This is a genomic window from Spiroplasma endosymbiont of Polydrusus pterygomalis (genome assembly GCF_964030635.1).
In the GTDB taxonomy this organism is placed as follows: Bacteria; Bacillota_I; Bacilli_A; order Mycoplasmatales; family Mycoplasmataceae; genus Spiroplasma.
Genome location: NZ_OZ034909.1, coordinates 749,730 through 807,400, shown reverse-complemented (window position 1 = coordinate 807,400; position 57,671 = coordinate 749,730). Strand labels below are relative to the sequence as shown.

At 26.1% G+C, this 57,671-nt stretch carries 72 protein-coding genes, 6 pseudogenes and 1 riboswitch (1 of these 79 only partly in view); of the genes and pseudogenes, 27 read left to right on the top strand and 51 right to left on the bottom strand.

Annotation, left to right across the window (positions count from 1 at the left end):
* Positions 1 to 1,010, bottom strand: partial view of an Mbov_0401 family ICE element transposase-like protein gene (locus ACQH23_RS05190; protein ID WP_425379186.1) — the 5' portion only. Its footprint begins 445 nt before the window's first position; 1,010 of the gene's 1,455 nt are visible here — the first part of the coding sequence; it begins with the start codon at positions 1,008 to 1,010; the stop codon falls past the left edge of the window.
* Positions 1,011 to 1,169: 159 nt separating this feature from the next.
* Here ACQH23_RS05190 and prfA point away from each other — a divergent pair, with 159 nt between their 5' ends.
* The 3 genes from prfA to ACQH23_RS05175 are packed head-to-tail and all read left to right on the top strand — an operon-like array spanning position 1,170 to position 4,565.
* Positions 1,170 to 2,246 carry a peptide chain release factor 1 gene (prfA, locus tag ACQH23_RS05185; protein ID WP_425379185.1) on the top strand — a complete coding sequence of 359 codons (1,077 nt, stop codon included), beginning with the start codon at positions 1,170 to 1,172 and terminating at the stop codon, positions 2,244 to 2,246.
* Positions 2,246 to 3,106 (top strand): peptide chain release factor N(5)-glutamine methyltransferase, encoded by an 861-nt coding sequence (gene prmC / locus ACQH23_RS05180; RefSeq protein ID WP_425379184.1) that lies wholly within the window; start codon positions 2,246 to 2,248, stop codon positions 3,104 to 3,106. Before prfA ends, prmC begins: the two co-directional genes overlap by 1 nt.
* Before the next feature lie 34 nt (positions 3,107 to 3,140).
* Positions 3,141 to 4,565, top strand: coding sequence for a polypeptide chain release factor methylase (locus tag ACQH23_RS05175; RefSeq protein ID WP_425379183.1), 1,425 nt, complete (start codon positions 3,141 to 3,143; stop codon positions 4,563 to 4,565).
* A gap of 93 nt (positions 4,566 to 4,658) precedes the next feature.
* Here ACQH23_RS05175 and ACQH23_RS05170 read toward each other — a convergent pair whose 3' ends face one another.
* The 5 genes and pseudogenes from ACQH23_RS05170 to ACQH23_RS05150 form a co-directional block, all read right to left on the bottom strand.
* Positions 4,659 to 5,255: a DDE-type integrase/transposase/recombinase gene (locus ACQH23_RS05170; protein ID WP_425379182.1), complete on the bottom strand. Its 597-nt coding sequence runs from the start codon at positions 5,253 to 5,255 to the stop codon at positions 4,659 to 4,661.
* 260 nt (positions 5,256 to 5,515) lie between these two features.
* A complete protein-coding gene (locus tag ACQH23_RS05165) occupies positions 5,516 to 5,779 on the bottom strand; it encodes a hypothetical protein (protein WP_425377740.1) in 264 nt (87 codons plus the stop codon).
* A 45-nt stretch (positions 5,780 to 5,824) separates the two neighbouring features.
* On the bottom strand, positions 5,825 to 6,223 hold the full coding sequence (locus ACQH23_RS05160) for a DDE-type integrase/transposase/recombinase (protein WP_425379181.1): 399 nt from the start codon (positions 6,221 to 6,223) through the stop codon (positions 5,825 to 5,827).
* A 21-nt stretch (positions 6,224 to 6,244) separates the two neighbouring features.
* Positions 6,245 to 6,310, bottom strand: a pseudogene (locus ACQH23_RS05155) (hypothetical protein); the annotation flags it as partial.
* Between the two features lie 173 nt (positions 6,311 to 6,483).
* A complete protein-coding gene (locus tag ACQH23_RS05150; protein WP_425377767.1) occupies positions 6,484 to 6,747 on the bottom strand; it encodes a transposase family protein in 264 nt (87 codons plus the stop codon).
* A gap of 675 nt (positions 6,748 to 7,422) precedes the next feature.
* On the opposite strand from ACQH23_RS05150, the gene ACQH23_RS05145 reads away from it, so the two are divergent.
* Entirely contained in the window at positions 7,423 to 7,962 is a 540-nt protein-coding gene (locus ACQH23_RS05145) for an L-threonylcarbamoyladenylate synthase (protein WP_425379180.1), read from the top strand.
* 27 nt (positions 7,963 to 7,989) lie between these two features.
* Positions 7,990 to 8,268, top strand: coding sequence for a hypothetical protein (locus tag ACQH23_RS05140; protein WP_425379179.1), 279 nt, complete (start codon positions 7,990 to 7,992; stop codon positions 8,266 to 8,268).
* Between the two features lie 149 nt (positions 8,269 to 8,417).
* Here ACQH23_RS05140 and ACQH23_RS05135 read toward each other — a convergent pair whose 3' ends face one another.
* Both ACQH23_RS05135 and ACQH23_RS05130 read right to left on the bottom strand, forming a co-directional pair.
* Positions 8,418 to 9,347: a UPF0236 family transposase-like protein gene (locus tag ACQH23_RS05135; RefSeq protein WP_425379178.1), complete on the bottom strand. Its 930-nt coding sequence runs from the start codon at positions 9,345 to 9,347 to the stop codon at positions 8,418 to 8,420.
* Between the two features lie 5 nt (positions 9,348 to 9,352).
* Positions 9,353 to 9,871 carry a UPF0236 family transposase-like protein gene (locus ACQH23_RS05130; protein WP_425379177.1) on the bottom strand — a complete coding sequence of 173 codons (519 nt, stop codon included), beginning with the start codon at positions 9,869 to 9,871 and terminating at the stop codon, positions 9,353 to 9,355.
* Between the two features lie 187 nt (positions 9,872 to 10,058).
* Here ACQH23_RS05130 and ACQH23_RS05125 point away from each other — a divergent pair, with 187 nt between their 5' ends.
* The 3 genes from ACQH23_RS05125 to ACQH23_RS05115 are packed head-to-tail and all read left to right on the top strand — an operon-like array spanning position 10,059 to position 13,797.
* Positions 10,059 to 11,012, top strand: coding sequence for a hypothetical protein (locus ACQH23_RS05125; protein WP_425379176.1), 954 nt, complete (start codon positions 10,059 to 10,061; stop codon positions 11,010 to 11,012).
* A gap of 20 nt (positions 11,013 to 11,032) precedes the next feature.
* Entirely contained in the window at positions 11,033 to 12,301 is a 1,269-nt protein-coding gene (locus ACQH23_RS05120) for a hypothetical protein (RefSeq protein WP_425379175.1), read from the top strand.
* Entirely contained in the window at positions 12,202 to 13,797 is a 1,596-nt protein-coding gene (locus ACQH23_RS05115) for a hypothetical protein (RefSeq protein ID WP_425379174.1), read from the top strand. The genes ACQH23_RS05120 and ACQH23_RS05115 overlap by 100 nt, the downstream gene beginning before the upstream one ends.
* Before the next feature lie 104 nt (positions 13,798 to 13,901).
* On the opposite strand, the gene ACQH23_RS05110 is transcribed toward ACQH23_RS05115, so the two are convergent.
* Both ACQH23_RS05110 and ACQH23_RS05105 read right to left on the bottom strand, forming a co-directional pair.
* Positions 13,902 to 14,057: a hypothetical protein gene (locus tag ACQH23_RS05110; RefSeq protein ID WP_425379173.1), complete on the bottom strand. Its 156-nt coding sequence runs from the start codon at positions 14,055 to 14,057 to the stop codon at positions 13,902 to 13,904.
* A gap of 187 nt (positions 14,058 to 14,244) precedes the next feature.
* The gene (locus tag ACQH23_RS05105) at positions 14,245 to 14,583 is read right to left on the bottom strand and encodes a hypothetical protein (RefSeq protein ID WP_425379172.1); all 339 of its coding nucleotides are present in this window, start codon (positions 14,581 to 14,583) and stop codon (positions 14,245 to 14,247) included.
* Between the two features lie 67 nt (positions 14,584 to 14,650).
* Between ACQH23_RS05105 and ACQH23_RS05100 the strand changes: the two genes are divergently transcribed.
* Together ACQH23_RS05100 and ACQH23_RS05095 are read left to right on the top strand one after the other, a co-directional pair.
* A complete protein-coding gene (locus ACQH23_RS05100; protein ID WP_425379171.1) occupies positions 14,651 to 15,073 on the top strand; it encodes a transposase in 423 nt (140 codons plus the stop codon).
* A gap of 27 nt (positions 15,074 to 15,100) precedes the next feature.
* Entirely contained in the window at positions 15,101 to 15,601 is a 501-nt protein-coding gene (locus tag ACQH23_RS05095; protein WP_425379314.1) for an IS30 family transposase, read from the top strand.
* Here the strand turns inward: ACQH23_RS05095 and ACQH23_RS05090 are convergent.
* The 12 genes from ACQH23_RS05090 to upp all read right to left on the bottom strand — a co-directional run bounded on the left by ACQH23_RS05090 (position 15,585) and on the right by upp (position 24,280).
* Positions 15,585 to 15,707 (bottom strand): hypothetical protein, encoded by a 123-nt coding sequence (locus tag ACQH23_RS05090; protein WP_425379170.1) that lies wholly within the window; start codon positions 15,705 to 15,707, stop codon positions 15,585 to 15,587. The genes ACQH23_RS05095 and ACQH23_RS05090 overlap by 17 nt on opposite strands.
* 260 nt (positions 15,708 to 15,967) lie before the next feature.
* On the bottom strand, positions 15,968 to 16,231 hold the full coding sequence (locus ACQH23_RS05085) for a hypothetical protein (protein ID WP_425377740.1): 264 nt from the start codon (positions 16,229 to 16,231) through the stop codon (positions 15,968 to 15,970).
* 582 nt (positions 16,232 to 16,813) lie between these two features.
* Positions 16,814 to 17,077 (bottom strand): FoF1 ATP synthase subunit delta/epsilon, encoded by a 264-nt coding sequence (locus tag ACQH23_RS05080; RefSeq protein WP_425379169.1) that lies wholly within the window; start codon positions 17,075 to 17,077, stop codon positions 16,814 to 16,816.
* Position 17,078: 1 nt separating this feature from the next.
* Positions 17,079 to 18,476, bottom strand: a complete 1,398-nt coding sequence (gene atpD, locus ACQH23_RS05075) for a F0F1 ATP synthase subunit beta (protein WP_425379168.1) — start codon at positions 18,474 to 18,476, stop codon at positions 17,079 to 17,081.
* Between the two features lie 15 nt (positions 18,477 to 18,491).
* Positions 18,492 to 19,349: an ATP synthase F1 subunit gamma gene (gene atpG, locus ACQH23_RS05070; RefSeq protein WP_425379167.1), complete on the bottom strand. Its 858-nt coding sequence runs from the start codon at positions 19,347 to 19,349 to the stop codon at positions 18,492 to 18,494.
* Positions 19,350 to 19,364: 15 nt separating this feature from the next.
* On the bottom strand, positions 19,365 to 20,936 hold the full coding sequence (atpA, locus tag ACQH23_RS05065) for a F0F1 ATP synthase subunit alpha (RefSeq protein WP_425379166.1): 1,572 nt from the start codon (positions 20,934 to 20,936) through the stop codon (positions 19,365 to 19,367).
* A gap of 16 nt (positions 20,937 to 20,952) precedes the next feature.
* Complete coding sequence (locus ACQH23_RS05060) at positions 20,953 to 21,498, bottom strand: F0F1 ATP synthase subunit delta (RefSeq protein ID WP_425379165.1); 546 nt, start codon at positions 21,496 to 21,498, stop codon at positions 20,953 to 20,955.
* A gap of 9 nt (positions 21,499 to 21,507) precedes the next feature.
* Entirely contained in the window at positions 21,508 to 22,029 is a 522-nt protein-coding gene (gene atpF / locus ACQH23_RS05055; protein WP_425379164.1) for a F0F1 ATP synthase subunit B, read from the bottom strand.
* 43 nt (positions 22,030 to 22,072) lie between these two features.
* The gene (gene atpE, locus ACQH23_RS05050; RefSeq protein WP_425379163.1) at positions 22,073 to 22,321 is read right to left on the bottom strand and encodes an ATP synthase F0 subunit C; all 249 of its coding nucleotides are present in this window, start codon (positions 22,319 to 22,321) and stop codon (positions 22,073 to 22,075) included.
* A gap of 112 nt (positions 22,322 to 22,433) precedes the next feature.
* A complete protein-coding gene (locus ACQH23_RS05045) occupies positions 22,434 to 23,243 on the bottom strand; it encodes a F0F1 ATP synthase subunit A (protein ID WP_425379162.1) in 810 nt (269 codons plus the stop codon).
* A complete protein-coding gene (locus ACQH23_RS05040; RefSeq protein WP_425379313.1) occupies positions 23,233 to 23,556 on the bottom strand; it encodes an MG406 family protein in 324 nt (107 codons plus the stop codon). The genes ACQH23_RS05045 and ACQH23_RS05040 overlap by 11 nt, the downstream gene beginning before the upstream one ends.
* Positions 23,557 to 23,656: 100 nt before the next feature.
* On the bottom strand, positions 23,657 to 24,280 hold the full coding sequence (upp, locus tag ACQH23_RS05035; RefSeq protein ID WP_425379161.1) for a uracil phosphoribosyltransferase: 624 nt from the start codon (positions 24,278 to 24,280) through the stop codon (positions 23,657 to 23,659).
* Positions 24,281 to 24,620: 340 nt separating this feature from the next.
* On the opposite strand from upp, the gene ACQH23_RS05030 reads away from it, so the two are divergent.
* Positions 24,621 to 24,725, top strand: a complete 105-nt coding sequence (locus ACQH23_RS05030; protein ID WP_425379160.1) for a lipoprotein — start codon at positions 24,621 to 24,623, stop codon at positions 24,723 to 24,725.
* Positions 24,726 to 25,101: 376 nt separating this feature from the next.
* On the opposite strand, the gene ACQH23_RS05025 is transcribed toward ACQH23_RS05030, so the two are convergent.
* The 12 genes and pseudogenes from ACQH23_RS05025 to ACQH23_RS04970 form a co-directional block, all read right to left on the bottom strand.
* Entirely contained in the window at positions 25,102 to 25,785 is a 684-nt protein-coding gene (locus ACQH23_RS05025) for an IS3 family transposase (protein WP_425378128.1), read from the bottom strand.
* A 173-nt stretch (positions 25,786 to 25,958) separates the two neighbouring features.
* Positions 25,959 to 26,222, bottom strand: a complete 264-nt coding sequence (locus ACQH23_RS05020) for a hypothetical protein (protein ID WP_425379159.1) — start codon at positions 26,220 to 26,222, stop codon at positions 25,959 to 25,961.
* A 436-nt stretch (positions 26,223 to 26,658) separates the two neighbouring features.
* Positions 26,659 to 27,486: pseudogene (locus ACQH23_RS05015) on the bottom strand (ABC transporter ATP-binding protein); the annotation flags it as partial.
* Positions 27,462 to 27,599, bottom strand: a complete 138-nt coding sequence (locus ACQH23_RS05010; RefSeq protein ID WP_425379158.1) for a hypothetical protein — start codon at positions 27,597 to 27,599, stop codon at positions 27,462 to 27,464. The gene ACQH23_RS05010 and the pseudogene ACQH23_RS05015, both read right to left, overlap by 25 nt.
* 114 nt (positions 27,600 to 27,713) lie before the next feature.
* Entirely contained in the window at positions 27,714 to 28,577 is an 864-nt protein-coding gene (locus tag ACQH23_RS05005; protein WP_425379157.1) for an Hsp33 family molecular chaperone HslO, read from the bottom strand.
* A 116-nt stretch (positions 28,578 to 28,693) separates the two neighbouring features.
* Entirely contained in the window at positions 28,694 to 29,542 is an 849-nt protein-coding gene (locus ACQH23_RS05000; RefSeq protein ID WP_425379156.1) for an IS3 family transposase, read from the bottom strand.
* Positions 29,543 to 29,650: 108 nt separating this feature from the next.
* Positions 29,651 to 29,911, bottom strand: a complete 261-nt coding sequence (locus tag ACQH23_RS04995; protein WP_425379155.1) for a transposase — start codon at positions 29,909 to 29,911, stop codon at positions 29,651 to 29,653.
* Positions 29,912 to 30,010: 99 nt separating this feature from the next.
* On the bottom strand, positions 30,011 to 32,029 hold the full coding sequence (gene ftsH / locus ACQH23_RS04990) for an ATP-dependent zinc metalloprotease FtsH (protein WP_425379154.1): 2,019 nt from the start codon (positions 32,027 to 32,029) through the stop codon (positions 30,011 to 30,013).
* 72 nt (positions 32,030 to 32,101) lie between these two features.
* Positions 32,102 to 33,409 carry a tRNA lysidine(34) synthetase TilS gene (gene tilS / locus ACQH23_RS04985; RefSeq protein ID WP_425379153.1) on the bottom strand — a complete coding sequence of 436 codons (1,308 nt, stop codon included), beginning with the start codon at positions 33,407 to 33,409 and terminating at the stop codon, positions 32,102 to 32,104.
* A gap of 64 nt (positions 33,410 to 33,473) precedes the next feature.
* Positions 33,474 to 34,582 (bottom strand): IS3 family transposase gene (locus ACQH23_RS04980; protein WP_425379152.1). Its coding sequence is split into 2 segments (ribosomal slippage): positions 33,474 to 34,342 and positions 34,342 to 34,582, totalling 1,110 coding nucleotides; the frame shifts between segments, so codons are not numbered across the junction.
* A 222-nt stretch (positions 34,583 to 34,804) separates the two neighbouring features.
* Positions 34,805 to 35,026 (bottom strand): hypothetical protein, encoded by a 222-nt coding sequence (locus ACQH23_RS04975; RefSeq protein ID WP_425379151.1) that lies wholly within the window; start codon positions 35,024 to 35,026, stop codon positions 34,805 to 34,807.
* Positions 35,027 to 35,054: 28 nt separating this feature from the next.
* Entirely contained in the window at positions 35,055 to 35,402 is a 348-nt protein-coding gene (locus tag ACQH23_RS04970; RefSeq protein ID WP_425379150.1) for a hypothetical protein, read from the bottom strand.
* A 57-nt stretch (positions 35,403 to 35,459) separates the two neighbouring features.
* Between ACQH23_RS04970 and ACQH23_RS04965 the strand changes: the two genes are divergently transcribed.
* Complete coding sequence (locus ACQH23_RS04965; RefSeq protein ID WP_425377887.1) at positions 35,460 to 36,410, top strand: IS30 family transposase; 951 nt, start codon at positions 35,460 to 35,462, stop codon at positions 36,408 to 36,410.
* 12 nt (positions 36,411 to 36,422) lie between these two features.
* Here the strand turns inward: ACQH23_RS04965 and ACQH23_RS04960 are convergent, their stop codons facing one another.
* Entirely contained in the window at positions 36,423 to 36,767 is a 345-nt protein-coding gene (locus ACQH23_RS04960; protein WP_425379149.1) for a hypothetical protein, read from the bottom strand.
* 170 nt (positions 36,768 to 36,937) lie between these two features.
* Between ACQH23_RS04960 and ACQH23_RS04955 the strand changes: the two genes are divergently transcribed.
* The 4 genes from ACQH23_RS04955 to hpt all read left to right on the top strand — a co-directional run bounded on the left by ACQH23_RS04955 (position 36,938) and on the right by hpt (position 40,540).
* A complete protein-coding gene (locus ACQH23_RS04955; protein WP_425379148.1) occupies positions 36,938 to 37,600 on the top strand; it encodes a hypothetical protein in 663 nt (220 codons plus the stop codon).
* Between the two features lie 49 nt (positions 37,601 to 37,649).
* Complete coding sequence (locus tag ACQH23_RS04950; RefSeq protein ID WP_425379147.1) at positions 37,650 to 37,907, top strand: hypothetical protein; 258 nt, start codon at positions 37,650 to 37,652, stop codon at positions 37,905 to 37,907.
* Positions 37,908 to 38,355: 448 nt separating this feature from the next.
* A complete protein-coding gene (locus tag ACQH23_RS04945) occupies positions 38,356 to 39,810 on the top strand; it encodes an Mbov_0401 family ICE element transposase-like protein (RefSeq protein ID WP_425379146.1) in 1,455 nt (484 codons plus the stop codon).
* A gap of 142 nt (positions 39,811 to 39,952) precedes the next feature.
* Positions 39,953 to 40,540, top strand: a complete 588-nt coding sequence (gene hpt / locus ACQH23_RS04940) for a hypoxanthine phosphoribosyltransferase (RefSeq protein ID WP_425379145.1) — start codon at positions 39,953 to 39,955, stop codon at positions 40,538 to 40,540.
* Between the two features lie 200 nt (positions 40,541 to 40,740).
* On the opposite strand, the gene ACQH23_RS04935 is transcribed toward hpt, so the two are convergent.
* The 8 genes and pseudogenes from ACQH23_RS04935 to ACQH23_RS04900 form a co-directional block, all read right to left on the bottom strand.
* Entirely contained in the window at positions 40,741 to 41,691 is a 951-nt protein-coding gene (locus ACQH23_RS04935) for an IS30 family transposase (RefSeq protein WP_425379144.1), read from the bottom strand.
* A 79-nt stretch (positions 41,692 to 41,770) separates the two neighbouring features.
* Positions 41,771 to 42,379 carry a DDE-type integrase/transposase/recombinase gene (locus ACQH23_RS04930; RefSeq protein ID WP_425379143.1) on the bottom strand — a complete coding sequence of 203 codons (609 nt, stop codon included), beginning with the start codon at positions 42,377 to 42,379 and terminating at the stop codon, positions 41,771 to 41,773.
* A 21-nt stretch (positions 42,380 to 42,400) separates the two neighbouring features.
* Positions 42,401 to 42,466 (bottom strand): annotated as a pseudogene (locus ACQH23_RS04925) (hypothetical protein); the annotation flags it as partial.
* A 173-nt stretch (positions 42,467 to 42,639) separates the two neighbouring features.
* Complete coding sequence (locus ACQH23_RS04920; protein WP_425379142.1) at positions 42,640 to 42,903, bottom strand: transposase family protein; 264 nt, start codon at positions 42,901 to 42,903, stop codon at positions 42,640 to 42,642.
* A gap of 87 nt (positions 42,904 to 42,990) precedes the next feature.
* Positions 42,991 to 43,512: a hypothetical protein gene (locus tag ACQH23_RS04915; protein ID WP_425379141.1), complete on the bottom strand. Its 522-nt coding sequence runs from the start codon at positions 43,510 to 43,512 to the stop codon at positions 42,991 to 42,993.
* A gap of 7 nt (positions 43,513 to 43,519) precedes the next feature.
* Positions 43,520 to 44,062 carry a hypothetical protein gene (locus ACQH23_RS04910; protein ID WP_425379140.1) on the bottom strand — a complete coding sequence of 181 codons (543 nt, stop codon included), beginning with the start codon at positions 44,060 to 44,062 and terminating at the stop codon, positions 43,520 to 43,522.
* Positions 44,063 to 44,306: 244 nt separating this feature from the next.
* On the bottom strand, positions 44,307 to 44,780 hold the full coding sequence (locus tag ACQH23_RS04905) for a hypothetical protein (protein WP_425379312.1): 474 nt from the start codon (positions 44,778 to 44,780) through the stop codon (positions 44,307 to 44,309).
* Positions 44,781 to 45,065: 285 nt separating this feature from the next.
* Positions 45,066 to 45,122 (bottom strand): annotated as a pseudogene (locus tag ACQH23_RS04900) (hypothetical protein); the annotation flags it as partial.
* A 245-nt stretch (positions 45,123 to 45,367) separates the two neighbouring features.
* On the opposite strand from ACQH23_RS04900, the gene ACQH23_RS04895 reads away from it, so the two are divergent.
* A complete protein-coding gene (locus ACQH23_RS04895; RefSeq protein WP_425379139.1) occupies positions 45,368 to 45,967 on the top strand; it encodes an IS30 family transposase in 600 nt (199 codons plus the stop codon).
* Positions 45,968 to 46,443: 476 nt separating this feature from the next.
* On the opposite strand, the gene ACQH23_RS04890 is transcribed toward ACQH23_RS04895, so the two are convergent.
* From ACQH23_RS04890 to ACQH23_RS04880, 3 genes are all read right to left on the bottom strand, one after another.
* Complete coding sequence (locus tag ACQH23_RS04890) at positions 46,444 to 46,683, bottom strand: hypothetical protein (protein ID WP_425378219.1); 240 nt, start codon at positions 46,681 to 46,683, stop codon at positions 46,444 to 46,446.
* Positions 46,684 to 46,899: 216 nt separating this feature from the next.
* On the bottom strand, positions 46,900 to 47,097 hold the full coding sequence (locus tag ACQH23_RS04885; protein WP_425379138.1) for a hypothetical protein: 198 nt from the start codon (positions 47,095 to 47,097) through the stop codon (positions 46,900 to 46,902).
* Between the two features lie 261 nt (positions 47,098 to 47,358).
* The gene (locus tag ACQH23_RS04880) at positions 47,359 to 47,691 is read right to left on the bottom strand and encodes a hypothetical protein (RefSeq protein WP_425379137.1); all 333 of its coding nucleotides are present in this window, start codon (positions 47,689 to 47,691) and stop codon (positions 47,359 to 47,361) included.
* A 154-nt stretch (positions 47,692 to 47,845) separates the two neighbouring features.
* Positions 47,846 to 47,943, top strand: a riboswitch (TPP riboswitch).
* Positions 47,944 to 48,022: 79 nt separating this feature from the next.
* Here ACQH23_RS04880 and ACQH23_RS04875 point away from each other — a divergent pair.
* On the top strand, positions 48,023 to 49,048 hold the full coding sequence (locus ACQH23_RS04875; protein WP_425379136.1) for an energy-coupled thiamine transporter ThiT: 1,026 nt from the start codon (positions 48,023 to 48,025) through the stop codon (positions 49,046 to 49,048).
* 237 nt (positions 49,049 to 49,285) lie between these two features.
* Here the strand turns inward: ACQH23_RS04875 and ACQH23_RS04870 are convergent, their stop codons facing one another.
* Entirely contained in the window at positions 49,286 to 50,245 is a 960-nt protein-coding gene (locus ACQH23_RS04870) for a transposase (RefSeq protein ID WP_425379135.1), read from the bottom strand.
* A gap of 252 nt (positions 50,246 to 50,497) precedes the next feature.
* Between ACQH23_RS04870 and ACQH23_RS04865 the strand changes: the two genes are divergently transcribed.
* The 3 genes and pseudogenes from ACQH23_RS04865 to ACQH23_RS04855 all read left to right on the top strand — a co-directional run bounded on the left by ACQH23_RS04865 (position 50,498) and on the right by ACQH23_RS04855 (position 51,618).
* Positions 50,498 to 50,761 (top strand): hypothetical protein, encoded by a 264-nt coding sequence (locus ACQH23_RS04865; RefSeq protein WP_425378526.1) that lies wholly within the window; start codon positions 50,498 to 50,500, stop codon positions 50,759 to 50,761.
* A pseudogene (locus ACQH23_RS04860) lies at positions 50,728 to 51,000 on the top strand (hypothetical protein); the annotation flags it as partial. The gene ACQH23_RS04865 and the pseudogene ACQH23_RS04860, both read left to right, overlap by 34 nt.
* Before the next feature lie 21 nt (positions 51,001 to 51,021).
* Entirely contained in the window at positions 51,022 to 51,618 is a 597-nt protein-coding gene (locus tag ACQH23_RS04855; RefSeq protein WP_425378420.1) for a DDE-type integrase/transposase/recombinase, read from the top strand.
* 9 nt (positions 51,619 to 51,627) lie between these two features.
* Here the strand turns inward: ACQH23_RS04855 and ACQH23_RS04850 are convergent, their stop codons facing one another.
* Positions 51,628 to 52,062 carry a transposase family protein gene (locus tag ACQH23_RS04850; RefSeq protein WP_425379134.1) on the bottom strand — a complete coding sequence of 145 codons (435 nt, stop codon included), beginning with the start codon at positions 52,060 to 52,062 and terminating at the stop codon, positions 51,628 to 51,630.
* A 212-nt stretch (positions 52,063 to 52,274) separates the two neighbouring features.
* Entirely contained in the window at positions 52,275 to 52,646 is a 372-nt protein-coding gene (locus ACQH23_RS04845) for a hypothetical protein (protein ID WP_425379133.1), read from the bottom strand.
* A 317-nt stretch (positions 52,647 to 52,963) separates the two neighbouring features.
* Here ACQH23_RS04845 and ACQH23_RS04840 point away from each other — a divergent pair, with 317 nt between their 5' ends.
* The 6 genes and pseudogenes from ACQH23_RS04840 to ACQH23_RS04815 all read left to right on the top strand — a co-directional run bounded on the left by ACQH23_RS04840 (position 52,964) and on the right by ACQH23_RS04815 (position 55,701).
* Entirely contained in the window at positions 52,964 to 53,323 is a 360-nt protein-coding gene (locus ACQH23_RS04840) for a hypothetical protein (RefSeq protein ID WP_425379132.1), read from the top strand.
* Positions 53,324 to 53,682: 359 nt separating this feature from the next.
* Positions 53,683 to 54,168, top strand: coding sequence for a UPF0236 family transposase-like protein (locus ACQH23_RS04835; protein WP_425379131.1), 486 nt, complete (start codon positions 53,683 to 53,685; stop codon positions 54,166 to 54,168).
* Positions 54,169 to 54,208: 40 nt separating this feature from the next.
* Entirely contained in the window at positions 54,209 to 54,790 is a 582-nt protein-coding gene (locus ACQH23_RS04830; protein WP_425379130.1) for a UPF0236 family transposase-like protein, read from the top strand.
* A gap of 66 nt (positions 54,791 to 54,856) precedes the next feature.
* The gene (locus ACQH23_RS04825) at positions 54,857 to 55,120 is read left to right on the top strand and encodes a hypothetical protein (RefSeq protein WP_425377654.1); all 264 of its coding nucleotides are present in this window, start codon (positions 54,857 to 54,859) and stop codon (positions 55,118 to 55,120) included.
* Positions 55,087 to 55,359: pseudogene (locus ACQH23_RS04820) on the top strand (hypothetical protein); the annotation flags it as partial. The gene ACQH23_RS04825 and the pseudogene ACQH23_RS04820, both read left to right, overlap by 34 nt.
* Before the next feature lie 21 nt (positions 55,360 to 55,380).
* Positions 55,381 to 55,701 carry a hypothetical protein gene (locus ACQH23_RS04815; protein ID WP_425379129.1) on the top strand — a complete coding sequence of 107 codons (321 nt, stop codon included), beginning with the start codon at positions 55,381 to 55,383 and terminating at the stop codon, positions 55,699 to 55,701.
* Between the two features lie 127 nt (positions 55,702 to 55,828).
* On the opposite strand, the gene ACQH23_RS04810 is transcribed toward ACQH23_RS04815, so the two are convergent.
* Positions 55,829 to 57,235 carry a hypothetical protein gene (locus ACQH23_RS04810; protein WP_425379128.1) on the bottom strand — a complete coding sequence of 469 codons (1,407 nt, stop codon included), beginning with the start codon at positions 57,233 to 57,235 and terminating at the stop codon, positions 55,829 to 55,831.
* A gap of 17 nt (positions 57,236 to 57,252) precedes the next feature.
* The gene (locus ACQH23_RS04805; protein ID WP_425379127.1) at positions 57,253 to 57,609 is read right to left on the bottom strand and encodes a hypothetical protein; all 357 of its coding nucleotides are present in this window, start codon (positions 57,607 to 57,609) and stop codon (positions 57,253 to 57,255) included.
* Positions 57,610 to 57,671 lie beyond the last annotated feature (62 nt).

The window sequence follows — 57,671 nt, the reverse complement described above, 5'->3', positions numbered from 1 at the left end:
TTGTTTCAGTTTAATTTTAGAATTGCTTTTCTAATTTTATTAAATAAATAACGTTTATAATATCGTGGACCACGGAGACAATCTTTAATTTTTTTAATAACATGGAAACGATCAATGATAAATTCAACATTGATGTGTTTTTCAACCGTTGAAATATATTGTGCACCATCACCAAGCACAATAATTTTAGCTGTCTCGGGTGATTCATAATTTAAGTTAATAAATTCTTTAATTCCTTGTCAGTATTTTTTAGAGTTAATTTTTTTAACTTCATTAGTCATTGTTACTAGAAATTTGACGTTATGCATTGTTTTTCGTATTGTTTTAGGATCTTTATAACCAGTATGAAAGACGGTTAAACGGATTCTTTTCTTAATTTTTAATCGTTTTTTGATTTGATAACTAATGGCATTGCGATATGCTTCATCGGTTTCAATATAAATAACCCCATCATGTTTTAGTTTTGTATCTGGTTCATCTAGCATTAGTTCTAACAAATGTTTAATATCAAACCGTTTAATAAGGTTAAAAATTGTTTTTTTTGTTATGTTAGCATTCCGATACATATTACAAATATCTTGATAACTAAAATTTATGCCTAATTTGCTGATTATTTCTAACGAAAAATCATAATCAAGTCGCTGATAACTTTCAATCCCTAATTGAATATCAAGTAAAAAGACCGTTTTTGGTTTTTTTGCCACTTGAAATTCTGGTTTTAAAATATATTTTCGTCGTTTAAAAGTAACTTCACCATTACGAAAAACCAAAGTTCGTTGATAAAATCCTTTTGGAATATAACGTGCTTTGCGTCAGTCCTTATTAAAAATATAGTTATCAATATATTCAAAAATATTTTTAAATAGTATTCAAGCTTCAGAACTAATTTCATTTTTTAAATAGGATAATAGTGCTGTAATAGGGGTATTGGGGCTAATTTCATTAATTAAATCAATAAAAGAGTTATTATTTTCGTTTAAAAACTCTTGGATTCTAGTTATAATATTCATAGGATAGTTTTCTTTCTAATTTTTTTCAAACTTAATTATACTGAAAACTTTCTTTTTTATTTTCCCCAACTTTGGCAACGCAATCATTAAAGAATTAAATTAATCATTATTATTTAAAATATATTATAATTATTAGGTGTCTAAAAAGAGGTGGAGCAAATGAATCAAAAAACAATTGAACGATTAGAAATGATGTTAAAGCGGTGAAATTTAATTAACGAAGAATTAACGAAACCAGAAATAGTTAATGACGTGAAAAAAATAACTAGTTTAGCAAAAGAACAAGCACAATTAGAAGATACGGTTGCTTTATACTTAAGATATCAAAATGTTTTAAATAATATTAATGAAGCAAAATTAATTTTAAAAACCGAAAAAGATAGCGAGTTAATTGAATTAGCAAAAGACGAATTAAAATCATCAGAAATTAGAAAAGAACAAATTACAGCAGAATTAAAAGTAATGTTATTACCAAAAGATCCTAATGATGAGAAGAATGTTATTTTTGAAATTCGTGGTGCTGCTGGTGGGGATGAAGGAAATATTTTTGCTGGTGATTTATATCGAATGTATTTAAAGTATGCGGAGCAACAACGTTGAAAAGTGGAGTTAATTGAAGCGAATGAATCAGAAGCAGGGGGATTTTCAGCAATCTCATTTATGGTTAAAGGCGAAGGAGTTTATTCAAAAATGAAGTTTGAATCAGGTGCCCACCGGGTACAACGAATTCCAAAAACAGAGAGTAAAGGTCGCGTTCATACATCAACAGCAACTATTGCTATTTTACCAGAAATTGAAGAAGTTGATTTTGAAATTAAATCAGTTAATTTAAAGATTGATACTTATCGTGCTTCAGGCGCTGGGGGACAACATGTTAATACAACTGATTCAGCGGTTCGAATTACCCATTTACCAAGCGGAGTTGTTGTAACTTCACAAGATGGACGTAGTCAACATGATAATAAAGCATTAGCAATGCAACATTTACGTAGTAAGCTATACGAAGAACAACAAAGAAAAATTAATGAAGAACGGGGGACACTGCGAAAAGATGCCGTGGGAACGGGAGACCGTAGTGAAAAGATTCGAACATATAACTATCCCCAGAATAGGGTTACTGATCACCGTATTAATTTAACATTACAAAAATTAGATCAAATTATGGAAGGCAATTTAGACGAAATTGTCGTAGCACTAATTAATGAAGAACAAAGATTGAAAATGGAAGGATACTAATGACAGTTAATGAATTAATTCAAAAATTAGAGTATTATTTAAAAAACTCTAATAATGTTAATTATCTTGCCGATATTAAGATTTTAATAGCATTCTTTATGAAAACTTCATTAGCAAAATTATATGCAATTCAAAACGATAAAATTAATTTTAAGATTAATGATTATTGACAACAGCTAACAGCATATCGTAATGGCAAACCAATTCAGTATATTACTAATTACCAAAATTTTTATGGTTATGATTTTTATGTTGATTATAATGTTTTAATTCCGCGGTATGAAACAGAGGAATTAGTTGATAACATTAATATTCTAATTGATGAAATTTCGCTTAATAATGGAAATAAATCATTAACTTTAATTGATATTGGAACTGGAAGTGGAGCAATTGCCATCAGTTTAGGCTTAGAAAATCCAGATTTAACAATTTATGCTAGTGATATTTCAAGTGAAGCATTGAAGGTGGCAAAACGAAATATTAAGCAATTAAATTGTAAGAATGTTACCTTGTTGGAAGGCGATATATTAGAACCATTTATTAAAAATAATGTTAAAGCGGACATTTTGGTTTGTAATCCGCCGTATATTCCAAAGGATCAAAGTATTAGTCATCGCGTTAAGAATTATGAACCGCATGTGGCTTTATTTGGCGATGTTGATGGTTTATATTTTTATCGGGAAATTTTTCAGAATTGACAGAAAATTGTTAAAAAAGATGGTATTTTATGTTTTGAACATGGTTATGACCAAAAAAAGGCTTTAGAAAAATTAGTAAAAGAATACTTCCCCCAACAAGAATATTATTTTAAAAAAGATATAAATAAAAAATGGCGAATGTTATTTATTAATATTTTGTAGTAAAATAAAAGAAACTTAAGTGTGAGGTGTAGATATGGAAAATAAAGTTAAAAATATTAAAAAAACCTGCACTATTAGTATTGCTTTTTTAGTAGTGTTATTTATTATGGTGCCATATTTTACTTTTATTTTTGTTTCCCATAGTGATAAAACTTTAAAAGAATACCTTGTTTTTATTAAAATAACTCCAAAAGATGTTTTAGAGTTATTTACAACACCACATTTACCAAATGAATTCTTAATTTTTAGTTTGCTATATGTTGCTTTAGTAACTTTAACAGGAACCATTATTAGTAGTGTTTTTTATATTCATTATCAAAGCCGCTCAATTAATTTTAATAATAGAATGTTACTAATTGGAACCGTTGTTATTATTTCTTTTTTATTTGTTGCGTGTTTATTATTTTCCCTTGCTGAATATTATTATGATTTATTTACGGAGTGATGTCGTTCGTTACGGGGTGCTAAGACTAGACCGGATTATATTCAAAACATTGAAAATATGATTTCAAACAATGTGCCAAATCGGGCAGAAATTGTTAACACATTAATTAATTTGGCAACCGGGCCAGGAACAAAACATGAGTATCCATTAACGTGAATTGGTTTGAATGCCATTTGATGAATAACAGGTTTACAAATGGTTTTCATCATTTTTATTATGTTAAAGGTTGGATTTAAATTAGAATGATTATTAAATGATAATATTAATCAGAATAAAAAAGAGGAATTATTTGTTTTAAAAGATACCTTTAATCAAAGTCGTCTTAAAAAGTTTATTAGTTTATATTTAATTCCAAATGAATTTAATATTTCATTATGAGTTGTTTTTTTCTCAAATATGATTTTCATTCCCCAATTTGTTTATACAATTATCATTGGCAGCAGTTTTACTGCAGCGAACCGATTTTTTTTATTTTCTTATTTCTATCCCCAACTAACAATTAATGTTATTATTCCCGGGACAAGTAGTGTTTTAGAGCAGTCAAATGTTGACTATTTTAAAATGGCAATGAATATGCCAGGATCAGCAATTTTAATTAATATTGTTCCAATTATTTCATCAGCTTTAATTATTTCAATGTTATTTGCTTTTGTTTTTGTGATGTTAAAAAAACCAAATTTAACAAAAAAAAGCTTCATTAGTTTTTATGTTAGTTTTTTAATTGTAACAGGGGGTTCTTTGGTAATGTTTTTAATTTCACAATATCAGTTAACACAAGCCGTTGATTACTGAAATAGTTGAGAAAATGAAAGCGGTAATTTCAAAGAAACGGTAATAGAACCAATTTTTAAAACAAAAAAATTGAATTACTTTTGATTACAAGGAAATGAGTTATTGGCAAGTGGGATTTTATTGTCGGCCTTTATTACTGTTTTATCAGTTATTGCTATTTCACATATTTATAAAATTAAAAGCAATACTGGTAATAGTGAACAAATTAAAACAAATCTTTAATTTTGTCGAAAAATCTTGATATTTTAATAAAATCAGGAATTTTATTGGGTTTTTTTAGACTGCACCCCGTTTAGTAAGTATTAATAAAAAGGTTTACAAACTTTCATTTATTATATATTTTTCTTTTTGGTTTGAATATCATTTATTTCATTTTTTAACATCATTAATATATTCATTATGAGATTTATAATTTTTATTATGGATTGTTCCTTTTTTAAGTAATGAATGAAAACTTTCAATAATAATGTTGTCTGCACAATGATAATTTTTACCCATTGAAATTATAATTTTGTTATCTAAACATTTACTATTATAATCTTTAGATGTATATTGATATCCGTGATCTGAATGAATTATTGTTTTATTTAGATCTTTTTTTATTTTTTTAATTTTATTAATTGCAGCATTTAAATTATCAATTACAAGTTTGTTATTATTAAATTTTGATCATTTTACATCAATAATTTCTTTAGTATATCCATCAATTATTGTTGATTGATAATGTTTTTTACCATTTCAAATTAAATAAGTTAAATCAGTAAATAAAATTGAAAATCTTTCTTTAATATCATTAAAATTACGATTTACTAAATCAGGATATTTAATGATATTTTTATTTCTATTTTGTTTTATTAATATTTTTCTACGCATACGCTTTACATATTCAGCTTGAATATTATTTTCTTTCATAATTCGTAATACTTTCTTAGCATTATAAACAATGCCATAATGTTCTTTTAAATATTTGGTAATTCGACGATAACCAAATTGTTTTAAATTTTCTTCATAGACTTTTACAATATTTTTTAATGGTTCACTATCCTTACCATTACTTGAATAATTTTTATATTTATCTCAATAACTACGCTTTAAATTTGTTACATCAAGTAATAAATTTAGTGGATATTTATTAATGTTTTCTTTGATAAAAAATACAATTTTTCTTTTATTTAATTGTAAAAATCATGAAGCTTTTTTAGTAATTCATACCTAACTTTGTAATAGTTTAAATCTCTTTTTCCTCTTTTTTCTTTTGGACCTTTATTGGTGTTTAAAATTCCTTTCTTAAAATTTTCATACCATGAAGCAACAGTTTTTTTATTAATTGCATATTTTTTTGCAATAAAACTTATACTATTATTTTTAACCTCTTGTCCTATCCTTTTTCGAAAATCTGCTGTATATTTATTAAATTTTTGTCCTTTTCTTGCCATATAAAAATGCACCTCCTTTAAAAGTTTAGCAAAGACTTTTTTTCTTTACTTACTTTTTTGGGTGCAGTCTACTTTAGATGTATATTGATATCCGTGATCTGAATGAATTATTGTTTTATTTAGATCTTTTTTTATTTTTTTAATTTTATTAATTGCAGCATTTAAATTATCAATTACAAGTTTGTTATTATTAAATTTTGATCATTTTACATCAATAATTTCTTTAGTATATCCATCAATTATTGTTGATTGATAATGTTTTTTACCATTTCAAATTAAATAAGTTACATCAGTAAATAAAATTGAAAATCTTTCTTTAATATCATTAAAATTACGATTTACTAAATCAGGATATTTAATTATATTTTTATTTCTATTTTGTTTTATTAATATTTTTCTACGCATACGCTTTACATATTCAGCTTGAATATTATTTTCTTTCATAATTCGTAATACTTTCTTAGCATTATAAACAATGCCATAATCTTCTTTTAAATATTTGGTAATTCGACGATAACCAAATTGTTTTAAATTTTCTTCATAGACTTTTACAATATTTTTTAATGATTCGCTATCCTTACCATTACTTGAATAATTTTTATATTTATCTCAATAACTACGCTTTAAATCTGTTACATCAAGTAATAAATTTAGTGGATATTTATTAAGGTTTTCTTTGATAAAAAATACAATTTTTCTTTTATTTAATTGTAAAAGTCATGAAGCTTTTTTAGTAATTCATACCTAACTTTGTAATAGTTTAAATCTCTTTTTTCAAATGATTCTTTTGGACCTTTATTGGTGTTTAAAATCCCTTTCTTAAAATTTTCATACCATGAAGCAACAGTTTTTTTATTAATTGCATATTTTTTTGCAATAAAACTTATACTATTATTTTTAACCTCTTGTCCTATCATTTTTCGAAAATCTGCTGTATATTTATTAAATTTTTGTCCTTTTCTTGCCATATAAAAATGCACCTCCTTTAAAGTTTAGCAAAGACTTTTTTTCTTTACTTACTTTTTTGGGTGCAGTCTATTTTTAAAATGGACTTTTTACAAATTTCTATATTTGGCATCGTGTACGATGAACCTCCAAAAAACAACTCTTGTTAAATAAAAAGGGTTGTTTTTTTATTTGTAAACCCATAATTATTAATTAATTCAGAGAAAGGGCAGCATCTTAAATTCTTAAAATAGAAACTTTTTATCACAACTTTAAGTTAACGAAAAAAGTTGTATTACACATTTATTAAATATCTTAGAAATCTTTACAAAGTGTACCTTTTTTTCTCCAATTTTAAGGTGTTGTCCTTTCTCTGTTTTAGTTAATTAATTTGGCTAATAAATGCTGAATTATACTTGCACTTACAAGTATAATTCAGCATTTATTAAATTTAATAAATTATTTTTTAGTGTGTCAAAATATGTTCAAAATAATAACAATTTATAAATAATTTATTTTTTTAAAAAAATAGTTGCATTTATTTTAAATGATGTTATTATCAATTTAAAAAGAGATACAAATTTGGAGCTTGTATCTACACAATGCCTTTTATAAGGGTTTTTAACTTTATCAAGATTTTTCGACAAAATTAAAGAAACAAATTCAAAAATTTAAGAAGAAAGGAGTCTAGTCATATTATGAAAGTATATACTGTAAAAGATTACAAAAAGATTATGCTTGCTTATTTGGCAGAGAAAGTTATTATTGTTCCGACCGATACTATTTATGGAATGACATGCATTATTAGTTCACCTTCGGCAAAAGCAAGAATTTTTAAAGTTAAAGGACGATCAGAAAAAATTTATTTATCAGTTATTGTTAGTTCAGTTCGGATGGCAAAGAATTTCATTGATTTGCCCCGAGAAGATTTAAAACTTTTCAAAAAGAATGAGACTATTACTATAATAGGTAACATAAAGGAAGATATTAATAAGCTTTATAATATTACTGAAGATAATACAATTGGCATTAGAATTACAAAGTCCAAATGACTGAAAAAAATTATTAATAAAGTTGGTCCAATTTATGGGACAAGTGTAAATATTAGTGGACAGCATTATGCAAAAGAATTTAATGATCTTCAAAAATTTGATGTTGATATCATTGTTGACGCTGGTTATTTAGATAACCGTCCTTCAAAAATTTATAATTCTTTAACGAAAGAATTTATTAGATAGGAAAACAGAAATGGCAAAAAAATAAACATGAAGAAATGAACATGATATCGAATTGTTAATGTTGTTATTTTAATAATTTTAATTCTTTTAACAAGTATTTTTACGGTTTTATTTATTATGAACCAAGAAAAATATATGGTTGCTTTTTTAATTACAATTTTATTTTTAGGAGTTTGAGTTATTGGATATTTTATGGGCCATTTCTTTTATATGAATAAAGATAATATTCGGGTGGGGGCACGAAAACTAGTTGATGATTATCGGAAAAAAGATGATGGTGATGACCAAACCACTAACAGAAAGTAAAAAGAAACGAATTAAACGGTTAGAAGAAGAACTGGCCGATTTAAAAAAAGAAGATGAAGAGTAATTTTAAAAAAGCATTGTATTTTACCAAATTGCATTTCATAATGGTAGCGTGTAAAATGTTGGGGAAAAGTTTTCAGCATTAAGTTCTAATAATAATTATAAACTATTTTCTTTAAAAGAGTTTTAGTATTTGATAATGTAGAAGCGGTGAATATTGGTAAGTTATATTGTTTAACTTCTGGATTATTCATCTTTTTAAATATTCATCTTCAAGTAATTTGTTCATTTTTTACTTGAAGATTTTTAATTTCTGTTAGTTCTTGAAAGGGATTAATCCCATTAGCTGTCAATTGTTTTAATAACATTACTTTGTAAATCGTTTTTTCATTAAATATTTTTGGTTTTGAACGAAACATTAATTTAATAATTCGAGCAATATAACTTTCAATGCGACAACCAATATTTTCTTGATATTCTCATTTTTGAATTGCTCCATAGTATGTTCTTAAATAATTAGATATTTCTTGTAACTTTCCTTTCGCTTCTTCGGTTTTAACAAGCTGATAAGCTCATTCAAGGTATTTTGTAACCTTGTTTCAGTTTAATTTTAGAATTGCTTTTCTAATTTTATTAAATAAATAACGTTTATAATATCGTGGACCACGGAGACAATCTTTAATTTTTTTAATAACATGGAAACGATCAATGATAAATTCAACATTGATGTGTTTTTCAACCGTTGAAATATATTGTGCACCATCACCAAGCACAATAATTTTAGCTGTCTCGGGTGATTCATAATTTAAGTTAATAAATTCTTTAATTCCTTGTCAGTATTTTTTAGAGTTAATTTTTTTAACTTCATTAGTCATTGTTACTAGAAATTTGAAATTATGCATTGTTTTTCGTATTGTTTTAGGATCTTTATAACCAGTATGAAAGACGGTTAAACGGATTCTTTTCTTAATTTTTAATCGTTTTTTGATTTGATAACTAATGGCATTGCGATATGCTTCATCGGTTTCAATATAAATAACCCCATCATGTTTTAGTTTTGTATCTGGTTCATCTAGCATTAGTTCTAACAAATGTTTAATATCAAACCGTTTAATAAGGTTAAAAATTGTTTTTTTGTTATGTTAGCATTCCGATACATATTACAAATATCTTGATAACTAAAATTTATGCCTAATTTGCTGATTATTTCTAACGAAAAATCATAATCAAGTCGCTGATAACTTTCAATCCCTAATTGAATATCAAGTAAAAAGACCGTTTTTGGTTTTTTTGCCACTTGAAATTCTGGTTTTAAGATATATTTTCGTCGTTTAAAAGTAACTTCACCATTACGAAAAACCAAAGTTCGTTGATAAAATCCTTTTGGAATATAACGTGCTTTGCGTCAGTCCTTATTAAAAATATAGTTATCAATATATTCAAAAATATTTTTAAATAGTATTCAAGCTTCAGAACTAATTTCATTGTTTAAATAGGATAATAGTGCTGTAATAGTGATATTGGGGCTAATTTCATTAATTAAATCAATAAAAGAGTTATTATTTTCGTTTAAAAACTCTTGGATTCTAGTTATAATATTCATAGGATAGTTTTCTTTCTAATTTTTTTCAAACTTAATTATACTGAAAACTTTCTTTTTTATTTTCCCCAACTTTGGCAACGCAATCTTTCATAATGCAATTTTTTTATTTTTTTAGAAATATGATATAATTTAAATATGAAAAACTATGCAGGAGGGCTAAACAATGTACATCAATCCATTCGAAAGAATGAAAAATTTAAAATTAAACAATGATGAACCAAATACAATAAACATGAAAAGTAATACGCGAAATATGAATTTATTAAAAGGTAATCTGGCAAGAGATTTTCTAAATAATAATCATAATACTAAAACTGAAGAACTTAAGATTGATGGAATTACATTATCAAGTTTTGAAATTATTCGTGATTTAATGAAAATATTTAAAGAAAAAAATAATGAAATGCAATTTTTCTTAACAGCTATTGATAAACGAAATTGTGATTCAATGTCTGACATTGCTACTTCATTTTTTTCAATCCCACTTGTTAATGTTGATTTATTACGTATTGAATTATACGCTTCGACCTTTTTATTTTTATTAAAAAAAATTATTAAAGGATTACCAAAGATTAGTTTAGAAGATAAAAAAATTTTATGGGATCGTGTTAAATTATTTGCAAGAACTTTAAAGCAAAGTGAAGTATCGGACCAAATTAATGATTCTAATTCAATTATAATTATTAATGAACTAGAATTTGATGATCCATTAGAATATATTCGTAAAGAATTTGAAGAAATTTTACGTGCTTATGACATTACAGAAAATATTGTAATCATTTTTAATAATATTGATTTAGTAGGATATGTGAAGTTTAAAAAAATCTTTAGTTTAGTACAAGTTATTTTTAAAGGAATTTTACAATTTAAATTTATTGTTGGGTTAAATCCCCTTTTAATTGAAACTTATGTAAAACAAATATACGGAAATTATGCAACAGATCAATTAATAGCACATGAAGTAAGTGTTTATCATAAACGCTATATCATTAAAAACGAAGAAGATATCGCTCCGAAAGAAGCAATAAAAGGAGAAGATGATTCTTATCGTCCAGTGACCGGTTTTACTACCGCTAGTGAAGAAGAAGAGAATGATGAAACAATTGGATTTGATTATTGAGCTATGCGTGGTGGAAAGTAAAATAGAGGAGGATAATTAAAATGTTTGTATTTTTAGTAACCTTAGGTTTAAGTCTAATTATATTTGGTGCAATAGTCCAAATCTTCACTGCTATTTTAAATCTTCTTGTGATCCAGAGTGTTGTGCTTCCATCAATTTTAAAATCAATGAATGATATTTTTCAAACATCAATATTTAAACAAGAACAAATTTTAAATCATTTAACAGGTAATATCTGAACATATACAATTATTGCTTTAACAATTTTTGTGGCATTATTAGTTATTACATTAGTATCGTTTCAACTTCATCGTGTTCGAAAAGGACAATTAATTACTAAACCATATATTAAAATAATTTTTATTACCTTAATTATTGCTGCCTTAATTTACGGAAAAGTAGCTGTATTAATTCTAGCGGCATTAATGTTTATTGGTTTATTATTTATTGAATCATCATTATTTGATGTTGAGTCTTTACAAAATTTTGTGGAAGAACGAAATATGATTGTTATTTACCACCAAGATAAAAAACTGGAAAGAGAGGTAAATAAAGAGGGAAAGTATCATGGAAGCACAACTTTGGCAGTTGACGCGACTATCGCAGGGATCAAAGAAACCGCAAAAAATTTCAAAAACAATGATTACGCAAAAGAGGATGATAATAAAAAATTATCCGGGCAAAAATCAAATTCATTCTCTTCATCAAATGATTTATTTAATGCTAAAAGAAATGATGTTGATGAAAATGAATTAGCAAATTTAATTAATGATATGACCCAAACTATGATAAAGCCACGAAAAGAACCAGTTGTTGAACCAGAATTAGCAACAGCAGGAATGGAAATAAGTGAAAATAGTAGGGTAGAAGAATCAGAAGCACCATTTGCTAATGGAGAAGCATTAGAACCAATTGCTTTAAATGAACCAAAAATTGAACCAATGGTAGTTTCTACTATGCCAGTAATTGATACAAATGCTAATAATGATCACAAGGTTAATGTTGACATTGAATTTTTTGTTGATAAGACAGATGTTTTGAACGAAGAAGGGAATGTTGATACATCAGTATATGAAATGCCAACCTTTTCTTATTTAAATGATGACATCTTTAATTCGCCATTAACATCAGAAAAAGTAATGACAAAAAAACAAAAAAAACTTTACAATAAGTGAAATGAAATGTACCAACAAGATCTTAATATTAAAAAATGGTTGAAGAAGAAGTTCAGGGGACTGAAGTGCCAACTAAATCAATTAAAAAGAAAGCTAAAATATATAATTTATTTGCCAAAGAGGCAAATAAATTAGTTAAAAAATTAAAGATAGGGGAAGAAAATGATTTAAAATTAATGCGAATTGCGGAAATCTTTGAAGATAATTCACAAGCAACTGTTGATTTTTTTAATAATCATTTTTTAGAAACAGATGGTAAAATGATTAATGATAAAGTAAAAAAAATAGAAATTATGCATAACGATATTAAAATAACAAAACAAGCACCGCAACAAACAGGAATTACTTTTATTCCATCTGATCATAATATTGATAAGTTAAAAGGGGAATTATTACTCGATATTCAATCATTTGATGATACTGAAAAGGAATCAAATCATGTACCAACTAATTATCCTGATTATCCTTCTAATGAATTAGAAGGATTAGATGATTTCCAAGGTGAAGATGTTGATGCGATTGCAAGCGAAGATCATCATATTGATGAAACAGAACCTGTTGAAAATAATGAACCTGCAAAAGAATTTTTCGAATCATTTTCAGTAGAGGCAATAACCACAGAACCTGCAGATTTTAGTGCAGCAAAAGAAGAAGAAATAAAGCCTGAATTTAACTTTGTGTCAGATGATGAAATTAAAGCCGATGCAATTAATTTAGAATTAGCATCTGAACCATTAGCGACAGTAACACCAATTCCAGTTAAAGCCGATTTTATTAATACAATCGTTGACGAGGAATTAGCAGATAACGAAGAAGTTAATGAAGATAAATTAGAAGCAAACAACGAAAAAAATTATCAAGATCAAACATTAAATAATGATGTTCCGAATGAAACAATTACTGTCTTACAATCAGAAATTAAACCAGTTTTAAAAGAAGAAATATCATATAGCTTAGATGAATTAGATGATAAAATTATGAATGGTGATTTTTCAAACCTCGATGATGAAGTAATTGAATGTTTTGATAAAGAACAATCAGAACCAAGTCAAGAACCTGAAGTTAAGCGTCCGGTAGCGGTAAAAAATAAAAAACCATTGTCACAACAATCCCTTTTAAATAATTTTGAGTTTCATTTTGAAAAAATTGAAGAATTAATTAAAAATTCAATTGATTTGCATACAGTTCATACTAAAACATTAGGAGAAATGCAAGAGCATTTAAAAAACCTAATGATAAAGGTTGAAACATTAGAAACAAAAATAACTGATATTGCCAAAAAAATTAAAGATGTAGAAACGAAAAAACATATTAAACATCATGGCGTTATGCCAATTGACCAATTTTATCCACACATTAATGATATTAACTTAACATCAACACGTTATAATTTATATAGTAAAAAAGAAAATTCAAATACATATGGGACTGTTAATTCGGAAGATATTTCGTATGGTTTAGGGAATTATTACCGTACTAAAAATAGCCGTTCTTACCAACACGGGATAACAGAAAATAGTAGTCAATTTGTTAATTATAACCATCTTAATTTACATAGTATTTCAAAATACACTAAACAAGATATTCCTTTCGAAGCAAACTGTTCATTTTGTAAAAAAGAAAATAAATAAAAAAAATACCAGTGTAATGGTATTGCAATGTTTCTCCTAACTGAGATATATAAATAAAAATTTTTCTAGATTATTATTAATATATAAAGTTAGGAGAAACATTTTTATATGGATAAAGGTAAAATAAAAGGGTCTAAAGATCATTCTTTTGCATTTAAAGAAAAAATTGTTAATGAATATTCAATTAACGCTGAATTATACTTGCACTTACAAGTAATAATTCAGCTTTTAAATTCATCGGTGTATGAATTTCTTCCCATTTTTATATTCCTACTTTCTTCATAATTATATTTTATTTGAAAGTCCACATAAATATGGTCCAACTTATTGTAACCTATCCAAGTAGATAATCAGGATATCTACATTAATTAATGGTGGTGATATTATGAACCTTCCTTCGTTAATGTTCTAGACTGCACCCCGTTTAGTAAGTATTAATAAAAAGGTTTACAAACTTTCATTTATTATATCTTTTTCTTTTTGGTTTGAATATCATTTATTTCATTTTTTAACATCATTAATATATTCATTATGAGATTTATAATTTTTATTATGGATTGTTCCTTTTTTAAGTAATGAATGAAAACTTTCAATAATAATGTTGTCTGCACAATGATAATTTTTACCCATTGAAATTATAATTTTGTTATCTAAACATTTACTATTATAATCTTTAGATGTATATTGATATCCGTGATCTGAATGAATTATTGTTTTATTTAGATCTTTTTTTATTTTTTTATTTGGCTGAATTATACTTGTAAGTGCAAGTAAATAAAATTGCAAAAAATCCCATATAAAAATTTTATGATGCTAAGTTTATTTTAGAAAAAATAAAGCAAGGGGTTTTTATATGGGATATAAACATCTTGGCATAGATGAAAGAATTTATATTGAGAATCAATTGAAGTTTAAAATAAAAATTAGTGAAATAGCTAAAAATCTTAATCGAAGTATTAGTACTATTATTCGAGAAGTTAATAGAAATAAAAATAATAATCATTATTTTTCATTAATTGCACAAAATAAAGCAGAAAATAGAAAACAATCACATATTTATTTTCATAAGTTTAAAAATAGAGAATTAGTAAAATATGTACAACAAAAATTATTATTAGGTTGATCACCCGAACAAATTTATGGCAGAATTAAAAATTTTCATAAAGAATGAATTATTAGTTTTAAAACAATTTACAATTGAATTTATTCTGGATTACTTGAAAAAGTTACTAATAAAAATTTAAGAAGAAAAGGTAAGAAACGAAAATATCAATAAAATCGGGGTAAATTTAATGGTAAATCAATTAAAGAACGAAATGCTAATGTTAATAATCGCGTAACTCTTGGTCATTGAGAAGGTGATACCGTAGTATCATCACGAGGTAAAAGTAAATCATGTTTAATAACTTTAGTTGAAAGAACATCAAGATTTACTTTAGCAATATTAGTTGAAAATAGAACTACTAAAGTTATTAACGAAAATATTAGCCATTATTTATCAATTCTTCCAAATAATCTTGTTAAGACTATAACATTTGATCGTGGTAAAGAATTTGCTAATTGACAACAACTTGAAAAAAATTTAAATGTGAAAATTTATTTTGCTAATGCATATTCACCCTGACAAAGAGGTACTAATGAAAATACTAATGGTTTAATTAGAGAAAAATTTCCTAAAAAATTTAATTTTTCAAATAATACTAAAAATGCAGTTCATAAATTTATATTGTCTTTAAACCAAAGACCAAGAAAAATACTAAATTATCTTTCGCCAATCGAATATTTGGTTAGAAAAATAATTTAGTTGCACTTAACTTTACAATTTGGCATTTTTTATTTCTATTTTGTTTTATTAATATTTTTCTACGCATACGCTTTACATATTCAGCTTGAATATTATTTTCTTTCATAATTCGTAATACTTTCTTAGCATTATAAACAATGCCATAATCTTCTTTTAAATATTTGGTAATTCGACGATAACCAAATTGTTTTAAATTTTCTTCATAGACTTTTACAATATTTTTTAATGGTTCACTATCCTTACCATTACTTGAATAATTTTTATATTTATCTCAATAACTACGCTTTAAATTTGTTACATCAAGTAATAAATTTAGTGGATATTTATTAATGTTTTCTTTGATAAAAAATACAATTTTTCTTTTATTTAATTGTAAAAATCATGAAGCTTTTTTAGTAATTCATACCTAACTTTGTAATAGTTTAAATCTCTTTTTCCTCTTTTTTCTTTTGGACCTTTATTGGTGTTTAAAATTCCTTTCTTAAAATTTTCATACCATGAAGCAACAGTTTTTTTATTAATTGCATATTTTTTTGCAATAAAACTTATACTATTATTTTTAACCTCTTGTCCTATCCTTTTTCGAAAATCTGCTGTATATTTATTAAATTTTTGTCCTTTTCTTGCCATATAAAAATGCACCTCCTTTAAAAGTTTAGCAAAGACTTTTTTTCTTTACTTACTTTTTTGGGTGCAGTCTATTATTTACCAGTTAAAACCTCAATAGATTTATGATAGTCGCTGTTGTAATAATATGAATGTTATTTAAATTGAATTAAAAAAATATATCAGTCGCGTTGGAAAATGGACTGATTAATAGCTTATTTTGACTGATAAAGTCATTTTTTTAACCACAAATTAATTATATAGATTTTATCGCATAATACAAAATTAAAGTCATAAATTAAAAAATTGAAATTTGCAAACTCGCTCCGCTCGTTGTCGCTTTGCTCCATTAAAAACATTATTGAATAAATTATCCCACGTAATTTATTAACGGATAATTTATTCTTTTACTTTTTAATTTCAATATCATTTGAAATCTTATTGACAGTATTAATAACAATATCTTTACCACACTTTTTAACTAACGACCACAAAATTAAATATTGCTTTGTTTGCATAATTTCAATTCCTTATTTAAAATATTAATAAAATCAATTTTTTAAAAATGTAAACACCAAAAATACAAAATGTATGTGGTTTCTACATCTAAAAAATAAAATCAACTTCATCAGCAAGAATTTTAACAAATTCCTGTTCAACTTGTAAAATTCCACCATCAATACTTAACTTATATTCTTTATTATTAATTTTATATGCCATTTCCGATGGAACAATTGTTGATACAAGTGGAATATGGCCATACAAAATTCCCATATACCCCGTAATTGTTTTTACTGTTACAATATCAACCAAACGATTAACAATAACACCATGGGGGGTAATAATTTTTAAACTAATTTGATTTGCCATTTTAACTATGTTTTAAAGCTGCCGCAGCTTTAACAACCTCATCAATTGTTCCAACGTATAAGAATGCTTGCTCTGGCAAGTCATCATATTTTCCGGATAAAATTTCTTTAAAAGCGCGAATTGTTTCCACGACGGGAACATATTTTCCGGATTTTCCCGAAAACTTTTCAGCAACAAAGAATGGCTGCGATAAAAAGTTTCGAATTTTCCGCGCTCTAGCAATGGCAATTTTATCTTCATCTGATAATTCATCCATTCCTAAAATTGCAATAATTGATTGTAATTCTTTAAACTTTTGTAATATTTCTTGCACTCCCCGGGCAACTTCGTAATGTTCTTCACCAACCACTAAAGGATCTAATAACCGTGATGAACTTCCTAAGGGGTCAACCGCAGGATAAATTCCTAATGCGGCAATTTCCCGGTCTAGAACAACTTTCGCATCTAAATGGGCAAAAATTGTTGCTGGAGCGGGATCAGTTAAATCATCCGCCGGAACATAAACTGCTTGAACCGAAGTAATACTTCCCTTTTTCGTTGACGTAATCCGTTCTTGTAAAGCCCCCATTTCGGTTGCTAAGGTTGGTTGATAACCAACCGCAGATGGCATTCGCCCTAATAAGGCGGATACTTCAGAACCAGCTTGGGTAAAACGGAAAATATTATCAATAAATAATAAAACATCTTGATTTTTATCATCCCGAAAGTATTCAGCAATCGTTAAACCAGTTAAAGCAACTCGCATACGAGCTCCGGGTGTTTCATTCATTTGACCAAAAACTAATGCAGTTTTATCAATAATCCCAGCTTCAATCATTTCATAATACAAATCATTACCTTCCCGAGTTCGTTCACCAACGCCGGCAAAAACAGAAATTCCCCCATGTACTTTTGCCACATTATTAATTAGTTCTTGAACTAGAACTGTTTTTCCAACACCAGCTCCCCCAAATAAACCAATTTTTCCTCCTTTTGTAACGGGAACCAATAAATCAACAACTTTAATTCCTGTTTCCAAAATTTCCGCTGTTGTTTGTTGCTCTTCATATGATGGTGCTTCACGGTGGATTGATCGCATTATTTTTGTTTTAGGTTGTGGTTTTTCATCAATTGCTTCTCCAAGAACATTAAACATTCTTCCTAAAACCTCTTCCCCAACCGGAACTGTAATTGGTGCTTTTGTATCAATGACCATCATTCCCCGGGCCATTCCTTCAGTTGGACCTAGCGCGATTGCTCGCACTGTGTCATCACCAATATGTTGGACAACTTCTAATACTAAATTTACCCCATTATTATCAAGCGTAATTGCATTATATAATTCTGGTAAATATTCTTCGGCAAACCGTACATCAACAACAGGCCCTAAGACCTGTACTACTTTTCCATTTTTCTCCATTTTCTTAAGCACCTCTTAATTTTCTTGTGCGCTAGCTCCGGCAACAATTTCTGTAATTTCTTGGGTAATCGCTGCTTGACGCTTACGGTTATATAATAACGATAATTTTTCTAACATCGCATGCGCATTTTCCATTGCATTTTCCATTGCTACGCGTCGTGATGCTTGTTCAGAAACTTGTGATTCAACAATTGTTGAAAATAAAATTGTATTTAAATACATCGGCACGGCATTTTCCAAAATTGTTGCTGGATCTGGTTCAAATTCGGTAATACCATTAATATGTTTTGGTTCTTGATTCTGGTTCGCTTTAACAATTGGCAACAATTGTAAAATTGTTGGCTCAAAAGTAACATTGTTAATAAACTTAGTGTAGGCAATTTTAATTTCATCATAAGTATTCCCATTAAACCCAGATAAAATTTCTTGCGCAAATTCACGAGCATCATCATAAGAAAAATTAATATCAATGTCTTTTCTTACATGCATAATTTTGCAACCTTTATTGGCATAAAATGATTCTGCTTTAGAACCAATGGCAATGATACAATCATTTTTTCGTAATTGACGTAACACTAGTTTATTAATATTACTATTATAACCACCACATAAGCCTAAATTTGAATTAACAACAATTCAACAAGTACGCTCACTAGCTTTTGTCCCATCTTTTTTTTGGTAAATTGAATCATCCGCTTTACTAATAATGTCATTAAAAACAGTATAAATTTCGGAAAAATATGGTTTTGAATTTGAAATTCGTTTTCCAACTTTTTTTAATTTTGCCGTCGCTACTAATTTCATTGCTTGTGTTATTTTAGAAGTTGAATTAATTGAAGTAATTTGTTTTTTTAAACCTGTTCCAACTGCCATTTTTTTATTCCAACCTTATTGTCCTAAACGGTTTCATTCTTCAACTTGACCAAACAATTCTGGTTTATAATCCGCAATTTTATTTGTAAATTTTTTAACAACTTGAATAATTTCATTATCAATATTAGCCATTAATGTTTCACTATAGGTTTTTGTTTTTCCTAATTCAGTGTAATATTTTTTTGCTTTTGTTTTAAAATGTTCAATTAATCGACCTTTAAACTCTTGAATTTTATTAACTGGAATTCAACGAGTTATTTTTTTATTAACTGCTAATAAAATAATTGCCTGATCAATTTGGGAAAGTGGTGAATATTGTTTTTGTTTTAAAATTTCAATTACTCGTTTCCCATGTTCTAAAACTTCTTTTGTTGCTTCATCTAAATCAGACCCAAATTGTGCAAAAGCTTGCAATTCCCGATATTGAGCTAATTCTAATTTTAATGAACCAGAAACTTGTTTCATTGCCTTAATTTGCGCCGTTGATCCTACTCGTGACACTGATAACCCTGCATCAACCGCTGGCCGAATCCCAGCATTAAATTGGTCATTATTTAAGAAAATTTGTCCATCCGTAATTGAAATAACATTCGTTGGAATATATGCTGAAATATCACCAGCTTGAGTTTCAATAATTGGCAAGGCTGTAATACTTCCGCCACCATATTCTTTTGTTACGCGAGCGGAACGTTCTAATAAACGACTATGTAAATAGAAAACATCTCCAGGATATGCTTCACGTCCTGGTGGACGGTGTAATAACAACGCCATTGTTCGATAAGCAACAGCATGTTTTGAAAGGTCATCATAAATGATGACTACATTTTCACCAACTTCCATTCATTCTTCACCAATTGTAACACCCGTATATGGGGCTAAATATTGCAATGGGGCTAATTCACTTGCTGTGGCTGAAACAACTGTCGTATATTCTAGGGCTCCTGCCGCACGTAATTTCTCAACGATTTGGGCAACAGTTGACGCTTTTTGCCCAATGGCAACATAAATACATTTAACGCCTTTCCCTTTTTGGTTTAAGATTGTATCAATCCCAATCGCTGTTTTTCCTGTTTGCCGATCACCAATAATTAGTTCCCGTTGTCCTTTCCCAATTGGAATCATCGCATCAATTGTCATAATTCCCGTTTCCATTGGTTCATCAACTGATTTTCTTGTCATAACTCCAGGTGCAATTCTTTCAACTGGGCGAGTTTTTTTTGCTTTCAAAGGACCTTTCCCATCAATCGGTTGCCCTAAAGCATTAACAACTCGTCCTAATAATGCATCACCAACTGGTGTTTCAACAATTTTTCCTGATCGTCGAACTTGGTCTCCTTCGCGAATTGTCGTATCATCACCCATTAGAACGGCTCCAACGGCCCCTTCTTCTAAATTTAATACCATTCCATAAATTTCATTTGGAAAAATTAATAATTCACTCATCATTGCATTATCCAGACCATCAATTAAAGCAATTCCATCACCAACCGTGACAACAGTTCCTTCTTCATGAATTACAATTTTCTTACCATATTCTTTAATTTGTTTTTTAATTATTTCTGAAATTTCATTTACATTTAAAGCCACTTTTTCACCTCGTCTTCTATTTATTATGTATTGCTTTTTGGCGCATTGTTTCTAATTGTCCCGCAATTGATCCATCAATAATTTCGTGTTTAATTTTAACGCGAACACCGCCTAATAACGAGGGATCAATTTTATTAACTAATTCAATATGATAACCAAATTTTTTACTTAATTTTGTTTCAATTGTTGTAATTTGTTTTTTTGTTAACGGTTGTGTTGAATAAATATTTCCATATTGAACATCATAACTAATATTAATTAATTTTCTTAAGCATTTAAAGATTCTTATAACATAACAAAAAGCTTCCCAATCAATTAATAAGAAAAGGGCATTTAAAATTAATGGATCAATAACTTTTTGAAATGGTTTCGCCAAAATCTTCTTACGTTCTACTTTTGTAATGTCTCCATTCATCATTAATTTAATATAATCTGGTTCTTGCTTAAATAATTCAACAATAATATTACTAACTTCTAAAAAATGATCAATTATTTTTGTTTCAAGCGCTAAATACATGAGCGCAGCTGCATAATTATCAATAAATTTTTCGCTAACTAACATAACCTGTTACTATAATTCTTTAATGAATTCTTCTACTAATTTTTCATTTTTTTCTTTGCTAATTTCTTTATTTAATAATTTCTCAGCTGCATTAAATGCAACATTAATAATTGATTTTCGAATATCATCATAATATTGTTCTTTTTCCTTTTGAATTTCTTTATGGGCTTGTTCATTCAACTGCATAACTTCTGCTTTCGCTGTCTCTAAAACTTGATGACGTTTCGCTTCTGCTTCAGTGCGGGCAGAAGTAACAATATTATTTGCTTCTACTTTTGCCGTTGTTAATAATTTTGATGCTTCTTTTTGATCAATTGTTGCTTTTGCTTGTTTTTCTGCTGCATCTTGAATTAATTCTCGAATTTTATTCCGACGATCACGCATTGCCTTACGAAATGGATTATAAACTCATTTTGATAATAAAATTAATAGGATAATTGTTGCAATAACATGGGCAATAAAAATCCATAAATTAGGAAATAATTGATTAATAATTTGTGATGGTTCAATTGGTTTTGACATTAATCACATTGTCATTGACTTCCAAGCTTTTCTTCTTTAAATTGCTTTCCTTTTAACCAGTAACAAATGCTAAAATAATCGCAATAACTAATGCATAAATTGACCCTGATTCAGTAATCGCAGCAGCAATAATATATTGTGTACGAACTTTACTTTCAACTTCTGGATTACGAGCAATCGCTTCAACTGCTTTTCCTCCCGTATATCCTTGTCCAATTCCTGAACCACAACATCCAATCGCCGCTAATCCTGCTCCTAACAATGACATTCCTTTTGTAAAGTCATCATTAATTCCAGCCATTAATCATATTCCCATCATATTTGACATCAAATCTATCGTCATAAAATCTATCATATTATAGTTCTCCTCTTCCTTAACAAATATATAATTTTTTTAATCCTTTTTTAGCCATCTAAAGCAACATTTTTAACTTTTTATCTTTTTTTAACTTAATTTTCTTTTCTTTTTTCTCTTTATTTTCTGTTTTCATTTCCATTGCCCAATAAGTAATTGTTAAAATTGAAAAAATATAAGCTTGAATTAAGCCATCAAAAACATCAAAATAAATGCTTAAAAAAGGTAAAAAGATACCAGCCAATAAATCAACAGGACCAATATAAGGAATTTGATCTCAGATAAATCCCATTAAAGCGGTAAATAAAGTAATAATAACTGTTCCTCCCAAAATATTTCCAAATAGCCGGAATGAAATTGAGATTAACGGAACAAATTGCGTTAATAATTCTAATGGATTGATAAAAAACTTTTTAAAATATACTATTTTTTGATATTTAATCCCAAAATAATATATCCCAATAAATGTTACCAACCCCATTGATAATGGGACAGTATAAGCTGTTGCCAATGATTCAAAATCAATGACACTCATTAAATTCCCAATACCAATATACAATAATAAGTACATAACATAAACAGTCAAAAATTTATATTTTGGTCCCATTAAATCAACAACTTGTTTTTCAACTCACTTAATTGCAATTTCTGCAAATAGCACTAAACCAGTTGGAACATCAGTTGGGCCAAGTTTTTTTAGACGTTTATAATAGCCAATTGATAAAAGCATAATAATAAAGGTAGTAATAACTATCGTTATTAATTGCTGTAATAAAATCGTATAACTTCATGCATCCATTCCACTTTTATTTGGATCAGGAATTAAGTCCATCGCAAAAAATTGAACAAAATTACTTTTAGTCACCATTTTTCTCTTCCTTTCTGTGCTTATGAATCGGAAATTTAACATTTGCAAATAGCGATGAAAACGGTCATAAACTAATCCCAACAATCATTGTATAGATACTAAAAAAACTAGTATTCTCAGCATAAATAACTATTGGTATAGCATAAATAACTAAGCGAACTAGGTACAATAAGATAAAAAAGTACTTATTTAAATTTATACTTAACAATCATCCAGAAAAGCAAATGATCAAGAAACCTATAAGAGAAAACAAATACCCCAAAAATAATCCTGAGTATAAAGTTCAATCTCGTTTTAATGTCAAATATATCATCGTCAATACTATTAATATTCCCAAAAACATAATTAAACTTATTATTGACAGTTTACATTTTACACCTTTAAAGAGGGTTTTTCAATTTAATTTAATTTTTTTATTTAGTTCCAAAAATACGGTCTCCTGCATCACCTAGACCAGGAATAATATAACCATGTTCATCTAAACGTTGGTCTAAAGCAGCAACATACATATCAACATCAGGGTGATGTTCTTCAATGCACTTTTTCCCTTCTGGTGCAGCTACTAAACATACTAATTTAATATTAGTAGCCCCTCACTCTTTAACTTTTTGAATCGCAAGATTAGCACTACCTCCGGTTGCTAACATTGGATCTAAAATCAAAACATTAGCTTTGCTAATGTTTTCTAGTTTTTTAGCAAAATATTCATGTGGTTCTAGTGTTTTTTCATCACGGTATAGGCCAATATGCCCAATTTTAGCATTTGGAACTAAATTAATAATTCCATCAATCATCCCCAAACCGGCTCTTAAAATTGGAAATAAAACAATATCATTTGCAATTTTATATCCCTTTGTTTTTGCTACTGGTGTTTCAATTTCAAATTCATTTAATTCAATATTGCGAAATATTTCATACGCCATTAATTGCGCAATTTCATCCAAATTTTCCTTAAAAACCTTTGAGTTGCTTTCCTTTTTACGCATTCTTGTTAATTTATCTAAGATTAGTGGGTGTTTTATTACAGTAAATGACATTAATTACTTTTCCTCCTTAATTTACTAGATTTTAACATAATTAATTTAATTTTGTAGAAAATTCTTCTTTAATTTTGTCGAAAACTCTTGATATTTTAATAAAACCTTGATTTTATTGAGTTTTTAATAAAATGTCTTTCTTGCAAATATCTATATTTTATAAGGGTTTTTGACTTTATCAAGAGTTTTCGACAAAATTAAAGTCCAACGCCCAAAAAAACAATAGACTTTTTGCGATACTAACAAAAATAAAAAAAATTAAATTAAACTTAAAAATAATCATTTTTAAAAATTTTAATTGCTTTTTAAGCATAAATAATCAGGTATCGTAAGAAGTCTAATGAAAAAATTACTAAGTTTATTAAGTGTATTAACAATTAGTGGAACAACAATGCCATCTTTAATTGCCGCAAATAGTTATGAAAAAGAAGAACAAAATTTATAAATTTTAAATAGATTTAAAAGGGATAATCAAAAAAAGAAAAAACAAACAAAAACAAAAACATTAACAGAAACAGATGAATACAATAATCGTCCCTCAACGTCAACATCAAATAATAGATGTGGCACTACCAGTGGCGGTATACGTAATCAAAGGTGTCGAAAACCAAATGAAAATAATTCAGAAATAACAACCGAAAGCGCTAGAGAAATAATTTTGGACGACATAAAAAACAATAGTAATAATATTTTTGAAACTGGTAAACGAAAAAACAAATATGGAGTTTTTATAAGAAAAAGTATTGACTACTTTAAAGAAACTAATAATATTGTAGAAGACAATAGACTGCACCCTGTTTAGTAAGTATTAATAAAAAGGTTTACAAACTTTCATTTATTATATCTTTTTCTTTTTGGTTTGAATATCATTTATTTCATTTTTTAACATCATTAATATATTCATTATGAGATTTATAATTTTTATTATGGATTGTTCCTTTTTTAAGTAATGAATGAAAACTTTCAATAATAATGTTGTCTGCACAATGATAATTTTTACCCATTGAAATTATAATTTTGTTATCTAAACATTTACTATTATAATCTTTAGATGTATATTGATATCCGTGATCTGAATGAATTATTGTTTTATTTAGCTCTTTTTTTATTTTTTTAATTTTATTAATTGCAGCATTTAAATTATCAATTACAAGTTTGTTATTATTAAATTTTGATCATTTTACATCAATAATTTCTTTAGTATATCCATCAATTATTGTTGATTGATAATGTTTTTTACCATTTCAAATTAAATAAGTTACATCAGTAAATAAAATTGAAAATCTTTCTTTAATATCATTAAAATTACGATTTACTAAATCAGGATATTTAATGATATTTTTATTTCTATTTTGTTTTATTAATATTTTTCTACGCATACGCTTTACATATTCAGCTTGAATATTATTTTCTTTCATAATTCGTAATACTTTCTTAGCATTATAAACAATGCCATAATCTTCTTTTAAATATTTGGTAATTCGACGATAACCAAATTGTTTCAAATTTTCTTCATAGACTTTTACAATATTCTTTAATGGTTCACTATCCTTACCATTACTTGAATAATTTTTATATTTATCTCAATAACTACGCTTTAAATCTGTTACATCAAGTAATAAATTTAGTGGATATTTATTAAGGTTTTCTTTGATAAAAAATACAATTTTTCTTTTATTTAATTGTAAAAGTCATGAAGCTTTTTTAGTAATTCATACCTAACTTTGTAATAGTTTAAATCTCTTTTTTCAAATGATTCTTTTGGACCTTTATTGGTGTTTAAAATCCCTTTCTTAAAATTTTCATACCATGAAGCAACAGTTTTTTTATTAATTGCATATTTTTTTGCAATAAAACTTATACTATTATTTTTAACCTCTTGTCCTATCCTTTTTCGAAAATCTGCTGTATATTTATTAAATTTTTGTCTTTTTCTTGCCATATAAAAATGCACCTCCTTTAAAAGTTTAGCAAAGACTTTTTTTCTTTACTTACTTTTTTGGGTGCAGTCTATATGATATTCTTTTGCTATTTCACTATAAGATTTATTGTTAATTGAATATTCAATTAACAATTTTTTCTTTAAATTCAAAAGAATGATCTTTAGACCCTTTTATTTTACCTTTAGCCATATAAAAATGTTTCTCCTAACTTTATATATTAATAATAATCTAGAAAAATTTTTATTTATATATCTCAGTTAAAAGAAACATTGCACAGAATTTTATTTCTGTCTTTTTCTTAGTTTTTGGAAAATTCCCACCAATCGAATATTTTACGCGCTCTAAGAATAGTTCTATTCTAATTCAAGTTGAAAATAACTACCCATTATATTGCCATAAAAAATATATAAAGTGCTATTATTAGTGTTTTATAGATTAAGATCAATCAATTTCACTTGGTTTTTTTGGATGGGTGTTCTTTTTAATTTGGTTAATTAAACCATTACGAACATGAATAACGGTATTGGCAATATCAGCAATATTCGGGTTATGGGTAACAATAATTACAGTTGTTTTGTATTTTTTATTAACATCAACTAAAATTTCAAGTACTTTGTGGCCCATTTCTTCATCTAAAGCTCCCGTTGGTTCATCCCCAAACAAGATGTCGGGATTTTTTGCTAATGCTCTAGCAATCGAAACACGTTGTTGTTGTCCCCCTGACATTTGGTGTGGATATTTATTCATTTGTTCTTCCATCCCAATTGTTTCAAAAATATCTTTAATTGTCATATCTTTATTTTTATTTTTACTTAAGTTTTCACCAACTTGAGCATTTTCTTTGGCAGTTAAATTAGTTAATAAATTATATTGTTGGAAAATAAAACCAATATTATCTCGTCTAAATTTTGTTAAATCAACATCTTTTAAAAAAGATAAATTATAACCAATTACAAAAACATCACCGCTAGAAACTTTATCTAATCCTGAAATAATGTTCAATAATGTTGTCTTTCCTGACCCAGAAGGACCTAAAACTACAATAAAATCGCCTTTTTCTAATTTTAAATCAATTCCTTTTAAAACTGGTATTTCAACCTCGCCAGTAATATATGATTTTTTAACATTGATTAATTCAATTACATATTTACTTGTATCTGGTTTATTGTTTGATGTTGAAATAATTTCTCCTTTTAAAATCCGTTTTGAATATAACTTTGTTTGTTTCTTTTGTTCTTTTAATTTTTGTTTAAATTCTTTAACGTCACTATAATCAACTTTTTTTTTCCCTCTTTTTTATTTGGTTTTTTTGCTTTAGATTCTTTTCTCTTTGATTTTTTTTGATCTGTACTAGGTATATCTTTAATTTCAGCCATCTTGTATTTTGCCTCCCCTTTGAACATTAAATTACATTTAACAAATATTTTTTATCATAATAACATCATAACAAAATTATTGTAATTTTATCAACTTATTTGGATATATTATCCTTATTCTTTTAGTAAGGATTTTAAATCACTAGCTCTAATAAGATATTTTTTGCGACAAAAGTCACAAGCAATTTCAACTTCACCATTACTTGCTAGAATTTCATTAAGCTGCTCATCACCTAATAATTTAGCTGATTCTAAAGCTTTTTCATATGAACAACTACATTCAAAATTAACCTCATCAGCTTCTAACACTTTGGCATCTTGATCAATTAATTTAAAAGTATTAATTACATTATCTTCCGCAATTAATTTATGACTAATGTTTTCTAAATTCTCAATCTTTTCTTCTAAATAATCAATATCTTCGTCCTTATGTCCTGATAATAACTGCGCAAAAAAACCAACCGCTTTGGCAATGGTATTATCTTCATTCATTTTAATTGAACAAACAATAATAGATTTAATTTGTTCACTTTGTGCTAAATAATAAGTAAAATCTAAATTAATTTCACCAGAAATTAATTTAATTTGCCCCGAGAAATTCTCTTTCATCTCTAAATCTTTCATCACTCGTAAATAACCATCTGTTCCGACTACTTGCGAAATAACATTATGATCCCGGTCAATTTCCCCAACATCAAATTGGGGATTAGTACAAAATCCTCGTACTTTATGCCCAGTATACTCCGCCATAATAGTTCCAATTGGACCATTACCATTAACAATACTTGTCATTTTATAAGTTGCATTCTTCATATCACTACCAATTAAAATAGTTGCTAAAACAACTCGTGATAATACAATTGTGGCAAGTGGATTAGTTTCATGTAATTTAATAATATCATTTAATGATTTGGTTGCATCAACAACGGTCATTTTAATATTATGAACATTACTAATTGCTTTCGTTACTTTATCCATTCTTTTAAAACTCCTTTATAAATTTCTTTCCTCTGCAATTATAATACAACCATCCGGAAAAGTAAAATAAAAGCAGGTTTAATTCAACCTTGCACAGTTTCAGATAACTGAGAATTTTAATTAAAAAATGCTTTCATTTCATATTGAAGTGGTGTCATTTTTAAATTTAAAATTTTTCTTTTTTCATTATAATGAATTATATAATTATCTACAATATTTTTTACTTCTAAAATATTTTTACAGTGTGATAATTCTGAGTTCTCGGTTTTAAGAATTGAAAATCAATTTTCAATCGGTGAATTATCTAAACAATTGCCTCTTCTTGACATACTTATATTTATACCATATTTTTTTAATAATTTTTCATAAGCTTTTGAAGTGAAATGAATACCTTGATCAGAATTAATAGTTAATTCACCTTTGATTATTTTTCTTTTAATAATTGCTTCTTTGATACAATTATTTACTCAATTTACTGTTGGAGTTGTTGTTAAAGAATAATTTACTATTAAATTACTAAATAAATCCTTGATTGCAAATAAATATACTCATTCTGTGATTGTTTTAACATACGTAATATCAATTGATCACTTTTGATTAGTTTTTTCAGCTTTAAAATTAAGTTTTAATAGATATTTATGTCGAATATGTTCATTTGTCATTTTTAAGAAATGATTAATTTTTTTTCTTGTTTTAATTCTTACACTAGAAATTTTATTAGCTAATTTCATATAACGATAAACTGTTGAATTCGACACATTAATTTTTTGCTCTTCCAAAGATAATTTAATTTGTCTGTGTCCTTTAATACTATTTTCTATATGAATTGCTTTAATTATTTCATATATTGAATAATCAATATTTGGTTGATATTCATCACAATTTTTTGAATATTCATTTCAAGTATCATATGAAATTATTAATTCTTTTAAATATCATGATAAAGTAATTTTTGAAACTTGCAATTCTGATTTAATAAAAGCAATTTGTTTTCTAATGTTTGTTTTTGTTTTTATCTTTGGAAGAGCTTCAAGCTTTTTTAAAACCTCATTCTCAGCTTTTATTCTTTCATTTTATTTTTTTAATAAATAGTTTTCACGTTCTAAGGGTTTTTTAAACTTATTTAATTCAAAATCTTTTCGCTTTTTTCGTTCTTTTAGAATTTCTTTATTTTGTTGAAATTGATTTAATCATTTTGAAATAGTTGCTAAACTAATATGATATTCTTTTGCTATTTCACTATAAGATTTATTGTTAATTAAATATTCATTAACAATTTTTTCTTTAAATTCAAAAGAATGATCTTTAGACCCTTTTATTTTACCTTTAGCCATATAAAAATGTTTCTCCTAACTTTATATATTAATAATAATCTAGAAAAATTTTTATTTATATATCTCAGTTAAAAGAAACGTTGCAGCGTTTAATTCAACCTACTTTTTATTTTGATCATTATTTTTGTCATCTGCCGGGTGATCTTTTTTTCGTTTTTTTGGTTTAACTTCTAAAATTTCACCTTTAGCTTCTTTTTCCTTATGCTTAGCAGCACGTTCTTTTTCATGAATTACTTCATCTGGTAACTTATGATATTTATCAATATATTCAATTTGTTCAGCTGTAATTGTTTCTAATACTTTTAAACTTTCAGCAATTAAATCTAATAAACTACGGTTTTCAGAAATCAATGCTTTTGCTATAACATAACAATCATCTAAAATTTTACGAACTTCCGTATCAATTTTAGCTGCTACATCTTCTGAATATCGTTTTCTTGTTTCCGTATATTCGTCTTTTGGCGATTCAAATTGAACTAATCCTAATGAACTCATTCCGTATTCAGTAACCATATGACGAGCAATATTGGTTGCTTTTTCTAGATCATCATGCGCTCCTGTTGTTATTTTTGTTTTTCCAAACATAATTTCCTCTGAAGCACGTCCACCTAAATAACCAGTAATTGTTGAATATAAGTTTTCTTTACTATGGAACATTGTTTCTTCTTTTGGGGTCATAATTGTATAACCACTCGCTTGTCCCCTTGGAATAATTGTAACTTTTTGAACTTTGCTAGCAGATTCTAATCGTAAACCAATTAAAGCATGGCCAGCTTCATGATATGAAACAATATCTTTATCCATTACTGAATATTTACGTGATTCTTTTGCTGGTCCCCCAACAACACGGTCAATCGCTTCATCAATAATATTAACAGTAATAATTTTTAAATTCTTACGAACACATAAAATTGCTGCTTCATTTAAAACATTCTCTAACTGTGCCCCAGAAAAACCAGGCGTTCTTTCGGCAATTCGTCTAAAATCAACTTCTGTTGAAACTGCCTTGTTACGAGCATGTAATTTTAAAATTGCTTCACGTTCATTAATATCCGGCAATGAAATTTGGATCTGACGGTCAAAACGACCTGGTCTTAATAAGGCTGAGTCTAATACATCAACGCGATTTGTTGCTGCCATTACAATAACTCCCGTATTAGTTCCAAATCCATCCATTTCAACTAATAACTGGTTTAATGTTTGTTCATTAGCACCGCTCCCAAATGAAACAGTTCTTTTACGACCAACAGCATCGATTTCATCAATGAAAATAATACATGGTGCTGCTTTTTTAGCGGCAATAAACATTTCACGAATTCTTGAAGCCCCAACTCCAACAAACATTTCTTCAAATTCAGAACCTGAAATTGAGAAGAATGGTACACCAGCTTCTCCAGCAACTGCTTTTGCTAATAAGGTTTTCCCTGTTCCGGGTGGCCCTTCCATTAGAACTCCTTTTGGCGCACGAGCTCCCATACTTGAATATTTTTGTGGGTTTTTCAAATAGTCAACTAATTCAACTAATTCTGTTTTTTCTTCATTAATTCCCGCTACATCCGAAAACTTAACAGTTGATTGAATTTGACGAGCTTTATTTTTCCCCATTGAAAAAGGATTAGCCCCCGATATTCCGCCCGACATTTTTGATAATCGTGCAATCATAAACACCGCAATTCCCACTATTAATAATCATGGCACCAATTGGACTAGCATTTCTTGTCACATTGGAACAAATTCACGATCAATTGAAACAAGACCATCTTTTAATTTTTCTTTAAAATTATGATCTCATATATTTGTTTTTTCTCCAGGTCGGTAAGTATAATTGTTAAAACCTTCACGATTTCATTCAGAACTATAACGGACAGTTTTAATATTCCCGCCTTCAGAATAACGAATGATCCCTTTCATAACAACACTATTTTTACCAACACCAGCATCAATAGTCATTTCATTAATTTCTTTTTCATTATATTTATGGGTATTGCCAATTCTTTGCATGTCCCCTTCGCTAATTTTTGTAATATCTGATTTTGTTCATAATACAATTGTTAAAATAATTAAACCAATAAAAATTAACGAACTTATAATTGCAAACCACATTTTTTTCTTATTCATAACTATTTCCCCTCTATTAAGACTTAAAAATTAATATTTTTTGGGCATTTTAAACAATGACCCAATTCTAGACTATTTTATCATAAAAAAAAATAAATTGTGTTTTTCCAAGCAAGTATTATTAATAAATTCATTAATTTTTAAACTAACTAAATTATTGGCATAAATAAGATGATTATTTTTATCTAAAACAAAATAACTTTTTCGCGCTAAAAGCGAAACTTTATTTTTAATAAATCAACGATTTAATGGCATCTTATTTACTATTATTTTATTTAGTAATAGTAAATCATTAGTAATTGTGATTGGTCATTGCGTTGCTGTAATCTTAAAAAAATGCTTGTTTTTAGTTCCCCAATTAATAGTATTTTCTTGCCATTTTACGGGTAAATTAGTCTTTGAACTAATTTGTATTGTTGTGGGTTTTAAAAGATCATTATTAATAATATCAACATTATCATATGATTTAATTAAGGCATAATCCGCATTAATGTTAAGAATAAGATTGGGTTTTGGACTTTTTAACTCCTTAATTATTTCATCTAAAAATCTTCTTTTTTTATGACTAATTAAATGAACAACATTATTATTTTTAAAATAATTAAAAATAATAATTTTTTGTAATTTAAAATTATTAATAACATTAAAATTAGGAACACTAATTTGACCAAAATTATCAATTAAATAATTCTTGGCAATTAATTTTAATTGTTCATTCTCTTTATTTTTTTGGTCAATTTCTAATAACATATCTTGTAAATTAATTTGTTGAATTTCATTGCGAATAATATTGCGGTTATAAATTGCTAAAATATTAGTTGAATCAATCGCATAATTAACTTGCTGGTGCAATAAATATTCAATAATTTCTTCTCGTGTTATTTTTAACATAATTCGAAAGACATTAAGTTTTGTTCCCAACATTTGTGAATAGTAATAGCTATTTTGATTTAAACCATAATGTTCAACAATGCCGTTTCGTTGTTTTTGTAAAATATATGTCTCAATATGATCTGTTAAATTATGAGCAATTAAAACTCCCTGGCAATGATATTTTTCACTAATTTGGCAAAATAAATCATAACGTAAATCACGTGCAATCCGCTGGAAATTATGTGATAGCACTTGATATTGTTGATATTCCTGCACCGTTACTTTTTTAACATGTAACTTAATATTTCGTTTTTGACAATATTCAACAACAATTTGTTCATCATGATTACTATCTTCTCGTTTTTGATAGTTCACTAAACAAACAATAAAATTATTAATATCTAATTCAGAACTATGATAAATATTATCAAGTAAAAACATACTATCTGGGCCACCCGAAACACCAATAACATATTTTTCATTTTGTTTTAAAAGTTTAGTATCCATTTTAATCACCTATTTTCGAAATAATTTTAAAACTGTGGATTGGCAACCCTTTTTAGGACACTTTTTATATGGACTGTTGTTTTCTAAATTCAACAGGTGTTAAATAATTTAAACTACCATGAATTCGAATATTGTTATATCAATCCACAAAGTCAAATAATTTGTATTTTAATTGGGTTAAATTTATAAATTTTTGCCCCTTGATAAATTCCGTTTTAAAACTTTTGTAAGTTGTTTCAGCCACAGCATTATCGTATGGACAGCCTTTATTGCTTAATGATCATTTGATGTTAAAAGTATTTAAGATATTATCAATGATTTTATTTTTAAATTCATTACCCCGGTCAGTATGAAATAACGTAATTTGTTTTAATGGTCTTGTAATTGAATAAAAGGCTTTTTGTCCTAGTTGGGCTGTTTTGTTTGTACCGGCACTATAGCCAATTATTTCACGATTAAACAAGTCAATTAATAAACAAATATAATGTCATTTAGCACAAACTTGAACATATGTTAAATCACTAACAACAACTTCATTTGGTTGTTTATTATTAAATTCACGGTTTAAAACGTTGCTAATTTCGTTGTTATTAACCATTGACTTATGATTACGATATTTTAATTTGGTGTATTTAGATACTAACTGATTTTTAATCATAATTTGGCGAATTTTTCTTCGCGATAAGATAATATCTTTTCTGGTTAAAATAGCTTTAATTTTACGAGCTCCATAAATTTTGCGACTAGCATTAAATGCACTGATAACTTCTTGTTCATAATTATTAACATCAACCGTAGCGTATTTATTAATTTGATAGTAATATGTTGATTTTGCTATCTTTAATATTTGACCCATTTTTCGCACGGAATATTTTTCTTTATTATTGTTAATAATTTCTATTTTTTGCCAATTATCAGTGCCGCTTGCTTTAAAATGTCGTTTTCCATTCGTAATTGGATTAATTCTTTCCGCAAGGCAATCAGTTCATTTTCTTCAACAGTGCGGTTATCTTTTACTTTAAAAGATCCAGAATTATTTAATTTTTCAATTCACTGATATACGGCTGATTTTGACATCCCATATTCCTTAAAAATTTCAAGAATGGTTTTACCATTTTGATAAAGTAAAACAATTTGTTTTTTAAATTCATACACCGATGAATTTCTTCCCATTTTTATATTCCTATTTTCTTCATAATTATATTTTATTTGAAAGTCCACATAAATATGGTCCAACTTATTGTAACCTATCCACTGTCTGTATAGTGATAATCACTATTATGTACTATAATTGGTTCTTCAACAATAAGTCCTTCCCCGCTTTGAAAACGAGCTTCAATTATGCAAAAATCAATTGCTTCACTTGTTAAAAAAGGATGAATAAACTGTAATCGTTTAAATATTAAAACCATATTTAACTAATAAAGCAGTAATTTCTAATAATCTTGTTGTTCGATGAATAATCGTAAAATAATCCCGATTGGCAATTAATTTCTTAGCAGCAAAAATAATATCTTCTAAAATTACATTTGTTTCATGGCGTGCTGGAATTAATAACTTATTTTTCTCATTTAATTTTGCCCCATCAATTTTAAAAAAGGTGGTTATAGACTGCACCCAAAAAAGTAAGTATTAATAAAAAGGTTTACAAACTTTCATTTATTATATATTTTTCTTTTTGGTTTGAATATCATTTATTTCATTTTTTAACATCATTAATATATTCATTATGAGATTTATAATTTTTATTATGGATTGTTCCTTTTTTAAGTAATGAATGAAAACTTTCAATAATAATGTTGTCTGCACAATTATAATTTTTACCCATTGAAATTATAATTTTGTTATCTAAACATTTACTATTATAATCTTTAGATGTATATTGATATCCGTGATCTGAATGAATTATTGTTTTATTTAGATCTTTTTTTATTTTTTTAATTGCTGAATTATACTTGTAAGTGCAAGTAAATAAAATTGCAAAAAATATCATATAAAAATTTTATGATGCTAAGTTTATTTTAGAAAAAATAAAGCAAGGAGTTTTTATATGGGATATAAACATCTTGGCATAGATGAAAGAATTTATATTGAGAATCAATTGAAGTTTAAAATAAAAATTAGTGAAATAGCTAAAAATCTTAATCGAAGTATTAGTACTATTATTCGAGAAGTTAATAGAAATAAAGATAATAATCATTATTTTTCATTAATTGCACAAAATAAAGCAGAAAATAGAAAACAATCACATATTTATTTTCATAAGTTTAAAAATAGAGAATTAGTAAAATATGTACAACAAAAATTATTATTAGGTTGATCACCCGAACAAATTTATGGCAGAATTAAAAATTTTCATAAAGAATGAATTATTAGTTTTAAAACAATTTACAATTGAATTTATTCTGGATTACTTGAAAAAGTTACTAATAAAAATTTAAGAAGAAAAGGTAAGAAACGAAAATATCAAGAAAATCGGGGTAAATTTAATGGTAAATCAATTAAAGAACGAAATGCTAATGTTAATAATCGCGTAACTCTTGGTCATTGAGAAGGTGATACCGTAGTATCATCACGAGGTAAAAGTAAATCATGTTTAATAACTTTAGTTGAAAGAACATCAAGATTTACTTTAGCAATATTAGTTGAAAATAGAACTACTAAAGTTATTAACGAAAATATTAGCCATTATTTATCAATTCTTCCAAATAATCTTGTTAAGACTATAACATTTGATCGTGGTAAAGAATTTGCTAATTGACAACAACTTGAAAAAAATTTAAATGTGAAAATTTATTTTGCTAATGCATATTCACCCTGACAAAGAGGTACTAATGAAAATACTAATGGTTTAATTAGAGAAAAATTTCCTAAAAAATTTAATTTTTCAAATACTACTAAAAATGCAGTTCATAAATTTATATTGTCTTTAAACCAAAGACCAAGAAAAATACTAAATTATCTTTCGCCAATCGAATATTTGGTTAGAAAAATAATTTAGTTGCACTTAACTTTACAATTTGGCAATTTTATTAATTGCAGCATTTAAATTATCAATTACAAGTTTGTTATTATTAAATTTTGATCATTTTACATCAATAATTTCTTTAGTATATCCATCAATTATTGTTGATTGATAATGTTTTTTGCCATTTCAAATTAAATAAGTTACATCAGTAAATAAAATTGAAAATCTTTCTTTAATATCATTAAAATTACGATTTACTAAATCAGGATATTTAATTATATTTTTATTTCTATTTTGTTTTATTAATATTTTTCTACGCATACGCTTTACATACCCAAGCTGAATATGTAAAGCGTATGCGTAGAAAAATATGGCATTGTGTAGATACAAGCTCCAAATTTGTATCTCTTGTTAAATTAATAATAACATTATTTAAAATAAATGCAACTATTTTTTAAAAAATGTCCTTATCTTGTGATAATTTCGTAATAGTTATCTAGCAAAAATTTCGCAACCATTTAAAATTAAAAATGGTGATAACAATGGAAAGAAAACTAACAATGAAAGAACAACATAAATACAAAACAATTGAAAAAATTATTAACAATAAAATATCAAAGCAAAGAGCTGCAAATATTTTACACTTATCAATTCGTCGCATTGAACAACTTATAAAACTTTATGATCCACAAAATAGTCAATCATTTGCTAACCATTCTCGTGGAAGGATAGCTCACAATAAAACAAATCCACAAATTTGTGAAAAGATTATAAATTTATATAAAACTAAATATATTGGCTTTAATTTTACTCATTTCAAAGAAAAATTAATCGAAAATGAAGGAATAAACATTTCATATTCAGTTTTATACAAATTAATGTCCTTAAATCAAATTAAAACACCTCGAAAGCAAAAAATAAAGAAAAAAGATAAAACCCACCCTTTAAGAGAACGTCGAAAATGTTTCGGCGAACTATTACAAGCTGATGCCAGTGAACATCATTGATTAGGACCAAATGGTCCAAAATGATTTTTACATGGCGCAATTGATGATACAACAAATACGGTTGTTGGATTATATTTTGCTTGTCAAGAAACATTACAAGGTTATTATAATGTTTTACATCAAATTTTACGAAATTATGGAATTCCCATGACATTTTATACCGATAAACGAAAAATCTTTACATACCAAAAAAGTAGACTGCACCCAAAAAAGTAAGTAAAGAAAAAAAGTCTTTGCTAAACTTTTAAAGGAGGTGCATTTTTATATGGCAAGAAAAGGACAAAAATTTAATAAATATACAGCAGATTTTCGAAAAAGGATAGGACAAGAGATTAAAAATAATAGTATAAGTTTTATTGCAAAAAAATATGCAATTAATAAAAAAACTGTTGCTTCATGGTATGAAAATTTTAAGAAAGGAATTTTAAACACCAATAAAGGTCCAAAAGAATCATTTGAAAAAAGAGATTTAAACTATTACAAAGTTAGGTATGAATTACTAAAAAAGCTTCATGACTTTTAGACTGCACCCCGTTTAGTAAGTATTAGCCAAATTGTAAAGTTAAGTGCAACTAAATTATTTTTCTAACCAAATATTCGATTGGCGAAAGATAATTTAGTTGCACTTAACTTTACAATTTGGCATATTTATTATTTTTAATGATATTTTTATATTTTATTTATATATTTTTTTCTTGTTTTCTTGCTTTAATTTTGTAGAAAACTCTTGATAAAGTTAAAAACCCTTATAAAATATAGAGATTTGCAAAAAATACATTTTATAAAAAACCCAATAAAATCAAGGTTTTATTAAAATATCAAGATTTTTCGACAAAATTAAAGTATTGATGATTTTTTTTATTTTATCAAGAGTTTTCTACAAAATGATTGCGTTGCCAAAGTTGGGGAAAATAAAAAAGAAAGTTTTCAGTATAATTAAGTTTGAAAAAAATTAGAAAGAAAACTATCCTATGAATATTATAACTAGAATCCAAGAGTTTTTAAACGAAAATAATAACTCTTTTATTGATTTAATTAATGAAATTAGCCCCAATATCACTATTACAGCACTATTATCCTATTTAAACAATGAAATTAGTTCTGAAGCTTGAATACTATTTAAAAATATTTTTGAATATATTGATAACTATATTTTTAATAAGGACTGACGCAAAGCACGTTATATTCCAAAAGGATTTTATCAACGAACTTTGGTTTTTCGTAATGGTGAAGTTACTTTTAAACGACGAAAATATATCTTAAAACCAGAATTTCAAGTGGCAAAAAAACCAAAAACGGTCTTTTTACTTGATGTTCAATTAGGGATTGAAAGTTATCAGCGACTTGATTATGATTTTTCGTTAGAAATAATCAGCAAATTAGGCATAAATTTTAGTTATCAAGATATTTGTAATATGTATCGGAATGCTAACATAACAAAAAAAACAATTTTTAACCTTATTAAACGGTTTGATATTAAACATTTGTTAGAACTAATGCTAGATGAACCAGATACAAAACTAAAACACGATGGGGTTATTTATATTGAAACCGATGAAGCATATCGCAATGCCATTAGTTATCAAATCAAAAAACGATTAAAAATTAAGAAAAGAATCCGTTTAACCGTCTTTCATACTGGTTATAAAGATCCTAAAACAATACGAAAAACAATGCATAATGTCAAATTTCTAGTAACAATGACTAATGAAGTTAAAAAAAATAACTCTAAAAAATACTGACAAGGAATTAAAGAATTTATTAACTTAAATTATGAATCACCCGAGACAGCTAAAATTATTGTGCTTGGTGATGGTGCACAATATATTTCAACGGTTGAAAAACACATCAATGTTGAATTTATCATTGATCGTTTCCATGTTATTAAAAAAATTAAAGATTGTCTCCGTGGTCCACGATATTATAAACGTTATTTATTTAATAAAATTAGAAAAGCAATTCTAAAATTAAACTGAAACAAGGTTACAAAATACCTTGAATGAGCTTATCAGCTTGTTAAAACCGAAGAAGCGAAAGGAAAGTTACAAGAAATATCTAATTATTTAAGAACATACTATGGAGCAATTCAAAAATGAGAATATCAAGAAAATATTGGTTGTCGCATTGAAAGTTATATTGCTCGAATTATTAAAGTAATGTTTCGTTCAAAACCAAAAATATTTAATGAAAAAACGATTTATAAAGTAATGTTATTAAAACAATTGACAGCTAATGGGATTAATCCCTTTCAAGAACTAACAGAAATTAAAAATCTTCAAGTAAAAAATGAACAAATTACTTGAAGATGAATATTTAAAAAGATGAATAATCCAGAAGTTAAACAATATAACTTACCAATATTCACCGCTTCTACATTATCAAATACTAAAACTCTTTTAAAGAAAATAGTTTATAATTATTATTAGAACTTAATGCTGAAAACTTTTCCCCAACATTTTACACGCTACCCTAAAAAATTAAAGCTTACTTTTAATTAAGGATTAATTATAATATAATATATTATAATTACATTATTTAAATTGGATTATTAATAAGTGAGGCAGAAAAATGAAGATACATCCCCTTGTGAAAGAAGTTTTAATTACTACTGAAGAAATTGACCAAAAATGTTTTGAATTAGGTCAAAAAATTAGCCATTATTATCTTAATGAACATCCAGCTCAAGATAATACGATTTTATGTTTAGGTCTATTAAAAGGATGTATACCTTTTATGGCGAAACTTATTCCTCAATTAGTTGGCGTTGAATGTGAAACCGAATATATGGTTGTTTCCTCTTATTTTGGTGGGGTTAAAAGCAATGACACACCACAAATTTTACTTGATTTACCAATGCCGATAACAAATCGTGATATTTTATTAGTCGAAGACATTACTGATAGTGGTAAAACAATTAAAATGATAAAAGACTACTTATATCTCAAAGGAGCACGAAGTGTTAAAGTTGTTACTTTATTAGATAAGAAAGCCGGTCGCAAAGTAGACTTAGCTGCTGATTGGTATGGGTTTGATGTTCCACCGACTTTTTTAATTGGTTTTGGATTAGATTACCAAGAACGATTACGAAATTTACCATATATTGCGATTGCTGATCAGGATAAAATAAAAAACTGAAAATGAACAACAAAAAGATAACTTAAAAAATGTATGTGGTTTCTACATACTAAACGAGGTGCCGTCTAGTGCTAGCGAAATTGTAACAAAATTTAAAAATATTGTTATAAATAATAATTTAATTGGGAAAATTAAAGGAATAGACTGCACCCTGTTTAGTAAGTATTAATAAAAAGGTTTACAAACTTTCATTTATTGCCAAATTGTAAAGTTAAGTGCAACTAAATTATTTTTCTAACCAAATATTCGATTGGCGAAAGATAATTTAGTATTTTTCTTGGTCTTTGGTTTAAAGACAATATAAATTTATGAACTGCATTTTTAGTAGTATTTGAAAAATTAAATTTTTTAGGAAATTTTTCTCTAATTAAACCATTAGTATTTTCATTAGTACCTCTTTGTCAGGGTGAATATGCATTAGCAAAATAAATTTTCACATTTAAATTTTTTTCAAGTTGTTGTCAATTAGCAAATTCTTTACCACGATCAAATGTTATAGTCTTAACAAGATTATTTGGAAGAATTGATAAATAATGGCTAATATTTTCGTTAATAACTTTAGTAGTTCTATTTTCAACTAATATTGCTAAAGTAAATCTTGATGTTCTTTCAACTAAAGTTATTAAACATGATTTACTTTTACCTCGTGATGATACTACGGTATCACCTTCTCAATGACCAAGAGTTACGCGATTATTAACATTAGCATTTCGTTCTTTAATTAATTTACCATTAAATTTACCCCGATTTTCTTGATATTTTCGTTTCTTACCTTTTCTTCTTAAATTTTTATTAGTAACTTTTTCAAGTAATCCAGAATAAATTCAATTGTAAATTGTTTTAAAACTAATAATTCATTCTTTATGAAAATTTTTAATTCTGCCATAAATTTGTTCGGGTGATCAACCTAATAATAATTTTTGTTGTACATATTTTACTAATTCTCTATTTTTAAACTTATGAAAATAAATATGTGATTGTTTTCTATTTTCTGCTTTATTTTGTGCAATTAATGAAAAATAATGATTATTATCTTTATTTCTATTAACTTCTCGAATAATAGTACTAATACTTCGATTAAGATTTTTAGCTATTTCACTAATTTTTATTTTAAACTTCAATTGATTATCAATATAAATTCTTTCATCTATGCCAAGATGTTTATATCCCATATAAAAACTCCTTGCTTTATTTTTTCTAAAATAAACTTAGCATCATAAAATTTTTATATTAGATTTTTTGCAATTTTATTTACTTGCACTTACAAGTATAATTCAGCATTATATATTTTTCTTTTTGGTTTGAATATCATTTATTTCATTTTTTAACATCATTAATATATTCATTATGAGATTTATAATTTTTATTATGGATTGTTCCTTTTTTAATTAATGAATGAAAACTTTCAATAATAATGTTGTCTGCACAATGATAATTTTTACCCATTGAAATTATAATTTTGTTATCTAAACATTTACTATTATAATCTTTAGATGTATATTGATATCCGTGATCTGAATGAATTATTGTTTTATTTAGATCTTTTTTTATTTTTTTAATTTTATTAATTGCAGCATTTAAATTATCAATTACAAGTTTGTTATTATTAAATTTTGATCATTTTACATCAATAATTTCTTTAGTATATCCATCAATTATTGTTGATTGATAATGTTTTTTACCATTTCAAATTAAATAAGTTACATCAGTAAATAAAATTGAAAATCTTTCTTTAATATCATTAAAATTACGATTTACTAAATCAGGATATTTAATTATATTTTTATTTCTATTTTGTTTTATTAATATTTTTCTACGCATACGCTTTACATATTCAGCTTGAATATTATTTTCTTTCATAATTCGTAATACTTTCTTAGCATTATAAACAATGCCATAATCTTCTTTTAAATATTTGGTAATTCGACGATAACCAAATTGTTTTAAATTTTCTTCATAGACTTTTACAATATTTTTTAATGATTCGCTATCCTTACCATTACTTGAATAATTTTTATATTTATCTCAATAACTACGCTTTAAATCTGTTACATCAAGTAATAAATTTAGTGGATATTTATTGATGTTTTCTTTGATAAAAAATACAATTTTTCTTTTATTTAATTGTAAAAGTCATGAAGCTTTTTTAGTAATTCATACCTAACTTTGTAATAGTTTAAATCTCTTTTTTTAAATGATTCTTTTGGACTTTTATTGGTGTTTAAAATCCCTTTCTTAAAATTTTCATACCATGAAGCAACAGTTTTTTTATTAATTGCATATTTTTTTGCAATAAAACTTATACTATTATTTTTAACCTCTTGTCCTATCATTTTTCGAAAATCTGCTGTATATTTATTAAATTTTTGTCCTTTTCTTGCCATATAAAAATGCACCTCCTTTAAAGTTAGCAAAGACTTTTTTTCTTTACTTACTTTTTTAGGTGCAGTCTAGTCTACAGTCTACACTTTTTAATTTGTTAAGTTAACTTGTTCTAAAAACTGAAATGTTTTCTTCCCAACAATGACTTTTTTCTCCGTTTCACCATCAATTTGATAAAGCACTTTATTAAATATGCCATTGATATCAATACCAATTATTTGTGATAACATAATTTCTTCATCTAAAAAGAAAATTGTTGTTTGATTCACTTTAATTCATAGACTATTATTAACTAACGTATGAACAATTAAATAACTTAAAATTAAAGCATAATTACAAATTGCAATAATAACAAATAAATAAGCAAAAGTATCTGAAATATCAGTTAAAGTCATTAACAAAATATAATCAATAATAATAAAAATATTAATCGGTGTTAAGATAACATAAATTGTAATAAAGATAAAAAGGATCATTCCCTTTCATTTATATTCTTTAATACTATCCTTATTTTCTTTTTGTTTTTGATAATGAAGGAAAAATAAAGTATGAAAAGTATACAAAGCTAACATTAAAATTAATGAAAAAATGAAAATAATATTTATCTTCATTGCCTAATTAGCCTCCTTTTTCTTGCCATGCTTTAAAAATTATTATTGATATTTTAACATCATTTGTTATAAAACAATAAATTTTTTCAGCGGTACTAATGAAAAAACCAAGTTGATAAAGTCCATTCCGATTAAAAACACTTGGTAAGGCAAAATTGACATCTTTTAATAAAATTATTACATTTTGATCTTTAGTTTGCCATACCAAACGTTGGTTTGTTACATAAAGTGTTCCGGTCAGGGTTTCCCCACCCCTATTTATGGTTAAGTTTAAAAAACACGCCAGGTATTCAACATAATATTTATTTTGCATTCGTTGAATTAAATAATAAGCATTTTGGTTAAGTTCTTTTTTCTTATTGATTTCATAGCCACTAATTGTTGCTTGATAATAACATGTTTCATCTTTTGGCAATTCATATTTAATTTGGACTTCATTTAATGGATCAGTTAACAATGGTTGATTATCATCAATCATCGTTTGTAATTCATGTTTTTTTTGTTTAAAATGCTTAATTTTTTGTTGTTGGAAGAAAGCTAAAATAAGCACAATAATGATAGCGCCTCCTAAAATACTTCCAAATAAAATAAAAGAAATTAAATAACTATTGTTCATTTTTTCACACCTTATAAATTAGATATGGTGTTTCTAACCCTTTTACAATGATTATAAAGCACTTTTGTTGCATATATACTTTAATTTTGTCGAAAACTCTTGATAAAGTCAAAAAAATCATCAATATGACAATTTGAAAACGAATTTGGTGGAAGATTATTATTGTTCTTTAACTTTTTTAGATGTTAAAATATAATACCGTTGCTTGTTGGTTTGGTGTTAAACCTTTGTGTTGGTATTTTCATTTTCAGAAATTTAAATAATTTTGAATGTTAGTAAAACCTAAACCACGATAATGAATTAAGGCTTCTTTAAGACTTGCTTGTAATTTACTAATTTTATTTAATTTTCGATAACTGGCATCAGGATTTGTCCTAGTTTTAGTGGCATATAAAGTAGAACTTGTTTGTTTTGCTACTAATAAATATAATGGTTGCATATCAGAAATAATAATGGAATTTTTGTTAATTAATTTTGTATTCATATTTTCAATAATTCACTGTTTTTGTAATCGTTTGGTATTAGTGGATTGAACAAAAATATTATTATTAGTATCAACCGCCATTTGAATACAACATTTAGTGTTAGTGGAAAATGGATCAAGATGAGTTTTTCGTTTATCAAATTTATCTTTAAAATTACCTTCATGGATTTCTTTAATAAATGTTTCATCGATTTGTATTTGGCCATTTAATTTTTTAAATTTTAATTAAGTATTTTCTAATTATTTTGATTGCATTAATTTTTGGCGATTATATCAAGCTGTTTTGGGTGTTGTTTTAATAAAACGGGAAATTACTTTACTAGATTGTCCTAGCAATGAAATTTGAATTAATAAATTTCATTGTTCATAATTTAAATGACTTCAATAAGTAAAATGATGACGAAAAGCATCAAAACTAGCCCGACATTTTTTGCATAAATATTTTTGTTTTCTTTCGGGATTATGGCCATTTTTAACACAATGATAAGATTTGCAATTAGGGCATTTAATACCTTTATCTCTAAATTTTTGATTAATTCTGCTTCTTTTTTAACTTTTTCATAAAATTCTAAAAATTGATCATTTTTTAAACTATTTATTAATTATGCAAGTATTTTTTCCATCAATTATTTACCTCTCTTTATATTAGCTGAATTATACTTGTAAGTGCAAGTAAATAAAATTGCAAAAAATCTCATATAAAAATTTTATGATGCTAAGTTTATTTTAGAAAAAATAAAGCAAGGAGTTTTTATATGGGATATAAACATCTTGGCATAGATGAAAGAATTTATATTGAGAATCAATTGAAGTTTAAAATAAAAATTAGTGAAATAGCTAAAAATCTTAATCGAAGTATTAGTACTATTATTCGAGAAGTTAATAGAAATAAAGATAATAATCATTATTTTTCATTAATTGCACAAAATAAAGCAGAAAATAGAAAACAATCACATATTTATTTTCATAAGTTTAAAAATAGAGAATTAGTAAAATATGTACAACAAAAATTATTATTAGGTTGATCACCCGAACAAATTTATGGCAGAATTAAAAATTTTCATAAAGAATGAATTATTAGTTTTAAAACAATTTACAATTGAATTTATTCTGGATTACTTGAAAAAGTTACTAATAAAAATTTAAGAAGAAAAGGTAAGAAACGAAAATATCAAGAAAATCGGGGTAAATTTAATGGTAAATTAATTAAAGAACGAAATGCTAATGTTAATAATCGCGTAACTCTTGGTCATTGAGAAGGTGATACCGTAGTATCATCACGAGGTAAAAGTAAATCATGTTTAATAACTTTAGTTGAAAGAACATCAAGATTTACTTTAGCAATATTAGTTTAAAATAGAACTACTAAAGTTATTAACGAAAATATTAGCCATTATTTATCAATTCTTCCAAATAATCTTGTTAAGACTATAACATTTGATCGTGGTAAAGAATTTGCTAATTGACAACAACTTGAAAAAAATTTAAATGTGAAAATTTATTTTGCTAATGCATATTCACCCTGACAAAGAGGTACTAATGAAAATACTAATGGTTTAATTAGATAAAAATTTCCTAAAAAATTTAATTTTTCAAATACTACTAAAAATGCAGTTCATAAATTTATATTGTCTTTAAACCAAAGACCAAGAAAAATACTAAATTATCTTTCGCCAATCGAATATTTGGTTAGAAAAATAATTTAGTTGCACTTAACTTTACAATTTGGCATTAAAAATATACCTAATTTTAGGTATATTTTATAAATATCAAAAGTTTTCTACACAAAATTAAATAATTTCTGTCAATATCTAGCAAAAATTTCGCAAAATTATTTAATTGATAATGTTTGTAATGTATATTGATTATTTCAAGGATGATTTGGTTTTGGTTTATGTGCTTTAGATTTGGGAACTTTGTTTTCAATATTTTTAATAGGAACCGGAATGTATTCTAATAAATTATATATTTGATTGTTATATTTTAAATATAATGTTTCATCAAATGCTTTAATTACTGTAATTTTTGTTTTTGAATTAAAGACTTTTAACTTTTTATTATTATAAGCCATATATTTTTTATTGTTATAACTAATTGATGAACCATTGTCTGTTTGTCGCGTTGAAGTGATTGATAAAAATAAATTAATTTTGTCATTATTAGGAGCGTCAACAAAGACAGAATTGTTATAATCAATAGGAATGGCAAATTGTTTATTGAATTTGGTTATAAATTCTTTTAAGAATGTATTTGCTTCTTCAATAGTGGTTACTCCTGCGAGAATTAATTAATTTTTCAAGCGATCTTGTAGAACGCCTCATAAACGTTCAATTCGTCCCTTTGCTTGGGGAATTGAAGTAGTTATGATTTTGACACCTATTTCATCACAGCATCGGGTGAATTGAGTAAAGGTGTCTTTTTCTTCGGTTTTATCACTACTTTTTTGGTATGTAAAGATTTTTCGTTTATCGGTATAAAATGTCATGGGAATTCCATAATTTCGTAAAATTTGATGTAAAACATTATAATAACCTTGTAATGTTTCTTGATAAGCAAAATATAATCCAACAACCGTATTTGTTGTATCATCAATTGCGCCATGTAAAAATCATTTTGGACCATTTGGTCCTAATCAATGATGTTCACTGGCATCAGCTTGTAAAAGTTCGCCGAAACATTTTCGACGTTCTCTTAAAGGGTGGGTTTTATCTTTTTTCTTTATTTTTTACTTTCGAGGTGTTTTAATTTAATTTAAGGACATTAATTTGTATAAAACTGAATATGAAATGTTTATTCCTTCATTTTCGATTAATTTTTCTTTGAAATGAGTAAAATTAAAGCAAATATATTTAGTTTTATATAAATTTATAATCTTTTCACAAATTTGTGGATTTGTTTTATTGTGAGCTATCCTTCCACGAAAATGGTGAGCAAATGATTGACTATTTTGTGGATCATAAAGTTTTATAAGTTGTTCAATGCGACGAATTGATAAGTGTAAAATATTTGCAGATCTTTGCTTTGATATTTTATTGTTAATAATTTTTTCAATTGTTTTGTATTTATGTTGTTCTTTCATTGTTAGTTTTCTTTTCATTGTTATCACCATTTTTAATTTTAAATGGTTGCGAAATTTTTGATAGATAACTATTACGAAATTATCACAAGATAAGGACACACACACAAAATTAAAGAATTTCTTGCAGTTTTTTACAACAATGTTAAGATGATATTGTAATTTACAGAGGTAACTTATGAAGCATAAGTTTGAGAAATACTCTTAGAACCTGATCTAGTTAAGACTAGCGTAGGGAGTTCAAATTCGTTATTGATTTAATTTAAGAAATTTAATTTGATCCTCATTTTCACAGACGTTAATTACAAAGTTATTTGTGTAAGGAGATTTTCATATGGATGTAACCCCAACGGTTAAGTTTAATTTTAAACAACAAAAAATTATTTTATGATACAATAAAATAACTATTTTTGTTGTAATTAGTTTATATCTTAGTTTTTTAATAACTCTTAGTATTTTACCCTTATCAACTTTAAGTACCTTATTGCATTTAAATAATGATGAAAATTTTAAAGAAATATGAATTTTTTGTCTAACTATTTGTGCTTTTGGATTAATTTTTAGCATTTTATATGCGATAAGCGTTTGATTCGCAAGTTATGAAGAATATATTAATTATAAATTTCAGTTTATTATTTTAAATATTATTAGTTTTAATCTCCTGAATCTAATTAGTAATATTATTATTTATAGTTATGAAACAAAAGTTAGTGATTTTCTTTTTTCTAACGCCACTAAACGCAAACGTTTTTTAATTAATTTAGGAATTTGAAAATGAAAAACATTTGATTTTGTTATTATTGCAATGTTTGTTGTTTTAACCTTAATATTAGCCTATTTAGAAGCATTATTAATTAATTTACCCTCTGGTGGTGGTGTCGGACTAAAATATATTCCCCTTGTAATTATTGCTTTTTTGCATTCAGCTTTAGCCGGTTTTTTTATCGGGAGTATTAGTGCTTTAATGTCCCTATTATTTATTTCCTCGCATTTTTATGTTTCAGCATGATCATATTTACTGGATTATTTTGTCCCGATGATTATTCCTACTATTGCTGGCTTTATGCGTTTTAAGGTTAATAATGATAAAAAATATATTACATATGTTAATTATATTATTCTTTGTTTCAGTATTATTAGTTTAATTTATTTATCACAAGTATTATCTGGAGTCCTAATTTGAACAACTTTATTTCCTGGTTCAGTTTGACCAGGCTATACAAATTGATTATATGCAATTGCTTATAACTTTATTCATAGTTTTCTTTTTACCTATCCAATTATGCAACTTGTGATTCCGTTAGCTCTGCGGAGTTTAACTTCCGTTTTCTGACAACGTTATCTAAAATATACCGATTAAAAAAGTAAATTAAAGCTTAATTTGATACAAGACATGCTTTGCTAAAATATGTTTCGATGAAATATTTGGATGATAAAATTCGTTAACTTTTTCCATTCCAATTTTTTTCATTAACTGAATTGTAAGATTAAATGGAACCTTTAATTTTGTCGAAAACTCTTGATAAAATAAAAAAATAATCAATATGACAATTTGAAAACGAATTTGATGGAAGATTATTATTGTTCTTTAACTTTTTTAGATGTTAAAATATAATACCGTTGCTTGTTGGTTTGGTGTTAAATCTTTGTGTTGGTATTTTCATTTTCAGAGATTTAAATAATTTTGAATGTTAGTAAAACCTAAACCATGATAATGAATTAAGGCTTCTTTAAGACTTGCTTGTAATTTACTAATTTTATTTAATTTTCGATAACTAGCATCAGGATTTGTCCTAGTTTTAGTGGCATATAAAGTAGAACTTGTTTGTTTTGCTACTAATAAATACAATGGTTGCATATCAGAAATAATAATGGAATTTTTGTTAATTAATTTTGTATTCATATTTTCAATAATTCACTGTTTTTGTAATCGTTTGGTATTAGTGGATTGAACAAAAATATTATTATTAGTATCAACCGCCATTTGAATACAACATTTAGTGTTAGTGGAAAATGGATCAAGATGAGTTTTTTGTTTATCAAATTTATCTTTAAAATTACCTTTATGGATTTCTTTAATAAATGTTTCATCTATTTGTATTTGGTCATTTAATTTTTTAAATTTTAATTGAGTATTTTCTAATTGTTTTGATTGCATTAATTTTTGACGATTATATCAAGCTGTTTTGGGTGTTGTTTTAATAAAACGGGAAATTACTTTACTAGATTGTCCTAGCAATGAAATTTGAATTAATAAATTTCATTGTTCATAATTTAAATGACTTCAATAAGTAAAATGATGACGAAAAGCATCAAAACTAGCCCGACATTTTTTGCATAAATATTTTTGTTTTCCTTCGGGATTATGGCCATTTTTAACACAATGATAAGATTTGCAATTAGGACATTTAATACCTTTATCTCTAAATTTTTGATCAATTTCATTTAAGCGTTTTTGTTTTTTGATTAATTCTGCTTCTTTTTTAACTTTTTCATAAAATTCTAAAAATTGATCATCTGTTAAACTATTTATTAATTCTGCAAGTATTTTTTCCATCAATTATTTACCTTTCTTTATATTAAAAATATACCTAATTTTAGATATATTAGACTTCTTGCGATACCTTATTATTTATGCTTAAAAAGCAATTAAAATTTTTAAAAATGATTATTTTAAAGTTTAATTTAATTTTTTTAATTTGTAATTTTTTTATTTTTGTTAGTATCGCAAGAAGGTATAGACTGCACCCAAAAAAGTAAGTAAAGAAAAAAAGTCTTTGCTAAACTTTTAAAGGAGGTGCATTTTTATATGGCAAGAAAAGGACAAAAATTTAATAAATATACAGCAGATTTTCGAAAAAGGATAGGACAAGAGATTAAAAATAATAGTATAAGTTTTATTGCAAAAAAATATGCAATTAATAAAAAAACTGTTGCTTCATGGTATGAAAATTTTAAGAAAGGAATTTTAAACACCAATAAAGGTCCAAAAGAATCATTTGAAAAAAGAGATTTAAACTATTACAAAGTTAGGTATGAATTACTAAAAAAGCTTCATGACTTTTACAATTAAATAAAAGAAAAATTGTATTTTTTATCAAAGAAAACATTAATAAATATCCACTAAATTTATTACTTGATGTAACATATTTAAAGCGTAGTTATTGAGATAAATATAAAAATTATTCAAGTAATGGTAAGGATAGTGAATCATTAAAGAATATTGTAAAAGTCTATGAAGAAAATTTAAAACAATTTGGTTATCGTCGAATTACCAAATATTTAAAAGAAGATTATGGCATTGTTTATAATGCTAAGAAAGTATTACGAATTATGAAAGAAAATAATATTCAAGCTGAATATGTAAAGCGTATGCGTAGAAAAATATTAATAAAACAAAATAGAAATAAAAATATCATTAAATATCCTGATTTAGTAAATCGTAATTTTAATGATATTAAAGAAAGATTTTCAATTTTATTTACTGATGTAACTTATTTAATTTGAAATGGTAAAAAACATTATCAATCAACAATAATTGATGGATATACTAAAGAAATTATTGATGTAAAATGATCAAAATTTAATAATAACAAACTTGTAATTGATAATTTAAATGCTGCAATTAATAAAATTAAAAAAATAAAAAAAGAGCTAAATAAAACAATAATTCATTCAGATCACGGATATCAATATACATCTAAAGATTATAATAGTAAATGTTTAGATAACAAAATTATAATTTCAATGGGTAAAAATTATCATTGTGCAGACAACATTATTATTGAAAGTTTTCATTCATTACTTAAAAAAGGAACAATCCATAATAAAAATTATAAATCTCATAATGAATATATTAATGATGTTAAAAAATGAAATAAATGATATTCAAACCAAAAAGAAAAAGATATAATAAATGAAAGTTTGTAAACCTTTTTATTAATACTTACTAAACAGGGTGCAGTCTAATTTTTTGTCTTTTTTTGGGCGTTGGATTGCTGTTTCGGTTGCATCAATAATAATTGTTTTATCATTAAAATATTTATTTATTAATGTTTTTTGCCCAGCAAGTTGTTGAAAGTCAGGGTGTTTAATTAAAGTGTTTTCAATTCATTTGATATTACGATAACAATTACTCTCACTAATGCCAAAACTTTTGCCAAGATTAAAATAAGTGCGGTATTCTCTTCAATATGATAAAGTCATTAATAAACGATTTTCTAATGATAATTTATTAGCTTTTCCGCCTTTTTTAAATTTTTTTAACTCGGCTTCTTTTAAAATATCTAACATTTTATTAAAAGTATTTTGTTTTATTCCTGTTAATCGTAATAATTCTTTATCATTAAGAAGTTTAAAGTTATCATTTTTCATAGTTTTATACCCGCCTAATTTATATTTTTTATTTTTAATTATATTTTATAGAAATATTCTTAATAAGAAAACACGGTATCACAAGAAGCCTATTATTATAGTCCTAATTATTTAAAATTCTTAATGTTATTTTTCTATTTTATAAAAACAGCAAACATATTAATAAAAATTTTAAATAAAACAATAACTAGAAAATCTAATTATTGTTAACATTACTTATTTTTTGTTATTACTTTTTTTTGATAAAGTTTTATTCCCTGTTGTTTTTTATCGGGTGCTTTCGCTTCGCCAACCGTTATTACCTTTTCCATAGATTTTTTACTATTTTTTGTTTCAATTGCTTTACGTTGATTCACTGTTTTGCCTAATCGTTCCGCAATTAATCTTTCTGCTGTAATAGCAGTAGTAATAGCCGTTCCATCTTTTGCACGATAATCTGCTGCGGTTTTTGTATAAACATCTCCTACCGAGCGATCAATTGATCTTTTCATTGCTGGCGTTGAATCAATAACTGTTTGTGATTTAATGAATAATCATTTTTCTTTTGTCGCATTTTTTGATGTTGGTTTTTTAGCCGGGGGCACTTTTTTGCTTTTAGCTTTTGAGCTTACTGGCATACGTAATCTCCTTTCATAATGAAATCAAATCAATGTTTGCTAGTGTTAAATAATCTTAATCATTAGCTTTTTACATTAAATAATTTTTATCCCAAATTGAATTTATTATTTAAGATAATTGTAATATTTTAAGAAAAAGATAAAATTTTACCTTAAAATAGACGGTGTAATTATATCAAATTTAGGGTCATTAATGAACAGTTTCCGTGATTATTTTAAAATGATAAAATAAGGAATTTTTAGTTATAATATTTTTAATAAACAAGGATGGAATGGTGTAAAAAATGAAAGTTGTTAAAGTAACACCGCGGGGCTATTGTCTTGGCGTTGGTAAATCAATTAAATGAGCAAAAGAAGCGGCCATTAAATATGCCAGACGGGAAATTTATATGTTAGGTTATCTAATCCATAACAAACATGTTATTGATGAAATCGTTAATTTAGGAGTTATTCCAATTAATGATTTTAAACTTAATCGCCTGGACCTCACCCAAACCTTACCGGATAATGCAGTCGTTATTTTAAGTGCCCATGGCAGTAATGATCGAATTAAAGATATCGCGGTACAAAAAAATATTACTCTTGTTGATACCGAATGTGAGTGAGTAAATGTTACCAAAACATTAGACTTCTTGCGATACTAACAAAAATAAAAAAATTACAAATAAAAAAATTAAATTAAACTTTAAAATAATTATTTTTAAAAATTTTAATTTCTTTTTAAGCATAAATAATCAGGTATCGCAAGAAGTCTAATCTATAATTTTCAATTGTTATTATAAATAACACAAGAAGTTGAATGAAAATTAACTTTAAATTGTATTATGTAAATTCAAGCAGCAAATTCTGTCTCTTGTTAGTATGATAATAACATCATTTAAAATAAATGCAACTATTTTTTTAAAAAAATGTCCTTATGATTGCGTTGCCAAAGTTGGGGAAAATAAAAAAGAAAGTTTTCAGTATAATTAAGTTTGAAAAAAATTAGAAAGAAAAATATCCTATGAATATTATAACTAGAATCCAAGAGTTTTTAAACGAAAATAATAACTCTTTTATTGATTTAATTAATGAAATTAGCCCCAATATCCCTATTACAGCACTATTATCCTATTTAAACAATGAAATTAGTTCTGAAGCTTGAATACTATTTAAAAATATTTTTAAATATATTGATAACTATATTTTTAATAAGGACTGACGGAAAGCACGTTATATTCCAAAAGGATTTTATCAACGAACTTTGGTTTTTCGTAATGGTGAAGTTACTTTTAAACGACGAAAATATATCTTAAAACCAGAATTTCAAGTGGCAAAAAAACCAAAAACGGTCTTTTTACTTGATATTCAATTAGGGATTGAAAGTTATCAGCGACTTGATTATGATTTTTCGTTAGAAATAATCAGAAAATTAGGCATAAATTTTAGTTATCAAGATATTTGTAATATGTATCGGAATGCTAACATAACAAAAAAAAACAATTTTTAACCTTATTAAACGGTTTGATATTAAACATTTGTTAGAACTAATGCTAGATGAACCAGATACAAAACTAAAACATGATGGGGTTATTTATATTGAAACCGATGAAGCATATCGCAATTCCATTAGTTATCAAATCAAAAAACGATTAAAAATTAAGAAAAGAATCCGTTTAACCGTCTTTCATACTGGTTATAAAGATCCTAAAACAATACGAAAAACAATGCATAATGTCAAATTTCTAGTAACAATGACTAATGAAGTTAAAAAAATTAACTCTAAAAAATACTGACAAGGAATTAAAGAATTTATTAACTTAAATTATGAATCACCCGAGACAGCTAAAATTATTGTGCTTGGTGATGGTGCACAATATATTTCAACGGTTGAAAAACACATCAATGTTGAATTTATCATTGATCGTTTCCATGTTATTAAAAAAATTAAAGATTGTCTCCGTGGTCCACGATATTATAAACGTTATTTATTTAATAAAATTAGAAAAGCAATTCTAAAATTAAACTGAAACAAGGTTACAAAATACCTTGAATGAGCTTATCAGCTTGTTAAAACCGAAGAAGCGAAAGGAAAGTTACAAGAAATATCTAATTATTTAAGAACATACTAGACTGCGCCCAAAAAAGTAAGTAAAGAAAAAAAGTCTTTGCTAACTTTAAAGGAGGTGCATTTTTATATGGCAAGAAAAGGACAAAAATTTAATAAATATACAGCAGATTTTCGAAAAAGGATAGGACAAGAGGTTAAAAATAATAGTATAAGTTTTATTGCAAAAAAATATGCAATTAATAAAAAAACTGTTGCTTCATGGTATGAAAATTTTAAGAAAGGGATTTTAAACACCAATAAAGGTCCAAAAGAATCATTTGAAAAAAGAGATTTAAACTATTACAAAGTTAGGTATGAATTACTAAAAAAGCTTCATGACTTTTACAATTAAATAAAAGAAAAATTGTATTTTTTATCAAAGAAAACCTTAATAAATATCCACTAAATTTATTACTTGATGTAACAGATTTAAAGCGTAGTTATTGAGATAAATATAAAAATTATTCAAGTAATGGTAAGGATAGCGAATCATTAAAAAATATTGTAAAAGTCTATGAAGAAAATTTAAAACAATTTGATTATCGTCGAATTACCAAATATTTAAAAGAAGATTATGGCATTGTTTATAATGCTAAGAAAGTATTACGAATTATGAAAGAAAATAATATTCAAGCTGAATATGTAAAGCGTATGCGTAGAAAAATATTAATAAAACAAAATAGAAATAAAAATATAATTAAATATCCTGATTTAGTAAATCATAATTTTAACGATATTAAAGAAAGATTTTCAATTTTATTTACTGATGTAACTTATTTAATTTGAAATGGTAAAAAACATTATCAATCAACAATACTTGATGGATATACTAAAGAAATTATTGATGTAAAATGATCAAAATTTAATAATAACAAACTTGTAATTGATAATTTAAATGCTGCAATTAATAAAATTGCTGAATTATACTTGTAAGTGCAAGTATAATTCAGCAATAAATAAGTTTGTTAATTTAATTAATAAACTTATTTATTAAAGGTTTATTTCCTAAATTTTCTGTTAATAAAGTTAAAATTCGTAATATTAATAAATTCATTGTTTATTAAGAATTTTTAATTACTACTTCAATTGACTTTGTTTTACCAGTTGCTTTGTTTTTACCTTCAATTAAAACTTCAACAATTTTATCATTTGTAATATCAATTGGTCAGTCTTCACCTTTAGGATTAATAGAATAATCAAAATCATTTTCAGTTAAAGAACTATCTACAGTTTTAACTGCTTTTAAAACAACGTCTTTAAATTGTGGTTTTAATCATCCATCACTAACATCTTTGGGATCTGGTAAATTAATGATTGGTTTATCTAATTTATTTATTTTACTAATATCTATTTTAGCAACATCTGGTGTTAAAATTACATTAGATTTTGTTGTATTTATTGGTGTAGAAATTTCATAATCAACCGGCACTCTAAATGTTTTATTTAAATTACTTTTAGCAGTATTTATTTCTTCTTGTGTTGGTTCTTTTTCTAAAATAATCTTACATGTTTTTGGATATAAAATTGTTGGTGTTGCATATTGTACTTTACCAATTCATTTAGGGTTAGCAGTATCATTATCTAAAACTTGTTGAATAGTATCCATATTAATTGGATATGCTCATACTTGTTTATTAATAAGTAAACCATTTATATTAGTAAAATTATAACCTTTATCTCGGTTAACTTGTCCTTTTGTATATGTTTTTTCTAAATGAAAACTTTTTGATACCGGAATACCCATTGCGGTATTTTCATATAATTCACCGTTAACCATTGCTTTTAATTGAGCTTGTGAACCAATTACTTTTAAATAAGCAGGTGTTAATCCTAAATAGGATCTTCGTCCTAAAACCATAAACATTTTATCGGTTGGTAAACCAAAATATAAATTACTAATTTGATTTGTTAATTCAATCAAAGTTTCATTTAATGTAAAGAATGCTTTATTTGCATCATCAGCATTATCTGCTGTATAACCACGAAATGGAATTACTTCATATTGACCATCTGCTAAACAATAATCATAAATCCCCTGAATTAATTCACATTCTAAATTAACAAATTTATTCTGTACAACACTAGCAATAGCATCAGCAATAATACCATTTTTAATATTTTGTTCTATCATTGCTAAATCAAATTCTTCATTCATTAATTTTAAATTAAATCTTTTATTAATAGGCACCGGAATTCTTGTTAATCCCATAGTTTGAGTTGCCCCACCATTTGGTAACGCATAATCATCTTGTCATACCACACGATGAGTTAAATTATATAACGCTTGTCCTGCATTAGGTAATCAAGCAACTTGTTCTGCTGTTGCAGTTGCATATTGCATAATACTTGCATGCTCATTCATTAATGGTCCTCTTAGCATAGCGTTAACCATATCAACATAGGCTTTTTGACCTGTTGTATTACCTTGTAATGTAAAATGTACTTGCGGCAAATTAATTGTTGCCATAATATTTCACTCCCTTATTATCTAAGGTTTTTAAGTGTATAATCAGTTAATTTCTTAATTTCTTCTGGAGTATATGCTCCTTTTTCTTTAATAGTTTCAATTTCATCATTTTTATTTTCAACCGAATTTTCAATCATATCTTTAATAAAATTAGTTGGTGAAACTGATGGTTGTTCTTGCACAAACAAATCAGGTTTTAATTCTTTTAAAGTTTGCATTTTTTCAGATAAAGAATTGCCACTAACTTTTTCTAAATTAGTTTTAATATCTTCAATTTTAGTAGATGGAACATCTTTAAAGGCTTTTAATTCATCTAATTCATTATATAATTTAATAAAGTCTTCTTTTGATATAACATCTTCGCGTTTTTGCACACTTTCTCTAATTTGTTTTGCTTCATTATTAAACTGATTTAAGATATTTTCTGCAATCTCTT